The sequence below is a fragment of the Streptomyces sp. NPDC001507 genome, assembly GCF_042894765.1.
Classification (GTDB): domain Bacteria; phylum Actinomycetota; class Actinomycetes; order Streptomycetales; family Streptomycetaceae; genus Streptomyces.
The window spans coordinates 587,441-641,297 of the sequence record NZ_JBIAVV010000004.1 but is presented as its reverse complement, the minus strand read 5'-3'; the positions used below and the strand labels follow the sequence as shown (position 1 = coordinate 641,297).

Sequence of the window (53,857 nt, the reverse complement as noted above, 5' to 3'; positions counted from 1 at the left end):
CGGCTCACTGAGGAGGAACTGCGTGCGGCCTCCTCGGCGATGCCCACCGCGTTCGCGGACCCGGTCGTGCGCACCTGGGCGAAGAAGGGCGTCAAGCTTGCGGTGACGACCAACAACTCCCCGGAGGCAGCGCGGAAGTACCTGGCCGGACGAGGACTGGCGGGCTGCTTCGAGCCGCACGTCTACGGTCGTACCAAGGACCTGAACCGGCTGAAGCCGCACCCCGACTGCCTCGAACGGGCGCTGGCCGATCTCCGGGCGGACCCGTCCGACGCGCTGATGATCGGTGATGCCCCGTCGGATTACGGGGCCGCGCGCAGTGCCGGTGTGGAGTTCGTCGGTTACGTCCGCAACGAGCGGAAGCAGAAGGCGCTGCTCGAAGCCGGAGTCGATGTGGGATGCCTGGTGTCCTCCATGGAGGAGGTGCTGACAGTGCTCAAGAGCTGAGTGGTGCAGGCTTGCGGAAGCGGACACGGTCGCCCCCTCCTTCACTTGCCGCATATCCTTCGATCGTCCTGCCAATTGGCTGGGTTGCCTGACGTCTATCTTCCCGATTGGACTGATCTATTAACCACTTCGCCGGTTGGTCTGAACTGTCGGACCGGAAGGATCGATTCTGGCCCGAAAGGGGTAGGGTCGCGGTGTGAGTGAGGAACAAGGCGGTGAAGGTGGCGCGGCCCTCAAGGTGCGGGACTGGGTGATGGACCAGATGTACGAGGGCGTCTTGGTGGTCGGCTCTCAGCTGCCGTCGCAGCGCGACTTGGCTGACGACCTCGGTGTGTCTCGTGACACGGTGCAGCGGGTACTGAAGGCCATGGGGCAGGAAGGTTGGGTCGAGTCCCACCGGGGCAGTGGTACGCGGGTGGTCATGACCCCGAGCAGCGGGTCGCCCAGTGGCCGGGCAGTGTCTGTGGATTCCCTGATGGACGCGGCCTTCCGGCAGACAGAGGTCCTGCTGGACGTCTACTCCCTCACGGCGGAGTCACTGGTCACCCCGATCAGGAACCAGTGCGATCGGATTCTCGGGGAAGCCGGCAAGGGAGAGCGTCCGCAGCTGAACCGCATCAGGCTTCGTGTGCTGCTCCCCGCCGAGAACGTCGGACTGCTGTATCCCGCGGCCAAGGAGCCGGACCACCAGGCTGCCGTCGCGCAGCGGTGGCTGCGGCTCGCCCGGATGCACATAGGGTTGATCGAGCAGGCTCTCCTCGACGTGGAGGCCGCTGGGTCGGTGTCGTCCGTCGAGATGACGGTCCGTCATATGTCCGCCACCCCGGGGCACAAGGTGTACCTCATCAACGGCGCTCAACTGGTGCTCTCGCCCTACGAGGTGATCGAGCGCAAGCTCTCCGCCGGAGGGGAACCCGTCGAAGCGATCGACGCGAAGGGCATCGGGGCATCGATCATCCACTTCGTCAAGGACGATGACCCGGACTCCCAGAACTCCCTGATGGTCTCCAGTCACCAGGCGTGGTTCGACTCCCGATGGAAGCTGCTCGCCGAGTGACCGCGTGCGGCCCTGTCGGTGGTTGGTCCGCAGCCTGCGTTCCGCTGAAACCCCCGAGGCGTGCGCTGCTCACGCTCGCGCCGGCCTGGCTGCTCCGGATGCCGGGATTGCGCTATCGGCCGGCGACCGGACTGCGCTTCCCGACCGAGGCCATGTGACTCCGCCCCAACCAGGTGCCTACGCTCGGCCCCATGGGTGACATGGGCCTGCGTGAGCGGAAGAAGCGGCGGATGTACGAGGACGTGTCGGACATCGCCGTGCGGCTGTTCCTGGCGAAGGGGTTCGACGCGGTGTCGGTCGCCGAGGTGGCCGCCGCGGCCGGGATCTCCAAGCCGACGCTGTTCCGGTACTTCCCGACCAAGGAGGACCTGGTCCTGCACCGGATCGCGGACCACGAGACGGAGGCGGCGCGGCTGGTCGCGGGGGCCGGGTCGCCGGTCGGCGTGCTGCGGGCGCACTTCCTCGACGGGCTGGGGCGCAACGACCCGATCACCGGGCTCAACGACCACCCCCAGGTGCTCGCCTTCCACACCCTGCTCAACAGCACCCCCACCCTGGTCGCCCGGCAGTACGCCTACCTGGAGCGGTCGGAGGCCGCGCTCGCCGAGGCCCTCGGCGGCACCCTGGAGGCCAGGCTCGCCGCCGGCCAGATCATCGCCGTACAGCGGATCCTCGCGCAGGACAACTGGCGGCGGATCGCGGCGGGGGAGCGGGTCGAGGACGTGCGGGCGGACGCGGTGCGGGCGGCGGAGCGGGCGTTCGGACGGCTGGAGCGGGCCCTGGCGGACGACGGCCGAGACGCGGCTGAGTACAGGTAAAAAATGTAACCGGGTAACGGTTTCTCGTTTACGCTGTCCCCCATGCAGCAGGAACTCGACCGCGAACGCGCCTACCACGACGCCTGCCGAGCCGCCCTCGCCCGCATGGTCGAAGGCGCCGTCGAGCACGTCGTCACCGGCGAGGACGTCTCCGCGTCCGGTGCCGACGCCGAAGTGCTCGGGTACCGGCTGCGCAGCCGGGCCAAGGAGATGCGCGAGCTGCCCGAGGGCCCGCTGTTCTTCGGCAAGCTGGACTTCGGGGCGGGGGAGCACGCCGGGCAGAGCTACCGCATCGGCCGGCTGCGGATCAGCGAGGAGCCGACCGCCCCGCCCCTCGTCGTCGACTGGCGCGCCCCCGTCTCCCGCGCCTTCTACCAGGCCGGCCCCGACGACCCGCAGGGCGTGGCCGTACGGCGGCGGTTCGGCTGGGCGCCCGGCAGCCGCGGCGACTCCGCCGACCTCACGGGCCTGGAGGACGAGCACCTGAGCAGCGGCGAGCCCGGGGGTGCGGGCGGGGGCGGGAGCAGCGGGAGCGCCATCCTCACCCGGGAGATCGAACGGCCCCGCGTCGGCCCGATGCGCGACATCGCCGCCACCATCCAGCCCGACCAGGACGACCTGGTCCGGGCCGGCCTCGCCGACTCCGTCTGCGTCCAGGGTGCCCCGGGCACCGGCAAGACCGCCGTCGGCCTGCACCGCGCCGCCTACCTCCTCTACACCCACCCGCAGCGCATCCGCCGCTCCGGCCTCCTGATCCTCGGCCCCAACCGCACCTTCCTCTCCTACATCTCCGAGGTCCTCCCGGCCCTGGGTGAGACCGGCGTACGGCAGCGGACCCTGCCGGAGGAGATCGGCCGCCACCCGGTCACCGGCACCGACCCCCGCCGCACCGCCGCGCTCAAGCACGACCCGCGGATGGCCGAGGTCCTGCGCCGCGCGCTGTACGCCCACGTCCGCACCGACGCCGTCACCCCGCTCTCGCTCTCCGACGGCACGTACACCTGGCGGGTCTCCGCGGCCGTGCTGGCGAGGATCGTCGAGGGCGTACGGGAGGAGGAACCGCCGTACGCCGTCGGACGGGAACGCGTCCGCGGCCGGGCGATGCGGGCCGTACAGCTCCAGGCCGAACGGCGGGCGGGCCCGCAGCCCGGCGCCTGGACGCGGCGGCTCGAACGCTCCCGTGCGATGAGCGCCTGCCTCGACACCGTCTGGCCGAAGGTGCGCCCGGAGGAGGTGCTGGCCGGACTCCTCACGGACGGCGCGGCACTGGCGACGGCCGCCGAGGGGCTCCTCACCCCCGGTGAACAGCGGGACCTGCTCTGGACCCGGCCGCCGCGCTCGCACAGGTCCGCCCGCTGGTCGGCCGCCGACCTGGTCCTCCTCGACGAGCTCGCGGGGCTCGTCGAACACCCCGAGGGCTACGGCCACATCGTCGTCGACGAGGCCCAGGACCTGTCCCCCATGGAGTGCAGGGCGATCGCCCGACGGGCCGTCTTCGGCTCCCTCACCGTCCTCGGCGACCTGGCCCAGGCCACCACCCCCTGGTCGGCGCGGAGCTGGGACTCCGTCCTGGGCCACCTGGGCAAGCCGGAGGCGGCCGTGGTCCCGCTCACCACCGGCTTCCGGGTTCCGGCAGCGGTCGTGGACCTGACCAACCGGCTGCTGCGGCACCTCGGCACGGACGTGCCCCCGGCCAGGTCCTACCGCGGCGACGGCGAGGTGACGATCCGTCCGACCCGGGACGTGCCCGCGACGACGGTCACCGCGGTGCGGGAGGCCCTGTCCCACGCGGGGTCGGTGGGGGTCGTGGCGGCGGACGCGCAGGTGACCGCCGTACGCGAGGCGCTGACCGCCGCCGGCATCGAACCTGCGGGCCCGGACGAGCTGGGCGCGCGGGTGGCCGTGGTCCCGGCGAGCGTCGTCAAGGGCCTGGAGTACGACCACGTGGTGGCCGTGGAACCGGCGGCGGTGGCGGAGGGGGAGGAACGCGGCCTGCACAGGCTGTACGTCGTGCTGACCAGGGCGGTGTCCCGCCTGGACGTGGTCCACGCGAGACCGTTGCCGTTTTGAGGGGCGGCGCCGTCGGCGCGCCCCTTCAGGGGCGCGTGGAACTGCGCGACAACCCCCACGCACCGGCAGCCGTTGTACGACCCGGGCGACGGAAGGAACCCGCGCTCCGTGCCGGGGGAGACGTCCTGCACACCCTCGTCACCGACGCCACGGCACCCGCGGACGAAGTCACCGCACCCGAAGGCGCGGGCACCTTCGTCCGGAGCGTCTGACGAGTGCGTCCGTCCCCGGGGCGGGGGCCTGAACGGACGAGTCGCCTTCGGGCAGGCCTTCGTCAGTCCCGGCACCCCCTGTGCCGTCTCCGGCGCCTCGTCCTCAGGCGGGGCGCTCGGCCATGACGACCAGGCCCGGGCCGCTGAACTCGTCTGGCGGGAGGCGGAGTTCGGCGACGGGGCGTAGTCCGGCCTGCTCGATCAGGGCGACGAACCGTTCCGGCCGCCATTTGTGCGTCGTCCAGCGGACGGGCACACCCCCGTAGGCCTCCGTGCGCACCGCGTCCTCGTCGCCGACGTGCGTTGCGGTGATGAGGTGTCCGCCCGGCTTCAGGGCGCGCGCGAACAGGGCGAGGACCTGCGGGAGGACGGCGCGCGGGAGGTTGAAGAGCGACCACCACCCGAGCACGCCGCCGAGGGAGGCCTCTTCGAGGCGGAGGTCGGTGGCGGAGGAGACGCTGAAGCGGCAGTGCGGATAGAGGCGGCGGGCGTTCTCGATCATGCGGGCCGAGAGGTCGACGCCGGACACGTCGAGTCCGCGTTCGGCGAGGTAGGCGGTGACCGTTCCGGGTCCGCAGCCGACGTCGAGGACCGGTCCGAGTCCGCGCACGCTGTCGGCGAAGGCGTCGATCGACGCCTTGAGCCAGGGATGGCGGCGGATGTCGCCCATTCCCGTCGTCGCCACCATCTCGGCGTAGTTGTCGGCCACCCGGTCGTAGGACTCCCGGACCACGTCGAGATCGGCCGGCCGGTCGATTTGGTCTGCACCCATCGGCACACCATAGGGCGGCGAGATCACCGGGGCAGGAGGTTGAACAAACCGGCCGGGCCGGCAGAGCACCCATCCGGGTATGGCGCGGCACACTTTTGCAAGCAGGTGCTTGCAATTGTTAGCGAGGGTGGGGCAGGGTGGAGGTATGGCATCGCTGAACGTCGGCAATCTCGGTGAGTATCTGCGTGAACAGCGGCGCAACGCGCAGCTGTCGCTCAGGCAGCTCGCCGACGCCGCCGGGGTGTCCAATCCGTACCTGAGCCAGATCGAGCGCGGGCTGCGCAAGCCGAGCGCGGAGGTGCTCCAGCAGGTCGCCAAGGCCCTGCGGATCTCCGCCGAGACGCTGTACGTCCGCGCCGGAATCCTCGACGCCGAGCGGGATCTGAACGAGGTGGAGACCCGTGCGGTCATCCTCGCCGACCCCACCCTCGACGAGCGGCAGAAGCAGGTGCTGCTGCAGATCTACGAGTCGTTCAGGAAAGAGAACGGCTTCGTGTCGGGCGAGGAGCGGACGGGCGTAACGGGCACCCTGGCAGTCGCCGAGGACGACGACGCCGACAGCGACGTCGGCAGCGACACCGACGGCAGCGACACCGAAGACAGAGAGACCGGTCCGCGGCGGACGGCCGGATGAGCCGGCCAAGCGCGCCGGCCGCCACGCCGCGGACCACACAACCCTCAGCCGAACTTTAATACGGGAGGACCATCACCATGGCCATCACCGACGACCTGCGCAAGACCCTCAGCGACCCGACTCCGCTCTACTTCGCCGCCGGCACCGCCGACCTGGCCCTCCAGCAGGCCAAGAAGGTCCCCGCCCTGGTCGAGCAGCTGCGCGCCGAGGCCCCGGCCCGCATCGAGGCGGTCCGCAAGGCCGACCCGAAGGCCGTCCAGGAGAAGGCCGCCGCCCGCGCCAAGGAGGCCGGCGTCAAGGCCAAGGAGGCGCAGGCCAGCCTCCAGTCCAAGGTCAACGACTTCATCGTCTCCCTCGACGGCGACCTCAAGAAGCTCGGTGAGTCCGCCCAGGACTTCGCGCTGCGCCAGGTCGGCGTGGCCGCCGAGTACGCCGTCAAGGCCCGTGAGACCTACGAGAAGGTCGCCGAGCACGGCGAGCAGGCCGTGAAGACCTGGCGCGGCGAGGCCGCCGAAGAGATCGAGGACCTGGCCATCGCCGTCGAGGGCAAGCCCGAGACGGGCACGGTCAAGGAGGGCGAGAAGAAGGCGGACGAGCCCAGGGCCGCCGAGGCCAAGCCGGCCGCGGCGAAGAAGGCCCCGGCCGCCAAGAAGACCCCGGCCCCGCGCAAGGCCACCCCGGTCAGGAAGACCACCCCGCCGGCCAAGTAACCGGCGCACGCGTCAGCGGAACGTACGGACCGGGCACCTTGGGGGTGCCCGGTCCGTTCTACGGGTACGGTGGCCGCGTAGGGATCGGGAGAGAGCGGGTGGTGACGGCATGCTGATGCTGGGGTTCGCAGGGTTCCTGGGACTTCTGAAGATCGTCCTGATGGCCCTGGCGGCGTTCGGGCTGGTCGACGCCGTGTTCCGGCGCGAGGACGCCTTCCGCGCGGCCGACAAGCAGAACAAGATGTTCTGGCTGATCATCCTGGCCATCGCCCTGGTCGTCAGCTACCTCTTCTCGATCCTCTCCATCCTCCCGATCGCGGGCGTGGTGGCGAGCATCGTCTACCTCGTCGACGTCCGCCCCGCGGTCAAGCAGGTCTCCGGCGGTGGCGGCGGCTGGCGGGGCCGCCGCGGCGGCAGCAGCAGCGACGGCCCGTACGGCCCGTACAACGGCGGCCGCTAGGCGCCCCGTAGGGGGCGCGGGGAACTGCGCGACCAGCCACGAATCACCCGCACCCGGCTGACGGCAGAAGCCCCTACGGCGACCAGCCGCTCTCAAACGCCCCGATCCAGAAGAACGACGGCCACGTCATCCGTCAGCTCGCCCCCATTGAGCTGCCGCACCTCGTTCACCGCCGCCCGCAGCAACGCCTCCCCGGTCAGGCCGGAGGCCAGCTGACGGCGGACCATCTCGACCATCCCGTCCTGCCCCAGCCGCTCCCCGCCCGAGCCCACCCGGCCCTCGATCAAACCGTCGGTGTAGAGCATCAGGCTCCACTCGGCGCCCAGCTCCACCTGCATCCGCGGCCACCGCGCACCCTTCAGCAGCCCCAGCGCCGGGCCGTTGTTCTCGTACGGCAGCAGCTCGGCCGGCCGGCCCGGCCGGGCGACCAGCGGCGCCGGATGCCCGGCCAGGCACAGCCCGGCCCGGCGCCCGTCCGGCGCTATGTCGACGGTGCAGAGCGTCGCGAAGATCTCCTCGTCGGAGCGCTCGTGCTCAAGGACCTCCTGCAGCGTGGACAGCAGCTCGTCGCCGCACAGCCCCGCCAGGGTCAGCGCCCGCCAGGCGATCCGCAGCTCCACGCCGAGCGCGGCCTCGTCCGGGCCGTGCCCGCACACGTCACCGATCATCGCGTGCACGGTCCCGTCGGGCGTGCGCACGGTGTCGTAGAAGTCGCCGCCGAGCAGCGCACGGGAGCGGCCGGGCCGGTACCGGGCCGCGAAGCGCAGTGAGGAGCCGTCCAGCAGCGGGGTCGGCAGCAGGCCCCGCTCCAGGCGGCGGTTCTCCTGGGCGCGCAGCCGCCCCTCCGCGAGCTTGCGCTCGGTCGTGAGCGAACGCTTGCGCTCGACGGCGTACCGGATGGCGCGGCTCAGCAGCCGCCCGTCCAGTTCGTCCCGGAAGAGGTAGTCCTGCGCGCCGACGCGTACGGCCTCGGTGCCGCGCTCGGCGTCACCGGAGGCGGTGAGGGCCAGCACGGCGTGCCGGGGCGCGAGCTCCAGGACGTGCTTGAGCACGGCGAGCTCGCCCTCCGTCTCCTTGCCGCCCGGCGCGGGCAGCGCCAGGTCCAGCAGGATGCAGTGGACGTCGTCGGTCAGCAGCCGCTCGGCCTCGGTGAGGTTGCGGGCGGTGCGGACGCGGATCGAGGTGCCGGACGCGTCCTGCAACTCGGGCAGGACCGGCGAACCGGCCGGATCGTCCTCGATCAGCAGCAGGGTGAGAGTGGTGCCGCCGCTGTTCGGGGTGGCGGCTTCCGTGCGGTTGGCCTCTTCCTTGAGGGGGCCGCCGCCCTGTGCGGGCGCGGCGGCCGGCGCCTGACCACTCTCCACGGCCGGGATCGCTCTCTGCCGCGGTACGGGTACGGGCATCGTGTTGGGTTCCTTCCCTCCCCCCGAGGGCATGGCGGGGCGAGGGACCTCGACCCACCCGACGGGGACCATAGCGGTACTGGCCACCGCAACGGAATGGTGTGAGCCGCGTCGCCCTGTCTCAGGCCAGCGTCATATGCCGCGTGCCGTACCGCAGTTGGACAAGAGGGCCGCCGGGCAGGGATGACGAAGGTCACGTGCCGCCTGAGTTTGAGCGGGTGTTGCGGTGCGGCGCGTCACATGATGCAGCTCACGAAAGGGACATCACACCTAAACCGCCCGGCTGGTGCTCAGGCGTCCGGTCGTACCACCCCGAGGATCGGCATCGACCCCGCGCCGCCGATCGACACCGTCCTCCCCGGGCGCGGGGCCTGGATGATCGCGCCGTCCCCGATGTACATCGCGACGTGGCTGGCGTCGCCGAAGTAGATGATCAGGTCGCCGGGGCGCATGTCCTTCACGTCGATGTGCCTGAGCTGCTTCCACTGCTCCTCGGAGGTGCGCGGGATCGGTTTCCCGGCGCTCGCCCAGGCCTGTGAGGTCAACCCGGAGCAGTCGTAGGAGTCCGGGCCCTCGGCGCCCCACACGTAGGGCTTGCCGAGCTGGGCGGTGGCGAACGCGACCGCCTTCCTGCCCGCCGCGGACGCCTTGCTGTGGATCTCGTCGAGTATCCCGGTGTCCAGCCAGGCCGTCTGTGCCTTGTACGCGGATTCCCGCTCCAGTTCGGCGAGGCGCTCCTTCTGCTTCTTCTCCAGCGTCGACTCGAGCTTCTCGGCGGCGGCGATCCGCTGCGTGATCTTCTTCTTGGCGGCGGCCTTCTCCTTGCGGCCGGCCTCCAGTCTGTTCCACTGGTCGGCCGCGTCCGCCACGTACTGCTTCAAGTCCTGCTGGGTCTGGGTCACTTCCCTGATCAGGGCCTTGGTGGCCCGCTCGCCCTGGAGGACCCGCCCGGCCCCGTCCAGGAACTCGGAGGGGTTGTCGCTCAGCATCAGCTTGGCGGAGTCCGGCAGTCCGCCGGTGCGGTACTGGGCGGCGGCCGCCCGGCCCGCCCGCTCCTTCAGCTCGTCGAGCTTCTGCTGCCCCTTGACGATCTTCTTGGCAAGGCCGACGATCTCGGCGGACTGCTTGTGGGCCGCCTCCTCGGCGGCGTTGTACGCGTCGGTGGCGACGGCCGCGTCGTGGTAGAGCTTGTCGAGCTTCGCCTGGACGGCCTCCAGGTCCTTGTCCGGCGGGACGGTCACGGAGGCGGAAGTGGAGCCGCCGGCGGAGGCCGAGGCGCCGGGGGAGGCCGAGGCGCCGGGGGAGGGTGTCGGTCCGGGGGCCGCGAACGCCGTGCCGGGTGCCGCGAGCACCGTCACCGCGCAGACCACGGTCACCGCCGTCGCCAGGATCCCGCGCCCGCCCGGCCGGACGGTGTGCTTGTCCGGTCCCATGGCCCGACCCCCTCCGAAAAACTGATTAACCGTCAGTAACTTATGGCACGTGGGGGATCGTGCCACGGCGTGCCGCAAAGCGACAGAGGTAACGGCACGTGGGTTCCTCCCCGGTTTCCCCCCGAGCATGACGATCTCCCCGCCTTTGTGACGTACGACTCACCGAGATCGTTCCCAGCTCGCCCCATCAGGCCCTGGGTGCCAACGCCTCCCACGTCAGAGTCACTTCGCCCTGCCGCCAGCGCGCCGCCGAGTCCGTCACCGGCCAGTCGGCCGTCAGGTCCCGCACCGCCCGGATCCACCGCTGCCGGGCGCCGTACGAGGCGTAGGGCGCGGCCGCCGCCCACGCGCGGTCGAAGTCCCGCAGGAACACGTGCACAGGCTCGCCCGGCACGTTGCGGTGGATGAGCGCCTTCGGCAGCCGTTCGGCGAGGTCGGACGGGCGTTCCAGGGAGCCGAGCCGGGTCGCGAAGGTCACCGTCCGCGGCCCCTCGGCCCCGAGCGCGACCCACACGTGCCGCCGCCCGATCTCGTCACAGGTTCCCTCGACCAGCAGCCCGTCCGGCGCCAGCCGCCCGCACAGCCGCCGCCACACCTCGGCGACCTCGCCCTCGTCGTACTGCCGCAGCACGTTGGCCGCACGGATGAGCAACGGCCGCGCGGCGACCGGGATCTCGAAGCCGCCGTGCCGGAAGGCGAGCCCCTCGCGCTCGTACGGCCGGGCCGCGGCGACCCGCGCCGGCTCGATCTCGACCCCGACGACACGCGCGCGTGGCGCGACGGTACGCAGCCGCCCGAGCAGTTCGACGGCGGTCCAGGGCGCGGCACCGTAACCGAGATCGACGGCAACCGGGTCGGCCGCACGGCGCAACACGCCACCGTGCGTGGCTGCGATCCACCGGTCCATGCGACGCAGCCGGTTGGGGTTCGTGGTCCCGCGCGTCACGTTCCCCACGGGTCGGGAGGCGGCGCGGGTGTTCATGCCTACGAGAGTAAAGCGCCCCGAAGGGGCGCGGGGAACTGCGCGCCCAGCCCCCACCCCCCCCGCGCCCGACCCCACAAGCACCGCCCCCACGCGTCCCACCCTCGAACGGTTGAGCGACATCAGGCAATGTGTCGGCAAAATCAACCACCCCCGGAATGGGAATCCTCCCCTCCGTGTTGCACCCCGTTGGAGGGCACTCGATGCCTCCCACCGGCATGCCCGCCCGAGAGAGGACCGCCACGTGAGCCAGTACGTCAGCAGGCTCGGGCGCCGCTCCCCGTCGGCTGCCTCCCGGCTCCGCCGGGCCCGCCGGCCGCGCCGCGTCGCCATGCTCTCCGTGCACACCTCACCGCTCCACCAGCCCGGCACCGGAGACGCCGGCGGCATGAACGTCTACATCGTCGAGCTCGCGCAGCGCCTCGCCGCGATCGACATCGACGTCGAGATCTTCACCCGGGCCACCTCCGGCGGCCTCCCGCCCACCGTAGAACTCGCCCCCGGCGTCCTCGTCCGGCACATCGACGCCGGCCCCTACGAGGGCCTCGCCAAGGAGGACCTCCCGGCCCAGCTGTGCGCCTTCACGCACGGCGTCATGCAGGCCTGGGCCGGCCACCGCCCCGGCCACTACGACCTCGTCCACTCGCACTACTGGCTCTCCGGGCACGTCGGCTGGCTCGCCGCCCAGCGCTGGGGCGTCCCCCTGGTGCACGCGATGCACACCATGGCCAAGGTCAAGAACGCCAACCTGGCCGACGGCGACACCCCCGAGCCCGCCGCCCGCGTCATCGGCGAGACCCAGATCGTGGCCGCGGCGGACCGCCTCATCGCGAACACCTCCGAAGAGGCCGACGAACTCGTACGCCACTACAGCGCCGACCCCGGCAAGGTCGCCGTCGTCCACCCCGGCGTGAACCTCGACCGCTTCTGCCCCGCCGACGGCCGCGCGGCGGCCCGCGCCCGCCTGGACCTTCCGCAGGACGCCCTGGTCCCGCTCTTCGCGGGCCGCATCCAGCCCCTCAAGGCCCCCGACGTGCTGCTCCGCGCCGTCGCCGTCCTCCTCGAGGAGCGCCCCGAGCTCCGCTCCCGGATCGTCGTACCGATCGTCGGCGGCCCCAGCGGCAGCGGCCTGGCCAAGCCGGAGGGGCTGCAGAAGCTGGCCGCGCGGCTCGGCATCGCGGACGTCGTCAGGTTCCGCCCGCCGGTGGACCAGGAGCAGCTCGCGGACTGGTTCCGGGCGGCCTCCGTCCTGGTCATGCCGTCCTACAGCGAGTCCTTCGGCCTGGTGGCGATAGAGGCCCAGGCGGCCGGCACCCCCGTCCTCGCCGCCTCGGTCGGCGGCCTGCCGGTGGCCGTGCGGGACGGTGAGACCGGCTTCCTGGTGCGCGGTCACGATCCCGCCGACTACGCGCGCGTGCTGCGTCGTTTCGCCGACGAGGCCACTCTGGCGGACCGTTTCGGCAGCGCCGCCGCCCGGCACGCCCAGTCCTTCGGCTGGGACGCCGCGGCCGCCGCCACCGCCGAGGTCTACCTGGGCGCGACCCAGTCCCACCGCCGTCGCGTACGCTCGGCCCATGGGTGATGGCGCACAGGAACGGCAGGCCGGGCAGGTCATCGAGGGTGTCCTGAAGGACGCCGAACTGGACTGGGAGAGCCCCGAGTCCGGCACCTACGTCGTGCAGCTCCCCGGCACCCGCAAGCTGAGGACGACCGTCTCCCTCATCGTCGGCCGCCACTCCCTCTCCCTGAACGCCTTCGTCATCCGGCACCCGGACGAGAACGAACCGGCCGTCCACCGCTGGCTCCTGGAGCGCAACCTCAAGCTGTACGGCGTGAGTTACGCCGTCGACCGCCTCGGCGACGTCTACGTCACCGCCCGCCTCCCGCTCTCCTCCGTCACCGCCGCCGACCTGGACCGGCTCCTCGGCCAGGTCCTGGAGGCCGCGGACGGCGCCTTCAACACCCTCCTGGAGCTGGGCTTCGCCTCCGCGATCCGCAAGGAGTACGCGTGGCGGGTGTCCCGGGGCGAGTCCACGCGGAACCTCGACGCGTTCACACACCTGATCGAACGCCCCGCTGACTGACCGCAGGTCCCTACCTGATTGAGGCCTGCACGACTCTTTCGAGGTACCGGGCCGACATGGCATGCTCACCGCCGACGCACATATGAACGTCGTTCACAACCATGAAAGCCGCCATGGGAAGGACGTACGGCATGAGCACCACGCACCACGACGTGACCGCCGGTATGACCAGACGGACCCTGCTGCTCGCCGGCGCCACGGCGGTGGCCGCGACCGCCGTGGCGGGCGGCACGGCCCACGCCTCCGACGGCAGTGCCTCCGACGGCCAGGTGCCCTCCCTCTGGCGGGAGTTCCGGCGCACCCCCTTCACCCACCCGCAGATCCCCTACGTCGGCCGGGCCGGAGCGGCCCGCATCCGGCGCCTCCCGGTCGTCGCCGACGTCCGCGCGTACGGCGCGGTCGCCGACGGCGTCACCGACTGCGCCCCCGCGATCAACCGTGCCATCGCCGCTGCCGCCAGGGCCGGCGGTGGCACGGTCACCATCCCGCCCGGCACCTTCCGCATCGACGGCCTGATCCACATCGGCCATGACAACGTGGTGCTGCGCGGCGCCGGCAGCGGCCGTACGACCCTGTACGCGACGAAGAACCTCACCGAGCTGATCGGCCCCTACGGCTCGCGCTACGGCGGCACGAAGTCGGCGTGGTCCTGGGCGGGCGGGCTCATCTGGCTGGCGCCGAAGCCCCGCTGGGACTCCCTGGTCGCCGCGATCAAGGCGCAGGCCTGGCCGTTCGAGGGCTGGACCGGCAACAAGCGCGACGAGTGGGAGCAGTTGACCCCCGTCGAACCGGCCCGTCAGGGCGACCGGACGGTCACCGTCACCGACCCCTCCGGCCTCCGCCCCGGCCGCCTGGTCCTGCTCCGGATCGCCGACGACACCGCCCACACCCTCCTCCAGCACATGTCCGGCGGCGGCCCGGGACCGGCGTCGTACTACTGGGAGGACAAGACCAAGCTGCTGTCGTACGTCCCCTACGAGTGGCCCGTCCGGGTCACGGCGGTGCGCGGCCGCCGGGTGACGCTGGAACGCCCGCTGCCGCTGGACCTCCGCCCGGAGTGGAACCCCCAGTTCACCACCCACGTCCGGGAGCTGACCGGCTCCGGCGTCGAGGGCCTCACCCTCGACGTCATGGAGACCCCGCAGTCCCCGCACCTCCTCGACAAGGGCTACAACGGGGTCGTCCTGCAGTGCGCGTACGACTGCTGGGTGGACGACGTCACCGTCCGCAACGTCGACAACGGCTTCGGCCTGGTCGCCGCCTCCGCCTGCACCCTGCGCCGCACCCGGGTCGGCGGCCGGGGTGAGCACCACCCCTACTTCTGCCGCGAGGGCTCGCACGACAACCTGATCGAGGACTTCACCATCGAGGAACGCACGGTCCCGGCCCCGTCCGACACCCAACTCCACGGCATCAACGTCGAGGGGCTCTCCTCCCACAACGTCTGGTCGCGCGGCGAGATGCAGATGGGCACCTTCGACTCCCACCGCGGCCTGCCGTTCGCCAACGTCCGCACCGACATCACCGTGGACAACAACGGCCGGCACGGCGGCGACGCCAACGCGGGACCGCTGTTCGGCGCCCGCTTCACCCACTGGAACGTTCGAGTGACCAACGGCCGCGCGGGCCTGATGCGCCTGGACGGGCTGGCCCCGTACTCCGCGACGGTCGGCCTCAACGAGGTCACCGAGTTCGACCAGATCGACGTACCGGACTTCGCCGGCGACCTGCACTCCCGCCTGGAGCTGTACGGCACCTGGGACGCGGTACGGCCGCGGAACCTGTACGAGGCTCAGCGCGCGCTGCTCCGGTAGCGCCCCGGCGTCACCCCGACCAGCCGCTTGAAGTGCCGGGTGAGATGGGCCTGGTCGTAGAAGCCGGCGGCGGTGGCCGTCTCGCCGGGCGGTACGCCGTCGAGCAGCAGCCTGCGGGCCCGGCCGACCCGGCGCGACGTCAGGTACTGGTGCGGGGCGATGCCGTACGCGCCGCTGAACGCCCGTACCAGGTGGGCGGGGTGGGCGTGCAGCAGCCGGGCCGCCTCCTCCAGGCCGAGCCCGTCGGCGACCCGCTCGTCGAGGAGTTCGCGCAGGGTGCGGGCGAGGACCGGGTCAGCGGGGCCGGGGGTCACGGACCGGGGGCGGAGCAGGTCCCGCAGCCGCTCGCCGATGAGGGTCAGCCGGCTCTCGGCCTCCAGCTCGTCGCCGGGGCGGACGAGCACGGAGTGCAGCTGGCCGACCCGCCGTCGCAGCAGGGGGTCGCGCAGGTCGGGGCCGTCGACGGCCGGCCCGATCAGGCCCTCCCCGAGGACGCTCTCGTCCAGGTAGACCACACGCTTGCGGAAGCCGTCCGCGGTGGCGGGGGAGCCGTTGTGCGGGACGTGCGGCGGCAGCAGGGTCACGGTGTCGGCCGGGGTGCCGTGCTCGTGGCGTTCGAGGTCGTACCGCACGGCGCCGTCGTCCACGATGAGCAGCGTCCAGGCGTCGTGGACGTGCATCGGGTACGCGTACTCGGTGAAACGGGCGTGGAAGACCTCGGTGACGCCCGGGACACTGGGGCGCCAGGCGGTTACTTCCTGTGCGTCGGACTGCCGGGCGGCCATGCAAAGAACGTACAAGACCCGGATGAAAGACGTCCGGCAGTCTCGGGGCATGAGCACTCCCAGTACGGACGCCGTCCGTTTCGACACGAAGATCGCCGTGCTGCTGCGGGACGACCTGGAGCCCTGGCAGCGGCTGAACGTGACCGCGTTCCTGGTCAGCGGCCTGGGCGCCACGCTTCCCGAGGTGGTCGGGGAGCCGTACGAGGACGCCGACGGCGTCGGCTACCTGCCGATGTTCCGGCAGCCGGTACTGGTCTTCGAGGGCGGCAAGGAGACCCTGAGGGCCGCGCACGAACGGGCGCTGGGCCGCGCCCTGCCCCGGGCCGTCTTCACCGCGGACCTGTTCGCGACCGGTAACGACCGCGACAACCGGGCGGCGGTCCGTGCCGTACCCACGGCGGAGCTGGACCTGGTGGGGCTCTCGGTGTACGGGCCGCGGAACGCGGTGGACAAGGTGCTGAAGGGGGCGCGGATGCATCCGTGACCCGCTTCTTCGCCCGGCGGTCCTCCGACCGGAGGAATCTCGTCCGGTGACCGGGTGATCTGATGATCGTAATTGTTGCTGCGGGGGCCGGACGTCGCATGTGACTGTCATGCGATACATCAGACTCTGCAGTGTGGCCGCGGTTGCGGCAGCGATCGTCACGGGGCTGACGAGCGGAGGGGCGGCCGCGGCGGATCCGGACCGGGTGCCGTGCAGTGGGACGGCGCTGAGCCTTGCCATCGCCACCGCGCGGAACGGCGAGACCATTGATCTCCGCCGGGACTGTACCTATCTCCTGAGCACCGCTCTGCCGGTCATCGTCAAGGACCTCACGATCCGGGGCAATGGTGCGACGATCCTCCGGGACGGGACGAGTCCCTCTGCCTTCCGGATCTTCGACATCGCCTCGAACGGCAACCTGCGTCTGCAGGACCTCACTGTCCGCGGCGGCTATCTCACCTCCGGGGACGGCGCCGGCATCCGCGTCAACGGCGGCGCGCTCAGGCTGTCGAAGGTCGATGTGGTCGACAACACCGCCGGGCAGAGCACCGCCGTCGGGGGCGGTGGCGGCATCGCGGTGGAGCCGGGCGGGTCGGCCGAGATCAGAAGCAGCTATGTGGCGTTCAACAACGCGAACAACGGCGGTGGCCTCTACACCAGGGGGACCGTGACCGTCGAGAACTCCGAGTTCGCCCGCAACCACGCCCAATACTCCGGCGGTGGGATCTACCAGTCCGGGGACAGCATCTTCGTCGGCTCGAGTGTGATCCGGCGCAACACCGCGGCCGGGTCCGCGAGCGGCGGCGGCATCTTCGTCGCCAGCAGCAACGTGACGGAGATCGTCGACAGCAAGATCACGAACAACACCGACACGGGCACCAGGGGCGGCGGGATCTACAACAACGGGAACCTCAGGCTGGCGAAGTCCGAGGTCAGTGGCAACGTCGTCGGCGGCGTGGAGGGCCTGGGCGGCGGCATCTACAACATGGCCGGGCTCCGTCTCAAAGACACCGATGTCTTCCGCAACAGCGCGAACGGCCCCGGCGCATCCAAGGGCGGCGGCATCTACAACAACGGCGGAACGGTCACCCTCGACCACAGCACCGTCCGCAACAACGCCTCCACGGTGGCGCCCGGCGGGGTCTTCACCAACAGGCTGATCTCGGTGACGGACTCGACCGTCACCCGCAACATCCCGACCAACTGCTCGCCCGGCCTGGTACCTGGCTGCACGGACTGACGCCGCCCACGGCCACCCACGACCATGGGAAAGGCCGCCCCGGCCCTCTGCCGTACGGGGGCCGGGGCCCGCGCGCTCAGCCGGCCCCCACCCCCGCGTCCGCCTCAGCCCCCGCCACGGCCGCCGCCACCGGCCGTTCCGCCGGCACCCGCCGCATCAGCAGCCCGTAGCCGAAGGCGGCCGCAGTCCCGACGACCGCGCACACCCCCCACAGCCACTTCGCCCCGAACCGGTCGATGACGACGCCGGACAGCAGCGGCGCGATGAGCGCGGCGGCGGACCAGGACAGCGTGTACATCCCCTGGTACCTGCCCCTGCCGTGCACCGGCGAGAGCTGTACCACCAGCCCGGTCTGGGTCGGCGCGTTGACGATCTCGGCGAGCGTCCACACGCACACGGTGAGCGCGAACACCCCGACCGACCCGGCGAAGGCGGTGAGCCCGAACCCGTACCCGGCGAGGAGGGACGAGACGACGAGCAGGGACCGCGGATCCCGGTGCTGGATGACCCGGGTCACCGGAATCTGCAGCACCACGATGAGGACGCCGTTCACGGCGATGGCCATGCCGTAGTCGGCGGGCGTGAACCCGGCCTCGCCCATCGCCACCGGCAGCCCGACCGACCCCTGCTGGAAGATCAGGGCGACCAGGAACGACAGCCCGACGACGCCCATGTACCGCCCGTCGCGCACCACGGTCAGCAGGCTGACCTCGCTGTCCTCGGCGACTTCGGCGGCGGCCCGCCGGGGCCGTGACTCGGGCAGCCGCAGGAAGACGAGGACGGCGCAGACGGCGGTCATCCCGGCCTCGATCAGGAACCCGGCGCGGTAGCTCACCTCGGCGATGAACCCGGCCCCCATGGACGACACGGCGAAGCCCAGGTTGATCGCCCAGTAGTTGAGCGAGAAGGCCCGCACCCGGTCCTCGGGCCGCACGATGTCGGCCATCATCGCCTGCACGGCCGGCCGGGAGGCGTTGGAGGCCACGCCGACGAGGAAGGCGACGGCGGCGATGGCGACGGGGTCCTGCACGAACCCGAGGAGCGCGACGGCCGCGGCGGTGGACCCCTGCGCGAGGAGCAGGGTCGGCCGCCGTCCCAGCCGGTCGGCCATCACCCCGCCGCCCAGCGACGAGACCACCCCGCCCAGCCCGTGCAGGGAGGCGACGAGCCCGGCGTACGACGCGCTGTACCCCCGGTCGAGGGTCAGGTACAGGGCCATGAAGGTGGCCACGAAGGCACCCAGCCGGTTGACGAGGGTGCTGGTCCACAGCCACCAGAACTCCCGCGGCAGACCGGAGACGGTCTCCCGGGCGGCGCGGCGCAGGGCGGCGGACGGCATGGTTTCCCCCAGGGCAGGCGTAAGCGGTGCGGATGCGGTTTCTGTAAGCGCCACAGACCGCTACTGGAACTTACTTACCGACCGCTCGGCTGAGCCAGTCAATTAACAAATGCAGTCAACTGTCCGCCCCCTGGGACGCCGCCCGGCCGCCCGCCCGCCGCCCCGAATACGTGGATTACGCTCTGTCCCATGGCCGACGCACCGTACAAGCTGATCCTCCTCCGCCACGGCGAGAGCGAGTGGAACGCGAAGAACCTGTTCACCGGCTGGGTGGACGTCAACCTCAACGAGAAGGGCGAGAAGGAGGCAGTCCGCGGCGGTGAACTCCTCAAGGACGCCGACCTGCTCCCCGACGTGGTCCACACGTCCCTCCAGAAGCGGGCGATCCGCACGGCACAGCTCGCCCTCGAAGCCGCCGACCGCCACTGGATCCCGGTCCACCGCAGCTGGCGCCTGAACGAGCGCCACTACGGCGCCCTCCAGGGCAAGGACAAGGCGGCGACGCTGGCCGAGTTCGGCGAGGAGCAGTTCATGCTCTGGCGCCGCTCGTACGACACCCCGCCCCCGCCGCTCCCGGACGACTCGGAGTTCTCCCAGGCCTCCGACCCGCGCTACGCCTCCATCCCCCCGGAGCTGCGCCCCCGCACGGAGTGCCTCAAGGACGTCGTCGTCCGCATGCTGCCCTACTGGTACGACGGCATCGTCCCCGACCTCCTGGCCGGCCGCACGGTCCTCGTCGCCGCCCACGGCAACAGCCTGCGCGCCCTGGTCAAGCACCTCGACGGCATCTCCGACGCCGACATCGCCGGCCTCAACATCCCCACGGGCATCCCCCTCGCCTACGAACTCGACGCCGACTTCAAGCCGGTCACCCCGGGCGGCCGGTACCTCGACCCGGACGCGGCAGCAGCGGCCATCGAGGCGGTCAAGAACCAGGGCAAGAAGAAGTAGGTTCCGTGATCATGCCCCCGACCTGCGCAAACGGCGTGGTGCGGGGGCATTCTCACGGCCTGGGCCCACTGTGGGCCCTCAGTGCCCCGACTCGTGCGGCCGGAGTGCGCGACCGATGGCGTTCCGGGCGCGGTCCCGGCTGCTCGGCATGAGGTGCGCGTAGACCTTCAGCGTCAGCCCTGGGTCGGAGTGCCCCAGGTACTCACTGACGGCCTTGATGCTTTCTCCTGCGTCCAAGAGAACCGACGCATAGAAGTGCCTCAGGGCGTGCATCCCGTGCTCCCGAGCGGCTGCATGCTCACGGCTCTTCGCCTTGGGAATCACGCCTGCTCTGGCGAGCGAGGGCTTCCAGTGGTCTTCGTTCAGCGAGGTACGCCAGACGTGGCCACCGTTGGGCCCGCTGAAGATGAGCCGCTTGGTCACTGGCTGGCCGGTAGCTCGCATCCACGGCAACGTGACTTCGACAGGCGGGAAGCGCTTGATGTGCTCCCGGAGGGCTTCCGCCACAGGGTCGGGCAGAGGCACGTCACGGAGTTTGCCGCCCTTCGGAGGCGCGAATACGGGCTGGCTCAGGCTCAGCTTGAGTTGCTGCACCACATGCAGGGTGCCGCCCTCGAAGTCCAGCTCATCGACGCTCAGTCCGAGGATCTCGCCTTGACGGAGCCCGCAGCCGGCACCAACGTCGACCATCGTGCGGAAGCGCTCCACCATGGCGGCCCGCACGGCGAAGACGCGTTCCGGCTGCCAGGGCACGACCCTGCGTGTGCCCATCTCGGGGAGCGTCACCGTGCGGGAGTTGAAGGGGTTCCGGCGGAGGTACCCGTCCTCTACGGCTGCCGAGAGGACGGCACGGACGTTGGAGAAGATCACACGGGCGTACGCGCCAGACATGCCGGACGCTTCGAGCTGCGTCACGAACTCACGGATGTGACTCGGCTGGAACGACCCGAGCGGACGTGACCCGATGCGCGGGAAGGCGTGCAGCTTGAGCTGCGACTGCATAGATGCCCGGGTGTTCGGGTCGCCGCTCTGGCTCGCGAGCCATTCCTCCGCGAACTCCTGGAAGGACCTCCGCGAGGCGTTCGGGTCGATGTAGTCCCCGCGGGCGACGTCCGCCGTGATTTTGCTCAGCCACTGTTCAGCGAGACGCTTCTGTCCATCGGGGAAGGATTTGCCCTTGCGCTTGCCGTCGGGCGCGAACCAGCGGACCCGGTAGCGCATGCCCGTGCCGTATCGCTCGGTCTTGACTCGGACGGTCTTGCCGTCGGCGTTGGTTTCGGTCCTGTACCAACGGTCTTGGATGCTGCCAGCCATGAGAGATGCGGTCCCTTCCCAGCATGGAGCAGGGGCAGCCGTTCAACGGCCACCCCTGAAGTTGTGTGTGCTTGCGTCAGGCCGCGACGCGGTCGACGTTCTTGAGCTGAGTGACGTAAGCCCCCACTTCGGCGGGGTCGTAGCGAACGTGCTTGCCGACACGGAATCCGGGAGGACCGGTGCGCTTCCTGCGCCACTGATAGACGGTTTCGAGGGGGACGCCGAAGATCTCGGCAATGTCGTCGGGGGTGAGGTACCGGTCGGGGAGACCGCTGCGGAGGGTGGCGCGGGGGTCGGGTTGAGCGGAACGGGTTCGGCTCATGGGGTCCTCAGTGGTTGAGTCGCATTGGCGGGCCCTCTCGGAGCCCGTGTGTGTCCGAGGTGGGGATTTCTGCGTCACAGCGTCACCCGCGTCACGCAGGCTTCTGACCCGCAGGTTTGGGGTGACGCAGAGAGTTCGGGGTGCGTCACGCGTGACGCAGGCTCTCGTCACGCGTGACGCAGGTGACGCGGCGTGACGCAGAGAGGGGCCGTCTGCGTCACGCTCTTGTGCGCAGGTCACCGGCCGTTATCCAAGATCGTGTGACGCTGTGACGCAGCGTTCTCCTACTTAGGAAAAAGAAGGGGCGTCTGTGGTGGTGTGTGGCGCGGCTCAAGGCGTGAAGAAGGAGCCGCTACGCGGCGCGACCTTGGGGGGCGCGAGCGCCGAACAGCAAGAGGAGCACGCGCGGCCCGTGGTGCTCCTCTTGCTTGCACGGCCGGAGCGCCGGTCAGAACGTCTGCTGCTCGTGCGACGGCGTGGCCGGTGAGCGGGTCATTTCGATGTAGCGGCCCTCTCGGGTGCGGCCCGAGTCGATGAGAACGCCACGGGCCGCGAGGGTGGGCTGTAGCCGCTTGAGCCGGTCGGAGAGCACCTTGCCCGTGGTCGGCCAGCCCTTGGGCAGGGGCCGGAAGTCCTCTCCGGTGTAGACGCGGCTGAGGCAATGCAGCCACTCCGTGGACGTCATCCGCTGCTCCGTGCCCGCGTCCAGGCCGGCGGCGTGCGCGAGGACGGTCTGAGCCAACAGGTCACCCTCGATCACGTCGTCGTTCAGGTCGTCCAGGCTGGCCCGGTAGGCGGCGAGCGCACCCAGACTGGTGGCCGCGTCCAACTGCGCGCACAGGTGCGCGAAGTCCGCCATCCGCAGGTCGGTCGGGGTCTCTGCCTCAGCCGCGCGGACCTTCACGGTCAGGTCCAGGAGGGAGCCGAGGACGACCGGCAGCACCTCCGCGTACTCCGTCCACAGCTCATCCTCCGTGCGCCGCACCCGGGGCCGCTCCAGCCGCAACGGCAAGAGCCGTTCCGCGAGGTCGGGACGGATCACGCCGACGTCGATACCGGTCAGGAGCAGGGGCCGGCGGTAGCCGACGCGAAAGACGTCCCCGTCCGTGAACAGCGCGCGCTTGACGTTCTCCGCGCCGGTCACGATGCAGCACATCGCGTCGGACAGGTCCGGGCTCATGTGGGAGAGGTTGTCCAGCGCGGTCACCCACCCGGCCGCCACGGCGGCAAGGAGGTTCTCCTCATCCTTGGGAGCCCGGCGCAAGTCACCGGTCATACCCTCGATGATCCGCACGAGCATCCGCCCGCCGGTGGACTTGCCGGCACCCTGCGGGCCGGTGAGGAACGGCGCCGGCACGGGCACGGATGGCCCGAGGCACCCGACCAGCCACGCAATGGCCAGGCACTCCGTTTCCGCGGTGGCGAAGTTGCACAGCCTCAGCAGCAGATCGATGCCCTTGCCGTCCGTGTTCTTGACCGGCAGCGGGAGTTCGCCAGTGAGCTGGGTGCGCCGCCAGCACACCTCACGCGGATCGGGTACAGCGATGTCCCATCCGGTGGGGTGGATGCGGACGGACTGTCCGTCGGCGCGGCCCAGGTCCAGCCATGTCGCCCCGTCGAAACCGGGCGCGACGCGGATATGCACAGGCTGCACGTCTTCGGTCAGGGCGAGTGCTTCGATCAAGTCGAGTGCCTCCTTGAGCGCGGTCCCGTTGAACACGCCCAGTCCGTCCCGGAACAGTCCCACCATGAGTTCCTGGCGGTGACTGCCGGTGGTGCCCTGGGAGCGGATCGGACGGGCGACAGGGTGGCCGTTGCGCTGCGCGTACACGGTCCCGTCGGCGGTGCGGAAGTATCGGAAGTGCGCTTGCGCGTAGTCGGTGATGACCTTGCGGGCAGGAGCCTGCTCGTCCTCGGGCATGGTCACAGTCCCAACGTGGTCAGGGCGTTGGTCCACGCGTCGGTGCAGTGCCGCGGAGACTCACCCTTGGCCTGCGCGGCGGTGAACAGCCGGCCGACATGGGCGTCGGTGAGGCAGCCGCACCGGCCGTGCGTCGACAGCACCGCGAGGAACGTGCGGTACACGGTCGCGTGGACCGCGCTGGACGCCTCGGTGATGCGCTGCACGCCCATGGTGATCCCGCGCTCCAGATAGGTGGGCGTGCGGTGCGGGCACTCGCCCTCATGGCCCCTCAGGGGCACTGAGAGCGTCTGTGGCGCCCTGCGGGCGGGCGACGGGTCCTTTACTGCCAGGGCGCGCACAGCGTCCGGGAGAGGGGCCGTGGCGCCAACGCCCGTACCGAGCCAACGGGCGTACGCCATAAGGGACTTGACGTCTACACCGGGCCGGACCGCGTTCGAGGATGGCATGGTGCCCTGGTAGATCCAGTGCTCGCCCCGGGTGGTGGTCACGGTCCGGGTGGCGGGCAGGGTGGCGCGGGCCCACTGGATGGCGGCGGGGTCGTCCAGGTCGACCACGGTGAGGCCGGCGCCGCCGGGGTGGTAGGCGACCGCGGCCGCGTGCCGCCAGGCCGGCGTCCACGCCGGGGAGGTGAGGACGTGCGGGTCGGTGGTGGCGGCGGCCCATCCGTGGCACGGCGCCGCGCACCGGCAGGGGCCCGCACTCTTCATGTGGGGCCGGCCGCCGCACGCGTTGGTGGCGCACTGGGGGCAGTTGCCGAAGGGGACCTTTCCCGCCCGGAGGGGCAGCACCGGGACACCGTCGGCCGCAAGGTGCAGGGCGGTGCGCAGGTGCGCGGGGTGGGTCATGATGGAAAACCTCCACTGGTCAGTTCGTGGCAGGTGGACAAGGGCGGCCCCGCGACTTTGGCGAGACGAGGGGGCCGCCCTTGGCGTAGCTAGGCGCCGGTGTGGGGTTCCTGCCGTGCCGTCTGCTCGTGCCATGCGGCGTACTGCTCGCGGACGTAGTCGCGGGGGTTGCCGGCCACGTCGGCACGGTCCAGGGCGATCAGAGCGAGGGCGATGTATTCGGCCTGCTCGTCGGGGTGGAAGCGGTCGGTGAGGGCGGCGCGGCGCAGCCACCATTCCCGGTTCCGTTTCCCCTCGTCGGCCCGGCGGATGAGCCAGTTGATTTCGTCGGCTTGGGCGGGGGCGTTGGCGTAGGCGGGGTGGATGCCGGCGCGCTCGTGTTCGGTCAGGTCGGGGTTGGGGCTGAGGTGGTCGGCGGTGGCGTACAGGCGCCGCAAGTTGCCGTCGCGGGTGGGGTACTGGCGGACGGGCCCGAGGTTGAAGGCCTTGGTCAGGGCGGCGGTGACGGGAGCGATGTCGTCGGGGTCGCAGATGATGCGGATCTCGATCACGGGTGTTTGTCTCCTGTCAGCCGTGGCGTTGGCGGCGGCGGTATGCGCGTTGGCGGCACGCCGGTGAGCAGTAGCGCGGGGGCCGTCCTGTAGCAGCTGTCGGGATAGGGTTCTGGCACTCTGAGCAGCGCTTATGGCCGCGCGCGGTGCGGGTTTCGTCACGGGTTTCATCACACGGTTCGGGCAGCGCGGGTGCGGGGTGGGTGGTGATTTCCCATAGGGCGCGGGCGATGTTTTCGGTGCCGAGTGCGCGGCGGGGGCGGTTGGGGGTGTTCCAGCCGGGGCGGGCGGGGAGGTCTGTGACCTTGCGCCAGCCGGCGGCGCGCAGGCTTGCGCCGGTTTCGCCGTCTTGGGTGTAGGTGATGGCGCGGGTGTAGCCGGCGCTGCGGGCGGTGCGCCATGCGGCCGCGTACAGGGCGGAGCAGGCGTTGGGGGTGCCGTCGGTGGCAACGCGGGTGACCTCGATGGTCAGGCCGTTGTCGAAGTGTCGGTTGACGGGTCTGCCCACGATGGCCACCCCGACCAACTGGCCGGCGTCGGTGCGGACTCCGAGGGAGAACTGATGTCCCTGCGGAGGGGCGTGGTGGCGGTGGTGGTCTTCGACGTAGGCGCAGGCGGCTTGCCACTTCATGGGCCGGATGTGCAGCTGTTGAGCGTTGGCCGGAGCAGGCACGGAAGCGCCGCCGTCAGCCGTGGTGCTCGTTGCGGGTCCGGGCGATGAGCCCGTAGGTCTTCGTGGTGGTGTTCTCCTGCCGGACCGGGCCCCGGTAGTGGTGGTGGGTTTCGGTCTGGACGCCCTTGAGGGAGCGCAGGGCGGTTCCGATGGCGGCGAAGACGCCGGCGACGGCGGCGATGGGGAGAGTCACGAACAGGACGGAGGTGAGGGAGACGGCGGCGAATCCCTGGCAGGCGAGCCAGACACCGCACCCGACGCCGACGAATGCGGCACCGACACCAATGCCGGCGACGGCGGTCCCGGCGGCCCACGCGGGCACGATCCGCCGGTCTGGCTGCATGACTGGGGGCGTGTCGCCGTAGGCGGGAAGCGGGCTGTCGTCTCGGTAGGAGGTCGGGGTCTCGGGGGCGGGCTTGTAGGCGTCGGCGATGATCCGGGCGGCTTCGGCGGCGGCGACGTCGTCGCTCATGCGGACGCCCGTGTGGAGCGCTTCGGGGGTGGTCTCGGGGTACATGTGGAATCCCTTCCGGTCACGGTTCAGGGAGGCGAAGACGCCCCCTGCCGGGGGCGCTGTGAGGGGGGTTTCGGGGGGCTGACCTGGGGCGCCTCCCTGCCTCCCTGGCTGATCATTCGTGCAGGTCAGGGGGAGGGAGGCGGGTCAGGGAGGGGTTCAGGGAGTTCTCCCTGCCTCCCTGACCTGCCACGGGTCGGCTCCCTGTCACTCGGAGGCGGAAACGGAATCCGTCTCGTCGCGGTGGGCGAGCGCGCGGGCGAGGCGGTCGGCGGCGATGACCATGCGTCCGTCGGACTTGTACGGCTCAGCGCCGGTGCCGTCCAGGACGCGCTTGAGGTCGATGAAGGACCACTTGCCGTAGGCGTCCGCGTCCAGCACGGCGAGCCGCTTGAGGACGTCCTGAGTGAGCACCCGCGCGTCCGTCCCCAGCACGGAGGCGATGTCCACGAGCGCATCTCGCTGCTCGCCTTGCTCGATGACGCGCAGGGTCGGGACGCCGGAGCGCAGGGCCTTGGCCCGGTCGGCGATGGCGGTTGCTTCGTCGTGGCCGATGAAGTGCGTGCGCACCGTGATGGACGACTGCCCCTTCGGGATGTCGATTCCGCTGGACGCGACGACCAACGTGCCCTGGTCCAGGCCCGGGCGCAGCAGGTTCGGTGCGGCGCCGCCGTCGACGGCCTTGTCCCCGAGTGCCATGCGGGCCTGGGACTCTGTGCCCAGGGCGAGGGCGGCGCGGGTGTGGGCGCCCTCGCGGACCAGTTTGGGAAGGTTCTCGTTCGTTGGGTCCTGGGTGCCTTGCCACATCAGCACGTTGACCGCACGGCCCTGGTTGTGGATCGTACGGACGGCCATGAAGTACCGGCTGGTGGCCTTGGACCCGCCGTAGGGGCGCTTCTGGTCATCGACGGCCGGGCACATGAACGCCACCTGCGCTTCGTCCACGATGCAGATGAGCGGCGGGAACTCCATGTTCGGGTCGGTGAGACGCGCCTGGATCCGGCGGTTCATCTCGTCCACGACGCCTTCGACCATCTCGGTCGCTTCGATGACGTGGTCGTCGGTCGGTCCCTGGATCAGGACCGTGGCCAGGCCGTCCATCATGACCCAGTCACCGCCCTTGAGGTCGGCGAGGCGGAACTCCACCGTCTTGTCCAGCGCGGCCCACAGGGCGAGCGCGCGCAGGCTGGCGGTCTTGCCCTGGTTCGACAGACCGGTGATGAGCAGGTGGCGCTGGTACAGGCTCAGGGCCGCCGCGTCGCCGCGCAGGTCCTGACCCCATGGCGCCTTGCCCTTCTTGTAGTCGGCGGTCATGGTCTCGTCGGTGACCAGCGGCGAGGGGCCGATCGGCTGATCGAGGGCGCCGGAGTCGGCGATCCAGAGGCGGACCGTGCGGGCGGCCTCGGGGATCGTGATGAACACCTCGTGCTCGTGCCGGGTCAGGTTCTCCGCCAGCTTCCGGCGGCGCTGCTGCACTTCGATCGTGGACACCCCGGAGGGCAGGGTGACGTCGACTTCGACGCCGCATCCGGCGATCCGGATCGGTCCGAGCATGGACGCGCCGGCGTCGCCCATGTCCTTGATGGCGTTGCGCAGCGCCGGGACTCCGAGGTCGCGCAGGGCCTTGACCACGATGGAGGGAGTGATGGGCTCTCCCTCGCTCGATCGCTGGTGCTCCGGCATCGACCACGAGGGCGCGGCTTTCTGGTGCGCGCCGACCGACCACAGGGCGAGCAGGGCCAGGAACGGGCCGATCGTGAGCGCGGGCCCCCACACCACGCGGACGATGGTGATCATCAGGTTGATGAACTTGATGACCGCCATGAGCGGGGTGATGACCTCGGTGGCGTCCTTGGTGGCGATCGCCATGCACACCCCGAGGGCGACCAGGACCCCGACGCCGGTGCCGGCGGAGACGGCGGCGCCGCGGGCGGCTTCGAGGGGGGAGTGGAGCAGGTCCATGCGGCGGCGGTGGCGTGCCTCGCGGAAGTGCTGCCCGCGCTCTTCCCACTCGCGGGCTTCGTCCAGGTTCCCCGCGGCTTCCGCGGCCCGCATCATCCGCTCGTACCGGGCGGGAGTGCGGGCCTCCCAGGTGCGGCGGGCGACGATCCGGGTGCCGCCGTAGACGTAGAGGGCGTGCCGGGCCGCGGCGCGGGCGCCGGTCTTCGTGGTCTCGTGGGTGACGGCCGTTCGGATGGCCCGTCCGGAGCGCACCCACAGCGGCAGCCGCGGGGCCGGCGCCGGGTCGGGGACGACCGTGAGCACGGTCGGGGCGTTCGCGCCGGTCGGCGGGTCGGTGGGCTTGTGCAGGCTGATGACGTTCTCGGTCATGACGGCAGGTCTCCAGGGCGGGAGGCGAGAGAGGGAAGGTCGCGGGAGCGCGCGCGGTTCTCGGCACGGCTGAGCTGGGACGGGCGGGTGCGGGGGCCGTCGACCCAGCAGAACGGGCGCAGGGTGTCGGCGGCGGTGAAGACGCGGATCGCGCTGCCGGCCGGGGCGTCGGGCAGCGGGTAGACACGGGCCCGCTCCAGGCTGGCCAGAAGGCGGGCGCCGTGGTGCTCGCACCCGTCCGCGCCCGCGTTGAAGGCGTCCAGCACGGTCACCACGACCGGACCGACACAGCCGGTCGGATCGTCCGGGTGAGCGGCGGGGCAACGAGCGTTCATGCTCACCACCACCCCGACGACTTCTTTGCGGCCTTGTCGCGCGCCTGCTCGGTGAGCAGCCGGCGCCGCTCGATGTACAGGGCGTTCAGCTCAGCGTTCAGCCGGGTCTCGGCAGCGGACCCGATGGAGTCCATCCGGTCCTCGGCACCGCCGGCGCTCCGGCCGCGGTAGACGTTGCGGGCCCCACCGGCCATGGCGCGGGTCATGGCGAGCCGTTCGCGGCTGGTCAGCGGCCACCACTCGCCCCGGCGGACCGCCTCCAGCTTGTTGGTCGTCTTGCGGATCTCACGGTCGATACGGCGGATCTCAGAACTGGCCATGTCAGGCAGTCCCTTCGGACCCATGCGGGTCGGGGTAGGCGCACGGCGAGCAGGTGCCGAGCGACGGGGGGATGACGTATCCGGCGTCACGCCGGCAGGAGGGGCAGGTGCGGCGGGCGGCATTGGCCTTGGCGAGCGCCGCCCACCGCGCCGGCGTCATGGGCCGGACCGGTTTGGCCAGGTCGACGCGGTACAGGTAGGCGACCAGCGGGGGCCGCCGGCGGCGGGGGCGTTCGAGTTGCGCGGCCACCTGCTGACCGCCGGGGCGCAGGTTGCGGGCCCTCAGTTGGCGGCGGGTGGCGTAGCCGTCCGGCGCCAGGTGCCACCGGTAGACCGGCAGCGCGGCCATCAGATGACGCGCTTCCAGGCGGCCCTGAGGCGGACTTCGGAGGCGGAGTGGCCGGCGGTGCGGAAGCGGGTGGCCATCTCCCGGTATGACAACGGCGGTTGCTCGCTGGTCCGGATCTCATCTACCAGCGTGTCCAGCGCCGCGTCACTGAGCGCCGGGACCGGCTCCAGCGCCGCAACCGGCTCGATGGGGCCCCACACCGGGAGCTCCCACGAGGGTGTGACGTCGGGTGTGACGCGGGCCGTCACGCTGGTCAGGGCCCGTCCAGTGCTCTCGCCCTTACGGGCCGTCTCCAGCGTCGACCACGCCCCGGCCAGGGTCTCAGCGGTCTTGGCCTGGACCCGTGCGACGCGGGCACCGGCCTCGGTCACGGCCGTCAGCCGCGTCTCCTCCGTGGACGCTTCCGCCCGCAGGCGGGCGCGGGCAACGGCCGCGTCGTCCCGGGCTTCCTGCTGAATGCCCCGGATCATGTCCAGCGCGGCCGGGGTGAGCGCGGTCCGCTCCCATAGTCCGTGGACCAGCCACAGGGCCTTGGCGGCGAGCGGGAGCCACGCCACCGCCAGCCACGCCCCCATCGACGTCTCGGCAGTCACCGCGTGAGTGATCAGGACGCCGGAGGCGACCGCGCCGAAGGACCAGCCGACGGCGGTCACGGCGTTGCTGTGGTCGCCCTGCGCGGCCAGGCGGCGTTCGTAGGCGAGGGTGGCGAGCCATCCGCCGTCGATGCCCAGTCCGACGACCAGGGCGACGTACCAGGGCACGGCCGTACCGAGCCACATCATGACCACGGCCAGGGTGAGCACCATGGACACGGCTGTCATCGCGACCGCCGGAAGCACGGTCAGCAGGCGCTTTGCGTTGAGGTGCCTCATGCCGCACCCCCGAGCGTAAGCGCCACGGCGAGTACGAGCAGGGCGCCCCCGGCGCGGGTGAGGTCGACCGCGCGGCGCAGGCACGTGAACTTGACGACCGCGAGGCGGGACAGGCCCGCGATGTCCGCGGCGAGATCCCTTGACAGACTCTCGGTGACCTGCTCGGGGGTCAGGGTCGCCCACAACGGGAAGCCGTGGCCGCCGTTCAGGTTCGGGCGTACCGCCGTCAGCAGCAGGCTTGCCGCACCGACCAGCAGCGCCATGCCCAGCACGCCGACGACGACGGCCGGCGGGTTGAGGGGGAGGGAGGTGCCGATGGTCCAGGCGGCGGCCAGGACTGCGCCGACGAACGCGAGCAGGAGCGCGGTCTTGCTGTCGGTGCGGGCGATCTCCGCCCGCACGTCGGCGTGTGCGTCGGTGAGGCTCTGTCCTGTCGGGGTGCTCATGCGGCACCGCCGGGCAGGGTCTCGCTGGTCGTGCGGTTGAGCAGGGCGACCCGAGCGGCGAGCGCGCGGCGGCGGGCCCGGCGGATCCGGCGGACGTCCAGCTCGGTCGGGGTGCGGTCCAAGGCCGTGATGTGCGCGTCCAACAGGTCGACGTCCGCCAGGACCACGGGCATCTCGCGCTCGATCGCGTCCAGTTCCGCGTCCGTCGGCTCGATCCAGTCGGCGAACGCGGTAACAGCGTCTTGAACAGTGACGATGTGCTCCATTGGGTCGTGTTCCTCTCGGATAGGAACGGCCTGAACAGCGGCCCCGGTGTTCCAGCACCGGGGCCGCGCGCCGTGAAGTCGGTAGATCCGGCTCCCCTCAGCGCCGCACGTACGAGACGCGCAGCGGAGGCAACCGGCGCGGCACTCGCCGCGAGTTGGAAGCGCAGACAGTCGCTGCGCGGTCCGCCTTTTCGACTCGGGGAGGCGGGGCCCACCTATGCAGTTCTCAAGCAACTTCCAGCGCGGGGCCCCTCGTTGTGCCAGGCCATCCCGAACCAGAACCGCTCCACCTTGAGGCGGTGCGGCGCTGCATCCATAGACTGGACCGGTGGACCGGTCCAGTCAACCGTTGAATCTGGAGTTGTCGAGCGGGGCGACTCGTTTTCGCAGGTCAGCGCATGTTACGAGGCGTCAAAAAAGCTGGACCGGCGGACCGGTCCAGCTTCGCTTGAGGTGGTTTTCTACATCGGGTAGGTGTCCACCTGCTCAAAGAGCGAGGCAGGTGTGACACCCTCTTCGCATACCAACGGGCGCCCATCCTGGTCGTGCGCGGTGTGCAGGAGAACTGCGACCGCGCTGCCCTCTTCGACTCCCAACCGTTCTGCCTCCACTTCTGTAGCCAGGCGCACGGTGGTGACGTCTACTCCCTCGACTGGAAAGCGTCCGGTCTGCCGACGGACGTAGCGTGTCGTGCCCTCGGCGATGGGAGCGGTGTCTGAGAGCCGGGGGGCCGCCTCTGCGATCTCGGGCGGGAACCATGCTTCCACGCAGCTATTGGGACTCCCGTCGGGGAGCTGGAGGACGCGGACGCGCCGGAGTGCCGGGACGCCGGGTGCCAGGCCAAGCGCGTTGGCGACGCGCAAGGGAGGTTCGGCCCAGTCGGGCGCCCCGATCCGCAAGAACGGCATCCCGCCCAAGATGCGCGCGGACCCGGCCCGTCGGGCGCCGGCGGGGCGAGCTACGGGCGTCTCCGTGACGACGAAGCCGGTCCCCTGCTTGGCCACCACTACGCCGTCGTTGCGGAGTACGTCGACTGCCTTGATGGCGGTGGCACGCGACACGTCCCACTGCTCGGCCAGGTCTCGGCCGGACGGGATAGTCTCGCCGGGGCCGAATTCACCTGCGGCGATGCGGGTCCGAAGTGACTCGGCGATCTCCTCGTACTTCAGAACAGCCATAGCTTCCTCTACCTCGCACGCTGGACTGGTCCACCGGTACACACGATACTTCCGGCATGTCGAATCTCGAATTGGCTCCCTCTGTGATGCGGTTCTACGGCGAGACAGTGAACGAGGACATCCGTCTGCGCAGCTCGGCAGACGGGCGGATGGAACTGGTCAGGACTCAAGAACTTCTCCGGCGGTTTCTGCCCCTTGCTCCGGCCCGCGTGCTCGACGTAGGCGGGGGGACCGGTATTCATGCCGAATGGCTGGTCAAGGATGGTTACGACGTGACGCTGGTGGACCCGGTCCCTCGGCATGTCGAGCAGGCGTCAGCCGTGTGCTCTGCGGTGGTGGGAGACGCCCGAGATCTGCGCGAGCCCGATGACAGTTTCGACGTCGTGCAGCTCCTCGGGCCGCTGTACCACCTGCCAGACCTCCAGGACCGGCGTACCGCTCTGGCGGAGGCTCGCCGCGTTGTGAAGCCCGGCGGACTGGTCGCAGCAGCAGCCATCAACCGTTACGCCTCGCTCTTTGAACACGTGACCTACGCCCACCTGCACAAGGAACGAATCCGTGACTCCGTTTCCAAGATTCTTGAGACTGCCGTCTACGACGGTGCGCGCGGATTCACCCTGTCCTACTTCCACAGGGCCGAGGAATTGGTCACAGAGCTGGAGGCGTCCGGGCTGACTGACGTGCAGGTTTTCGGGATCGAGGGGCCCGCGTGGTCGCTCGTGAAGGCAGCCGAGCAGCAGCCGGGGGAGGGGCCCACAGATGAGTTGATCGCGTCGGCCATGGAGGCGGCCCGCATGGCTGAGCCGTACCCGGAGTTGCTCGCCGCCAGTTCGCATCTACTGGCCGTGGGAAGGGCTCCCACTGACATCAACGGCTGAATGAGCCCTTTGATCCCCCATGCGTCCCCCCAGGGCGGGGCGCTGAGAGAGCGAACCCGCAGCTCAAAGCCCGCGTAACCGTCCCGCTACGGACCTGACGTTTCCGTCTCATTCACCCCCGTCCGGGGAGGGCGTCAAGGTGTTGCCTGTCAGCTCATGTCCTGTGTCATCGAAGATTGAGCGTTGTCACCGATGGTTGAGTGATGCGCTCGTCCGTCTCGCCAGCCTGACGGTCACGGCCGCCAGAGTTCGAGGAAGCTGAGTCCCCGCGTCAGGTTCTTTCTGTACAGCAACGCGACACCCAGGACAGCCACGCTGAAGATCAAGATGACCGTCACCGGATCGGACAGCGCGAGGAACCCAGTGGCGGCGGCCCCGATTGCGATGACGACGGCAAGGCCCGCGAGGCGCAGCGCTTCCCAGTCCCGTCCGGCCTGGTAGTCACGCAGTGAATCTTCGTCCAGGAGCGCACCGAGACGTCCATCGGCGTACTGATCGGCGATCCGACTCAGATGGTCGACCAACAGGGGAAGAGCCTGATCCCCCTTCACGTCGATCTGCTTCTCCGCGTCATTCAGACACTGCACGACCCGCCGTACGTGTGCACGCGCCTCCTTCCGTCGGTCACTGCGAAGAGGAAGGGTCCCCCGGTTCCGGTGGGCACGCCTCAACGCCCTTCTGACGCCGCCCATAGAAAGGGCGAGTTGTCGCAGACCATCAGTCCGTTCTGGCCCCATGGTCTTGAACACGGCTCCACAGCAACTGACCGCGTCTAGAGCCGCCGCGGCCAGTCTGAAAGTGCGTAACTCCACCCGGAAGATGATGACGAACATACGGGCCACGATCAGCCAGCCCAGTAGCGCAGCCACCAGAGCCGCCAGCACCATCATGGCCGCGACGCCGATCTGGATGGGCACGAAGAAGGTCGGAGCGTTTGCTATTCCGGTGGTGAAGCGTTCCGTGAGCCTCTCCAAGCGTCCAGGTACCACGGGCACCGCAGCGCGGACTGCGTTGATCAAAGCCACGAAGCACACCATGATCACATACAGCGCTCCCAGCCGCTTATACGGGCTCGGGACCTCCCGCTCCCGGAAGTACACGCGGACTGCCGCCCGTAGCCCAGCGGTCATTGGCCGGAGGACCCCGAGCTCCTCATGCACTGCCATGATCCCGGCAGTGTTCTCGCGAACGTGCAGCGCAGCGCTCCGTGCTCGCTCAAGCGCGGGACGCTTCCAACGAGCCAGCAACCGTGCTCGTACCGTGCTGACCCACTCCCGGCCTCGCGGCACCATGCCCTGCGGCCCCGGAGCCGCCTGCGTGTCATCCACCGTTGTCACGCCGTCAATCGTGAGACCTCAGGCAGAGAGACGGACAGGAAAGCGGAAATCCCCCAGAGATTGCACCGGCGCCGCCGCGCAGCCAAGGCACCCGACCCAGCGTCCAAACTGACCTGCCGCGCACTGACCAGGGCGATCAATCTCCGATGGCACAAGCTCGCATCCGTCAACATTCGGTGACAACACGACACAGCACAGCTCAGTCCGGCGGGGTGCTGACGCAGGACTCTCGCTCTAGAATCGAACGTGTGAGCGAGATTCTGCCTCCGGACCCCGTGCGACTGCGCGTGATCCTCGCGCACCTCGACAAGCAGGTGGCCGATCATGAGACCGTCGGTACCTACCTGCGTCTCCAGCGCGACGCCGTCCAGGCGGCGATCGCCGAGGCTGAGACACGGCGGAAGCCTCACGCAGTGCAGCCCCAGCAAGGTCCGAGGCGGATGAAGCTGAAGCCCGGGACGTACATGCTGGAGCCCAAGATCCAGCCTGACCATCCGAGGCCGGCGTACGTCCACATCGGTGGCTGCACCGCCATCGAACGGCCAGCGTCTGAGTGCACACTCCGGCAGGCGGAACTGGCGCTCAGCCAGCGCGCGGTCGGTGCCAAGGCATGTCCGGCCTGTCGACCGGACATGGCACTGGGCATCAACGTTGCCTAGAAGGCTACGGACCACACCTCATACAGGTGGACGGCGCCGGGACAGCCTGGCGTCAATGGGTAATGGTTTTCCAGGCGCGCGGACGGGACAGAGCCGACCGCATCCAGGCCGCTCGAGGATTATGGCGTGCTTTTTTGCTGGGTGGAGCCTGTTGCAATGATGGAGAATCCCTGCTCTTTATTGGGTTGCTTCAATAGACCCAAGGTGAAATTCACAAGACCGATCCGCGCTGCGAGGTCATGGACGTGCTGGCGAAGGTAGGGGTAAGCAGTCATAATCGCAACATTAGTGCCGAATGCGTGATACACCGGTTCGCTTGCCTCGGCGCCCTCGAAGGTAAAGCTAGTAAGTAGCACTACCGACAGGTCGGCCACGGGATCTTCGGAGACATCATAGGCCTTGCAGGTCATTGTAAAGCGATAGTCGACCGCGCCAGGTCGAAATGAAAGTGCGGTATCCAGCGAAACAGCAGCTCGCTCAGGTGCGGCTCCGGAATGCCGGACGGCATGACATTCTTGGGCGACTATCCCGCGCAGGTCAACGCGTGCAACAAAATCGCTAAGCTGTGCAAGGCTACCTTGCTGCTCAGTCACGAAGTAGCCTCACTTCGGATCGGGTGAAATTCTTGGTCCATTGAAATGGACGGAAGTGCTACCTCTTCCGTAGCCCCTCGGAAATCCCAAAGTGACCCTCCGGAGGAATGCGCATGATTCATGCGCATCTCTACCAGTGTGGTGGTCAGATGGTCCGGGACGAAATGCAGTTTCAGGGCTGTTGTTGCAAGGTGAAAATATGCTTCCTGTGAGGTAGCCTCATGCTGCACTTCGCTGGTGAGCTCAGCGGATTCTGGCTCGACCCAGTCTTGTTTGATGGCTGGAATCATTTCCCTGCCCTCAAGGATCGCGTTGCGCGGTTCGCCGGCCTCGACCACTCGTACATCCAGCTCGTAGCCCATAGCCCCGAGATATTGGGCCAGAGTGTTAACACGTAGATTTCCGTCCCCACGGAAAACTTGGCTGACGGCCGACTTTCGCACGTGAAGGCGTTCGGCTAGCTGCGATTGCGTCAGACCGCTAGCCGTAAGGGCGCGATGGAGGATTCGCAGAACTTCTCGGCGGAGCCTTGTCGCTGCCAGCAACTGGGCGCCGTCTTCGCTGCTCGCAAACCGATCGTAGAGAGACTTCATGATTTGGCGTCCTCCTCTCGCACCCACCGGGCCCTACGGATCTCGCCCATAGGAGCCCATCTGGTTCTCTTGATGAAGCCGTGAGTGAGACGTACTGCACCCACCTTAGTTCCAGGAACGTCAAAGAACGGAAGTCGAACATCGCCCGGCTTCAATTCTCGGATCCCATCCTCAAGATCGTTGATCTCTCGCGGGAACATCAATTCCCGACGATGGGCGAAATCTTCCAGAACCATCAAGATTACCGCTAGTCGCGCACGATCCTTTTTCCCCTTTGATTCCTCCAGCTTGCGAAGAAATTCGTCGCACAGGTAAACGCCGTCGGTTATACGGGCAGCTTCGACCATTTGCCGGCGTCCGCGCTCGTAATATATGCGCCTACAGTCCGAACACTCCTGACGATTCAGTCCAGTTATGACTGTACCCCCCACCCCAAGAGCCATCAAGACGGGCGGGTGATCGTTACCCAACCGGCCCATGGGCTTAAGCCGATCAAGGATGAGCGTTCGTCACCCTCCGTCATTCCATACCCTCGTGCAAGCGAAGCCACGCGAAGTGACCAGGCCGCCACGGTAGCGGGCAACCTTGGCTGGGTGAAGGCAACGGGAGAACATGACACCTTGGTGTTAACTGGGTGGGTGAGATGAAACTTCCCTACTCACTACGTACTAGGTCGGCGAAGTGCTCAGCGCCGGAGCCGCCGTGACTCCTCCGGTACAAGGCCGTGGGTATGCGCTCGACTGAGCGGCACCACCCAGACCTGACGCCGGCTGCGCTCGTCTCCGGCGTCGGGTCCCCCACAATCCGATGGCGTCCAGCGTGATCCGTGACGTTCTTGCAGGCCATCTGAGCTGGATCGACTCTGCTGTCGCAAGCACGTACGTACGCTTTTGGATCGAGATCGGACAGCTTGTAGTGCGTAGGTCGGCCGGAAGAGGGAGTCCTGTCTCGGATGACGCACGGCGCTCGCCCTTCTGGCCAAGGGGGAGCACCGTAGGAGGGTCTAGCCGAGCGCCTCTTCGTGCAGGCGGCGAGCGGTGTCTGCGAGGAGACGACGAAGCTTCTTCCTGTTGACGCCGTATGTCTTGAGGGCGTGACAGTTGGGACACAGGGCGATCATGTTCCATGGGAGGTCTGGCCCGCCTTGGGCCAAGTCGTGGACATGATCGACCTGCAAGATGGGCTTCCCCGCGGTGGTGAGCTCCTTGGGGTGGCCGGCACATTGGGGGCTTTCGCAGTTGCCCTTGCTACGCCGCACGACTGCCGCTCTCGCGCTTGGGTCACGTACGAAACGATCGGCCTGCGTGGGCTTCTTCAATTGCCCACGCCGCTCGGCGTTGGCTTCGGCGTTCCGGGCCAGACGCTCGTAGGCGTCCTTGTCGCTCTCGGAGTCGTCTCGTACGTCTGGGTCTACGTCGCTTGGGCGGTAGGAGTCCGTGTCGTCGTGCAGGGCGCCTCTATCGCCGTCCAGCGCGTCCAGCACTTCCTGAGGCCAGGTCTCACGCTCTGGCGAAGGCACCGGTGCGAGTACCCACAAGAACTCGCGGCGCCATTGGCCATCTTCCCCCACACCCCAGCGCATCCGGCGTTGCGTGATGACGGCCCAGGCTTCAAAGCTGAACTGCTTCTGGAACGGCTTGTGCCAGTAGCGCAGGGGACGCTGCGCGGCCTGGTACTCCGCCATCATCTCGTTGCCGTCGGTGAGGGTCTGGTCGCCCGAAAGTCCGTCGCCAACATAGGCGATCCAGTCCGTGTCTGGGATACGACCGTCTGCGTAGGGGCCCTTGTCGTCTGAGAAGGCGCTCAGGATGCCGTCAGCGAGACAGCCGATGCCCGCCATCTTTTGACCACCGTAGGTGCGCCAGATGGCGTCTCGGTCTTTGAAGCTCTCACCGATCTGGGGGCGTAGGGCATCTGCCCACCTGCCGGCAAGCAGGTCGTGTAGGCCGAAGTCCTCCAACAAACCGCCGGGGAGGGGGTAGAAGTACCGCAGGATCAGTCCGGCGGCAGCTCCGGCTGCGACCTCGGGGTGCGACTGCACCAGTGCGTAGTCGTCCTCGCGGAGGCCACCTGATGGATCGACCTGGTTCAAAGATTCCAGGGTGGGGCGACGCCCGCGACTGGTGAGGCTGAGGCTTTGAGTCGGTTCCACGGTCCACAAGTCGTCGCGCATAAGGGCCCAGAATGGATATCGAGCGCCGTCCATGCCGTCCTCGACTTGGCCGTACTTCTCCAACAGCGGGGCCACAGCGTCGCGTGTGGCCGACCATGACTGCATCCGCGGTGCTCCGGCAGCGGCTTGCCCGATCGCCCACAGCAAGAGCACGGGCCGATGCAACGACGTGCCGGCTACACGACGGGGCGGCCGGACGTCGCCAACACGTCGCTGGAAGGTCTTCGGCTGCTCTATGACGGTGAAGCCCTCCCGCCGCAACCAGGACACCGCGTGCTTGAGACCGCCACTGAGCTCCGACGGCTTGAGGGCATGCCCGAAGTCATACAGGTGCGCTACACCGGCTATGGCCTTGGAGTCGTACTGCCGTCCCTCATGAACGAGAAGGTAGGAGGCTGCGGCCCGGAAGTGGTAGGTGTCGCGGAACGCCTCCTGTCCAAGCCGGTCGCACTCTGCAATCGCGTGCAGGATCCCTGCACGCGTGATCTCGGAAGCTGCCATGAGTGACACCGTAAAACAACGCACTGACAGTGGGGGCGGCTCCGCCATATGCCGCTGGCCTGACCGAGAGTCCTAGTTGGCGTTCGTCGTTCGCCAACATTCGCCACCCCAAAACCACCAGTCGCGCTACTGCGGTGCCGGCTAACTTGCGGAGGGTCCGCCACATCTCTCCCTGGACGCCCACCTCTACCGGGTGGGCCCCAACGCTGTTGGGAGCACTGAGAGATGGGAGATCGGACCAGATGGAGCGATCGACACGGCGGAGCCGGAGTCGCAGGCGAAGCCCGTTACCGGAATGGGTTGAGTTTGCGGCCGTAGTCCTGACTGCGGTCACTGCCATCGCGGGGTGCGTCCAGCACTTTGTGTGATGCGCCAGAGGAAGTCCGGACGGTTGGTTGGGCGGTAAGCGAGCCCGGCCGCTACCTAGCCGGCCGGACCCGCCTTTGACCCCGCATGCGAGCCTGGCTCCGGGGTGCTGCCCGGGGCCAGGCCTCATGCGGCGTGGTGGAGCCTCGGGCTCCACCACGAGGAAACCTCAAGTCACTTGGAGCATCAAGCTTCGGAACGAATTTCATGATCCAAAATCATGGCGGAGTCCATGGTGAAGCATGGCGTTTAGGGGTGGCGCGAGGCTGATCCAATGTAGATCATTTAGAAGCCCCTGGTGAGCGTCTTGTGGGGGGTGGCGAAGACTGGCGAATCGGTCGAAGCGCCTGTCCTTTGGTCAACCTCTGGCCAGAAGTCAGCGGAGGAGCATGCCCCTACGACTACTTGCAGGTCAGTTGCGTTCATGGATGGGCTGGTCGCCGGTCCTGAAAACCGTCGTGGCGCCAGGGCTCTAGTGACTTCCTCCGCCCGACAGGTGTGTCGGTCGCGGTGGTGGGGAGAGCAGGACCGACAGACACACAACGGAGGGGACGATTCGTGTCGGCGTGGGAGAAGAAAGCGGCAGAACAGGCCAAGCGTGCCGCGAGCCGTACAGGCGAAGCCCTGTTGACGGACGCGGTTGGAGAGGGTCTCGCGGCTGTCACGTACGCAGTGCTGCAGGGCGCATTCACGGCTCAGAGGCCGCGTGTCTGGTTGGATACGCGATGCTCGGCGGCCAACACTTGGATTCGAGGCGAGGACATCGTGAGCGCCCGCGTGCGCGAAGGTGACGACAACGCGGATGGACAGTTCGTCCTAGAGGTCTTCGTCCCGGGTCTACCCACTGCTGATGAGTGGTTGACTGTCGCCACAGGTAGGAGTGAGTGGTTCGAATTGAACGCGGCCGAGCAATTGCTGACTCTTCTGGAAGAGACGGCCCGTAGTGAAGATGACGAGCCGCCGGCAGTCTTTCTGACGATCCACGGGGAGACAAACGACAAGCAGGGCCTCGCCGTGGATCGCAACTATTGACGACAGAGAGACGGGTGCTGGCGCGGACCTGCGGGTGAAGAGAAGACTGCGCTCGCAAGCCGGGGTGGGGCTGCTCCTCTTCGCGAGTGAGACCGGGGCGACGCCGCCGGGCCCTCTCTGGGCCCTCCGAGGTCGATCAACGACGACCAACAACGACCAACAACGACGGCCTAACCGCAGGTCAGCTGAGGTGAGCACCCCCCTGACCAGGGCCGGAAAACGGGCCCGCCAGACCCAGGGCAAGAAGAAGTAAGCCTGAAGGATCAAGCCCCTCACCTGCTGTTTCTCTGCGGGTGAGGGGCTTTTTGGTGGCCTGGGGCCGTCTGTGGGCCGTCAGGCGCTTGATCGGGCCGTCAGGTGCGTCGACGCCAGCGTTGGATGCGGACGTCGAGGACGATCAGCGCGGCCGTGGGGATGGCGATCCCGGCGGGAACGTTGGCCCAGAGGGCGAGTGTCCCGCCCGCCGTGCCGATGAGCGCGATCGGTCGATCACGAAGGTGGATGTCGACGGTTACGCCGACGCGTGGGACCATGAAGCCCTCCAGCTGTGCTCGGTTCACTTCGCAAGGTGTTTTCTGGGGCGTGGCAAGGGAGACGAATGCCGCCCGGCCAAGGGCGGCATTCGCATGCCGCGGAAACTTTCCCATAGTCATCACGCGCCAGACAAACGCACAGCTAAGAGCCGCCTTGTTCGTTTGCGTAGACGGATTGTCCACCGTCGTGGACGGCTGGAGGGTTCCAATATTCTTGGAATCTTTCAAAGACTCTCCAATCTTTCCAGGAGTAGCCTCGTGTCGCCCTGTGCCGCTCCGTGCCGCCTCGGCGTGCGGTGCCGTCCTGCGTAACCTCGGCCGTCTAAGCCTCCAGGCCGCGGATGTTGTTGCACGCCAACTAAGGACCCCTGCTTCTCGTAAGGGGAGAGGAGTCCGATTAGTTGTTAGGCCTTACCGGCTAGCTTTGCTGGATCAGCTTTACGGCGTTACCGGTTCGGCGTTATCGGTTCGACATTACCGGTTTGGTATTACGGGTTGGATGTTACGCTAACGGCTTTACGGCTTCCCTGTTTACTTTGCGGACGTATCGCTCTTCTCGTAAGTGCTGGCGATCGCCTTCCGGGTCCGTTCCTGGCTTGACGGCATGAGGTGCGCGTATACACGAAGAGTCAGGCCGGGGTCCGAGTGGCCTAGTACTCCAGCTGTAGACCGCGATCTTCATGTCTGGGCGGCTTGTCGCTGATAGTGGCTGGCCTGGGATCGAGCCTGGTGACGGCGTCGCCAGTGGGACCAGTCGAGCCGGTGGGCCGTTCCGTGGACGGGCCGGACGACGAGCACGATGAACAGGCGCTGGATCTCGTTGCAGGTGAGCGGTATCAGTCCGTCGGGCTTCGGGTGGCGGGCGTGTTCGTCGGCGCGGACGACGGTGAGGAAGGCGTGGGCGAGCATCGCGAGGGTGACCCAGCGGTGCCAGGACGTCCAACGTCTGACCTGGTGTTCGTCCAGTCCGGTCAGGCCCTTGCCGGACTGGAAGGTCTCTTCGACGGTCCATCTGCGTCCGGCGACGCGCACCAGGGTGGATAGCGGTGCCGGGGCGGCTGAGTAGCAGCGGTAGAAGGCGAGTTCGCCGGTGCGTCGGTTGCGGCGGACGAGCAACTGGTGGTGGCCGGGCCTGTCGTCGGCGAGGTCGGCCAGGGCCCAGTCGTAGAAGCGGTGCCCCTTGGCTCCGGCGCCGGCGGAGAGTTTCTGCCAGGCTTTCCGCGGCAGCTTCTTGATCAGGGCGTCGGCGCGGAAGGTGCCCGCGTGGGTGGTGATCTGGTGGTCACGGGCGACGGCGAGTACGTAGCCGACCTGCCGCTTCTCAAGGGCGGTGCGCAGGTGCGGGTTGGCTCCGTAGACCTCGTCGCCGGCCACCCATGATGCGGGGACGCCGACGTCCAGCGCGCGAGTGATCATACGGACTGCCAGGGCGGGTTTCGTGGCGAAGGCGACGTTGTCGGGTATCCCGGCGGCCCGGCAGCGGGCTGTGTCCTCGGTCCACGAGCGCGGGACATACAGCTCCCGGTCTATCGCCGCGTGCCCGAGCGGAGTCGAGTAGGCAAGGTAGACGGCGACCTGAGAGTTCTCGATGCGCCCGGCGGTGCCGGTGTACTGGCACTGCACCCCAACCGTGGCCGTGCCTTTCTTCAGGTCGCCGGTCTCATCCACGACCAGCACCGCATCCTCGTGGTGCAGATGCTCGACGACGAAGCCGCGGATGTCATCGCGTACTGCGTCGGCATCCCACTTGGCCCTCGACAGCAGGTGTTGCAGACCGTATGGGTTCGCGTCCCCGGCCTGCTCGGCGAGTGTCCAGCAGTTTTTGCGCGGCAGGTCCGACAACAGTCCGAGCACGAACGCCCGTGCCCGGCGCCGGGGTTCCACCCGGACGAAGCGTCCCGCGATACGGCCCATCAGGACCTCGAACGCTTTCTGCCAGCGGGCAGGATCTATGCTGTGACCTGCGGCCACTGCCTGATCTTCTGTCTTCACACACCGATGATCACCGGTGGCCGCACCCGTTCCCGGACCAGTCCCGACCAGCAAGATAAATGGTCGCCCGAGCGCCAGCTCTGGAGTTGAATCGGCTGATGGACATGTCCTCCCGAGAGATCCGCATGCCCCTCAGCGAGGTCGTCGCAGTACTGCAGGACCTGAACGAGTTCGTCGTTTCCCTCGACCGACTCGGATCCCGCCAGGCGGCCGGAGCCACCGACGAGTACACCGTCGGCAAGTTCATCGCCGACTGGGATGTCGCTCGGCGATTGGCCCGCGCCCGACGCGTCATCAGCGTCGCGCTGGATGCACAACTGAGCGAGGAAGACAACGCCGAGATCGACGCCCTGTGCGACCAGGGCCGCTTCTACGGGACGGACAGCGCCACCAGCCCCTCCACTGACCAGTCCAGCTGAGACAGCAAGCGCATCGGACCGGACCGATCGAGGCGGGGATCAGTTCGCCCGGGACCCGGTACCCAACCAGCAAGATCGCGATTTACAACTGGAGTACTAGTCGTCGTTCGGCAGGTACCACCCGTGCTCGCGATGCCTGGGCTCTGGTGGGTTCGGGTTCTCGCGGGCATAGGCCTCGTTTGCACGGCGAATCATCTCTGCGTCGTAGCGGTGCAGCTCGTCGTACAGTTTATCCGCTTTGTTGACATCTCCAGCGGATACGTAACGCTTTCGCAGCGCCTCGCGTTCGTCTGCGAGTTCCGCGTCGGACAGCGGGCGGAGGCTACCGAGGCCACGCGCGATGGAGTTGAAGATGCCCATACGTTGATGTTGTCACGCTGAGGGCTACCGCCGCGCTGTTGTCCGCCAATACCGCCTCGAAGGTGCGCGAAAACGCCCGGCTCGCGGCTGCTGAGATCACCCCGTCGGAAGAGGGGTGTATCACCGCCGAATGGCGGGCCGCATCCGTTGGCTGACGCCGTTCATTGGCCCCATGGCTGGGCCGTCCCTGGGCCGTCCGACGCTGCTCAACAGTGCCCGATGACGACCAACAACGACCACCAGGCGCACGAGCCCACCACCCCCGACCAGCGAAAACCCAGCTCACCAAGATCTCCGGAAAGACCCAGGGCAAGAAGAAGTAAGCGCCCACGGTAAGCCCCCTGCCTGCGGTTTCTTCGCCGGGAGGGGGCTTGTCGTTGCCTCTGGTCCGTCAAGGCGATGGGGCCGCGCGCTCTCCGGGCTCCGGCTCCTGTCTCCACTCCGCTCTGGCGCCGGCGCTCTGGAGCACAGCGACAGCCGACTGGGCCCTGTAAGCAGACAGACCCCCACGGAGGGTGACGGGCGCCTGGCGCGCCAGGTCCCGGCTGTGCCACAAGCTCTGCCCGGTCACCTTGCGCACTGCAAGGATCACATCCATCTCGCGGGGGCCGCAGTCAACGAGCACCACCTCGTGGGACGGGTCGTCGCAGACCAGCGTGTAGTTCTCGGTGGACTCTTCGTCGGACATCTCGCCCTCCTGCCTCAGCGAACGGGAGCGTATGCGCCCCCGAAGACGGCAGCCACGGCTTTTCGGGTGCATTCCTGGCTGGACGGCATGAGGTGTGCGTACACGCGGAGGGTCTGATCCGGGTCCGAGTGGCCGAGGTACTCGGCGAGGGCCTTGCCCGGTGAAGATCAGCTGCTTGGTCACCGGAGGCCCGTGGGCCACCTTCCGCGGCAAGGTGATCTCGCCTTGGCGGACCCACAGCCGCCCAGGGGCACGTAGTTTCGCTCCGCTTGGAGTGTGAAGAGGGGTGGAAATCTGCCCCATACGCCCTGACGTCGTGTGTCGTACACAGCTGAACGTCGTGGTCGGAGATCGGTCTAGTCGCGGCCGTCGCTGTGGACTAACGAGAGCAAAAAGTTGATCAAGAAGAATCGGGGCCGTCCCAGGCGGCGCTAAGCTCGGCGCGCTCTGCGGCTCCATGCCGCAGCATCGGGGGAAGGTGGCCGGGCGCGCCGGTCGGACGCATGCCGTTCTGGAATACGCCGCGCGCACTTCTGGATGCACGCGCTGCCCCCGTGGCAAGCACAGGCACTCCATGCGGACGGGCACGCCCCGGAAAGAAGACACCTGTGAATCGAACCGCGCACAGACGCGGCTGGCTCCCGTTTCTCCTGGCCGGCGCGTTCGTGGCAGCGCTCCCGGCGGCAGCGGTCGCGGACGGGACCCCCATCGACCCGGCACTGCCGACTCCCACCGTGCCGACAGGCACAGACTGCGGCAGCGAGGGCAGCCCGGCCTGGCGTGGCCCATCCGCCCGCACCCCCGAGGGCATGACCGTCTCCATAGGCATACCGCGGTCCACGGTCAACGGGGTGACCAATCAGGGAGTCGTCCACGCGTGGGACGTGGACGGTTCACAGACGGCGGACGGGTCCGTCGACGGGACGTCGGCGAGCTACCAATCCGTCTACGTCCCCCTGCCGTTGGCGGACGGGCACACCTACGCCTGGGACGCGTCGACGTACAACGGGACCGCGTACTCGGAGGCGACCGCGCCCTGCTACTTCAGGATGGACGCAAGCCCGCCCGTCACGCCGGTCGTCACCAACCCGGACTTCCCCCCGGTAGGCGGCCCGGGGACGCCCACCAAGGCTGCCGGGCAGCCCTCCACCTTCAGCTTCAGCTCCAGCGGCGACCCCCTGCCCGCCGGATGCACGCAGGCGGGAGCTCCGGACTGCCAGTCCAGCGGCTTGGATCACTTCGAGTACGCGTGGGACCAGGAGCCCGGCATCGGAGCCGCCAGGGTTCCAGCGGACGCACAGGGCAACGGCAGCGTGACGGCCGCCCTGCCCCAGGGAATTCACACCCTCTACGTCGTCGGCGTTGATGCGGCCGGGAACGCGTCTCAGTCGCCGGCGGCGTACACGTTCACCGTTCCGTGGCAGCTCCCGCCGCCGAACCCCACCACAATCGACCTCACCCGCCCGGCGACAGCGGCCCGGGCGGTCCAACTGACCGTGTCCGGCCAGCTGTCGGCAGCTCCGTACCCCTCTGGTGAGGCAGTCCACGTGGTCAAGAGCGACCTGGCCCACCCCGCGGGGGTGGCACTGCCAGATGCGCTGCTCGCCGCCGACGGCACCTTCCGCATCACCGATGTCCCGCAGACCGGGGGAGCCAACACCTACACCGTGACCTACCCGGGTGACTCCACCCACCAGACCGTCACCGCATCTACGACCGTCCAGGTCTCCCGCAGCGCCACTGCGGTGTCCATGACCACCAACGCCACGTCGTACTCGTACGGCGCGACCGCCAAGGTCACCGCCCACCTCGGCACGACCTACAACGGCCGGACCCTCGCGATCTACGCCCAGCCCTACGGTGGCAAGAAGACGCTGCTCAAGACCGGCACGGTGGACAGCCACGGCAACCTTGCCACGAGCTACAGAATCACCCGTAAGACCACGTTCACCGCAGCATTCGCCGGAGACGACCGCTACGCCCCAGCCACGGCCGTCAGGAGCGCGTCCAGCTACGCGCAGGTATCCGAGGCACTGAGTGGCTACTACGGGAGCACCCACTACGGCCGTATTTTGTATCGGGTCTACCACCACACCGCCAAGGCCGCATTGAACGCCACGGTCGCCCCCAACAAGGCAGGCCAGTGCGTGCAGTTCCAAACTCAGCGGTACTACGGCGGCACCTGGCACACGCAGAGCACCTCCTCATGCCGCACGCTCAACACCAAAAGCACCGCCGACGCGACACCGAGCCTGGCCATGACGGTCAACAGCAAGTTCCGGGTACGGGCCGAGTACGTCCACAGCACCAAGGACACCGGCAACCTCAGCACATGGGGGACTTGGCAGTACTTCACCGTCAGGCAGTGAGAAGCGTCCGCCTGAGCCTCCCTTGACAAAGCGTTACGAAGCCAGTCGACACCAACCACTACGGTCAGCGGGTGCACGAGTCCGCCGCCGCTGGGCTGGGCTGGGAAACACGCCAGGTGGTGACCCTCCGTAGGTAGATGATTCACAGTTCGTAATATGAGTGAATGATCAGGTTCGTTGGGCGGTGCTCCGGGCGGCGGCGTGTGTGGCGGTTGTTCTTCGTCGGCCTGGTCGGGAGCGGTGTGGTGGCCAGCGCGGTGTTCGCGTTCGCGTTCCGCGCCGGGGTCGCGGGCTCGGACTCCGGCGGCGGTGCCCGGATCTCCCTACGGGCGACCAGGGCGGCGGCGCCGTCCGGGGCGGCGGCACCGCCGCGTCCGGTCGGGAACGTGCGGATCTCCGCCGTGGGAGACATCGTCATGGGCTCGCTGCCGGACGACCTGCCGCCGGACGACGGCGCCTCGTTCTTCGATCCCGTCGACGACCTGCTCACCGGCGATGTGGTGCTCGGGAACCTGGAGGGGACGCTCACCACCGGCGGTGACAGCAAGTGCGACCACATCGACGGCCCGAACTGCTTCGCGTTCCACGCCCCGCCGTCCTACGGCGGCCTGCTCAAGGAGGCCGGGTTCACGGTCCTGAACACGGCGAACAACCACATCGACGACTTCGGGGCGGAGGGGCGGCGCCAGACGTTCGCCGCGCTGCGCTCCGCGAACCTGCCGTTCACCGGCCGTCTGGGCCAGATCACCGTGCAGCGGGTACGCGGCATCAGGGTCGCGGTGCTCGGGTTCGCTCCCGACCGGGGGGCCAACGACCTCACGGACATCCCCGCGGCACGGCAACTCACCGCCCGCGCCGCGGCGATGGCGGACATCGTGATCGTCGTCATGCACGCCGGCGCGGAGGGCCCGGACCGCACCCACGTGGAACCCGGCACCGAGTACTTCCTCGGCGAGGACCGCGGCGACAGCTACCGCTTCAGCCGCGCGGTGATCGACGCCGGCGCCGACCTCGTGGTGGGCAGCGGCCCGCACGTGATGCGGGGAATGGAGTTCTACAAGGGCCGCCTGATCGCCTACAGCCTGGGCAACTTCTCCGGCTACAAGGTGCTCGGCCTCGGCGGCACCCTCTCGACCAGCGGAGTGCTGCAGGTCACCCTCGGCACCGACGGCACCTACGTGTCCGGGCGGCTGCGCCCGACCCTGATCGTGGCGCCCGGTACGCCGGAACCGGGCGGAGATGCGATCGACCTCGTCTCCGCCATGTCGGAGGAGGACTTCGGCCCGCACGCCGCCCGGATCTCGGCGAACGGCACGATCCGGCGCCCGTAGCCGGCTGCGGCCTGGAACGCGGTCAGCCCCAGAGGATGCCCATGAGCGGGCCTCCCCGAACCTGGCCCGGTGCCGTGTTCGGCATCTGCGGCATCTGCGGCACCTGCGGTGTCTGCGGCATCTGGGGTGTCTGCGGCGGCATCTGAGGTGTCTGCGGCATCTGCGGTGTCTGAGGTGCGACGTTCACCGAGGTGCCGGGCTGGTTCGCCGTGCCCCCCGTGGTCTGCTGCCCGCCTCCGCCGGCCCACAGCTGCTCGACACGCGAGCGCTCGGTGGCGTTCGGGTAGCGGTTGGTGCAGGACGGGCCGGGGCCGCCGCCCGACATCAGCTCACTGCACGGCCCGCTGTAGTCGTCCTGCAGACCCAGCACGTGCCCCGTCTCGTGGGCGACGACACGGACCGAGTCGTACTGCCGGGCCTGGGAGTAGTCGATGAAGATGTAGCCGCTGCCGTGGCCGTTCGTCGAGGCGTAGGACCCGCGCGAGTCGTTGCCCTCGCGGTAGGAGAAGTCGGCGCCGCTCGCAGAGGACTCCTTGAGCTTGACGTCGGACTCGGAGCTGTTCCAGATCGAGGCCGCGCTCGCTATCTGCGAACGGAAGCTCGGCGCCTGGGAGGCGTTGTAGTAGACGGTCACCGCCTGCGCGCCGGACTGTGCCGCGCGCTTCGCGGCGACCGACTTGAGCACGGCCTCGAAGAACGCCTTGTTGCCGGCCGCCTCCTCGCCCGTCCCGTCGTACCGCGCCACGGAGGAACCGGTGGCGGCGGAGCGGGGGGCGGACGGGGCGGCGGACGCTTGCGCACTCGCCGGCACCGCCGTGCCCAGCGCGCCGGAGGCCAGGCCCAGGCCGAGGGCGAGGAGTCTCGCGGACGTTCGGGACGACTTCATGTGGGGGGCTCCTACTCACTCGGTGACGCCGAGCGTCCGGTGCGTGGTCGACGTTGCGTGAACACCGGTTCCGAACTGCGGCGACGTCCTGTGGGTCGAATTCTTAGAACGGCCTGACAGGGAGCGCAAAGGGCCCCCACAACTACGTCGCCTCGTAGGTCCCGGGACCTCGCCGGGGCGGCGCACGGAGCTCCGGTCCGCATTCGGCGGGGTGCGGGCAAGCTGTCACGACGTCAGAAAGCGTGCGGTGCAAGGGAATGGGCGCGGCTGTCGGCCGGGCGGAATTCCGGGAAACCCGTCGGGGTCCGCATAAGTCCCAAGACGGACAAATACTCAGATGTCCGCCACATCGGATCTACTAAGCATGCCGGTAGGTACGCGAATGGCTGTGATGGACGTCATAGAACGTGAGCTTCCGTCCCTTTCGCTCCCCGTCGCCCCCTTGGTGGCACCGGGCGCCGACACCCGGCCGCGGTTTGCCGAACCGGCAAACGGGCTCGGCCCCCCGGCGCGCGGTTTCGCATGATCGGTGGAGGACCGGCGCCGATTGGCGACGGTCCCGAAGGGCAAGCAGGGCCAGCCCTGCCGGCAGGGCTGGCAGAGCTGGCACGGCAAGCAAGGCAGGCAAGTCGAGGAGGGCATATGGCAGCGCGGCATCGGTCGGTCGTCGCGGACGGACGGCGAATCCATCTCGTCGAGCAGGGGGAGGGCCCCCTCGTACTGCTCGTGCACGGGTTCCCCGAGTGCTGGTACTCCTGGCGGCATCAGCTGCCGGCGCTCGCCGCGGCCGGGTACCGGGCGGTCGCCGTCGACGTGCGCGGGTACGGGCGTTCGTCCGGGCCGGTCGCGCCGGACGCGTACCGGATGACCGAACTCGTGGCGGACAACGCCGAGGTCGTGCGGTCCCTCGGCGAGGAGTCGGCGGTGGTCGTCGGGCACGACTGGGGCGCGGCCGTCGCCGCGAACTCCGCGCTGCTGAGGCCCGAGGTGTTCAGGGCCGTGGGGCTGCTGAGCGTCCCGTACACCCCGCGCGGCGGGCCGCGGCCCAGTGACGTCTTCGCGGGGATGAGCGGCGGGGACGAGGAGTTCTACGTCTCGTACTTCCAGGAGGCCGGGCGTGCCGAGGCCGAGATCGAACCCGATGTACGGGGCTGGCTCGCGGGCTTCTACGGTGCCCTGTCCGGCGACACCATGCCCGGACCCGGCGTCCCCGACCCGCACTTCGTCGGCAAAGGGGGCACGCTCCGGGAGCGGTTCCCCGCCGGACGGCTGCCCGGGTGGCTGAGTGAGCGGGATCTCGACGTCTACGCCGGGGAGTTCGAGCGCACCGGACTGACCGGGGCGCTCAACCGGTACCGGAACATGGACCGCGACTGGGAGGACCTCGCCGCCTACGACGGCGCCCCGATCACCCAGCCGTCCCTGTTCGTCGGCGGCGGCCTCGACGCCTCCACGACCTGGCTGGCCGACGCCATCGAGGCGTACCCGGTGACCCTCCCCGGCCTGGTCTCCGCCCACATCCTCGACGGCTGCGGGCACTGGATCCAGCAGGAGCGGCCCGACGAGGTCAACCGGCTGCTCGTCGACTGGCTCGCCGCGCTGCCCTCCGCCTGAAAGGCCTCACCGGCCTGAAGGGCTTCGCCGGCCTGAAGGGCTTCGCCGGTCAGAACGGCTTCGTCAGAGCGACAGCGGCACCGGGTGGATCTCGTCCGCCGGATGGCCCGTGCGTTCGTGGACGCGCTTGACCGCCTCGGCCGAGGGCGCCTCGGAGAGGCAGTAGACCTTGCCGGAGGCGGGGTCGGCCCAGGCGCGCTCGAAGTGCACGCCCTCCTCCTTCTCGACGGCGAGGTCGGCCTCGTGGGCCTCCTTCAGCTGGTCGGCGGTGATGCCCTTCATCCCGTGGTGGACGTCCATGTAGTGCGGCATGGCTGCCACCTCCTTCGCCTTGTCCGTCCTCCCCGTCTCACCACCATGCTGCGCCCGTCACCGCGGCGCGGCATGCGAAGGGCCCCGGACCGGAGTCCGGGGCCCTTCGCTGTACTGACGTGTGCTGACGGGTTCGCTCAGCCACACTGGCAGGGGCTGCCCGACTGGCAGCCGCAGCCGCAGCCCGAGCCGCACCCGCAGGCGCCGATGACCAGGAGGTTCTTGATCTCGACGGGCTGGTCGGTCTCGTGCTGCTGCGTGGGGTCGGGCGTGGTGCTGGGGGATTCGGCCATGGATCCCTCCTAGAGGTCCCTAGATGCCCTAGAGGTAGGGCCTTGCCCATTCCATGCCCATTTCACTGGGCGCATCAACGGCGCACAGTGGCGCCCGTACGCCTGAGCCGTACCCCGCGAGCCCCCGGCCGCCCGGCGGGTCACGCCCCCTCGGCGCCCGTCACCGGCTGGATGTCGGGCTGCAGCTCGTCCGCGTGCTCGCCGGTGACCAGGAAGACGACGCGCTTGGCGACGGCGACCGCGTGGTCGGCGTACCGCTCGTAGTAGCGGCCGAGGAGCGTCACGTCGACGGCCGTCTCGATGCCGTGCTTCCAGCGGTCGTCCAGCAGGTGCTGGAAGATCGTGCGGTGCAGCAGGTCCATCTCGTCGTCGTCCTGCTCCAGCTGGAGGGCCAGGTCGACGTCCTTGGTGATGATCACCTCGGCGGCCTTGGCCATCAGGCGCTGCGCGAGCTGGCCCATCTCCAGGACGGTCGCGTGCAGGTCGTGGGGGATGGCGTTCGCCGGGTAGCGCAGCCGGGCCAGCTTCGCCACGTGCTGGGCGAGGTCGCCGGAGCGCTCCAGGTCGGCGGACATACGGAGCGAGGTGACGACTATCCGCAGGTCGGTCGCCACCGGCTGCTGGCGGGCGAGCAGGGCTATCGCACGCGCCTCCAGGTCGTGGTGGAGCTCGTCCACCTTCTGGTCCGCCTCGATGACGCTCTCGGCCAGCTTGAGGTCGGCGTCGAGGATCGCCGTCGTGGCGCGCCCGATCGCCGATCCGACCAGCCGGGCCATGTCGACCAGGCTGTCGCCGATCGAGTCGAGTTCCTCGTGGTACGCGTCCCGCATCAGGGTTCCCTCTCCTACTGTGTGTTCCATGGGGCTCCGGGGGCCGGGGCCCGTGGCCGAATCCAGCTGCGAACCCCACGCTTCCACGTTCCGGTCCCAACGCGACCGTTTCTGCCACCCCAAATGAACCAATACTGGCTCCCAGGTGAACTCTGGGCGACGAGTGTTCGAGCTGACACCTCGCGGACTGTGGGGATGTCGTACCCCCTGCTTAACCTGTTTGCATGGACGTGAACGCGGCGGTCGCCGCAGCGGCAGCGATCGCCGGGGTGCTCACCGGTGTCATCGCCATGCTGGCGTTCCGCTGGAGCGAACGCGACCAGAAGCGACCGACCAGGACTTCTCTGCACACCGACCCCGTACTGCCCCCGGGCGTGGACACCGTACTGAGCGTGCTGCGCTCCTCCGCGGTCGTCCTCGACGAAGCAGACACGGTTGTCAAGGCGAGCTCGGCGGCGTACGCCCTCGGACTCGTGCGCGGTGGCAAACTCGCCATCGAGCCCATGCTCGGCATGGCCCGCGACACCCGGCGGGACGGTGAGATACGACAGGTCGAGCTGGATCTCCCCAGGCGGGGGACCGGACGGGGCGAGGCCCTGGCCGTCTCCGCGCGGGTGGCACCCCTCGGCTCCCGGCTCGTGCTGCTCCTCGTCGAGGACCTCACCGAGGCCCGCCGCATCGAGGCGGTACGGCGGGACTTCGTGGCGAACGTCAGCCACGAGCTGAAGACCCCGGTCGGCGCGCTCTCCCTGCTCTCCGAGGCCGTCATGGACGCCTCGGACGATCCGGAGGCCGTGCAGCGCTTCGCCGGTCGCATGCAGATCGAGGCCACGCGCCTGACCAACCTGGTCCAGGAGCTCATCGACCTGTCGAGAGTGCAGAACGACGACCCACTGGAGGACGCCGAGCCCGTCCGGGTCGACGAGCTGGTCGCCGAGGCGATCGACCGGTGCCGGCACCAGGCGGGCACCAAGCAGATCACCATGGCCGCCGGCGGCACCGCCGACCTGCACGTCTGGGGCAACCGCGGCCAGCTCGCGGCCGCCCTCGGCAACCTGGTCGAGAACGCCGTGAACTACTCCCCGGCCCGCACCCGGGTCGGGATAGCCGCCCGCCGGATCAACGCGACCGGCGGCGACATGATCGAGCTTGCCGTGACCGACCAGGGCATCGGCATCACCGACAAGGACAAGGAGCGCATCTTCGAGCGCTTCTACCGCGTCGACCCGGCCCGCTCACGGGCCACCGGTGGCACCGGCCTCGGCCTCGCCATCGTCAAGCACGTGGTCGCCTCGCACGGCGGGGAGGTCACGGTGTGGAGCGCCGAAGGCCAGGGCTCCACTTTCACCCTCAGGCTGCCGGAGGCGGGCGTGGCCCGCGATCGCGCATCGCAGCACCCCGACCCCGACCTCGAAGACGAGGCCGGTACCACCGAGTCATCCCCGTACGAACCGCTTCCCGCCCCGGAGGTCCTTCCGTGACCCGAGTGCTCGTCGTCGAGGACGAGGAGTCCTTCTCCGACGCCCTGTCGTACATGCTCCGCAAGGAGGGCTTCGAGGTCGCCGTGGCGGCCACCGGCCCCGACGGACTCGACGAGTTCGAGCGCAACGGCGCCGACCTCGTCCTCCTCGACCTGATGCTGCCCGGCCTGCCGGGCACCGAGGTCTGCCGCCAGCTGCGCGGCCGCTCCAACGTCCCCGTCATCATGGTGACGGCCAAGGACAGCGAGATCGACAAGGTCGTCGGTCTCGAAATAGGAGCCGATGACTACGTCACCAAGCCCTTCTCCTCCCGCGAGCTGGTCGCCCGTATCCGGGCCGTCCTGCGCCGCCGCGGCGAGCCGGAGGAGGTCACCCCGGCCGCCCTGGAGGCGGGCCCGGTCCGCATGGACGTCGACCGCCACGTCGTGACGGTCTCCGGCTCCAAGGTCGACCTCCCCCTCAAGGAGTTCGACCTCCTGGAGATGCTCCTGCGCAACGCCGGCCGCGTCCTCACCCGCATGCAGCTCATCGACCGCGTCTGGGGCGCCGACTACGTCGGTGACACCAAGACCCTCGACGTCCACGTGAAGCGCCTCCGCGCCAAGATCGAGCCGGACCCGGGCGCCCCGCGCTACCTGGTGACGGTGCGTGGTCTCGGTTACAAGTTCGAGCCGTAAAAACC

The 53,857-nt window shown here is 69.0% G+C and carries 55 protein-coding genes and 3 pseudogenes (1 of these 58 only partly in view); 22 read left to right on the top strand and 36 right to left on the bottom strand.

The annotated features are described in order from the left end of the window. The 4 genes from ACFY0K_RS16735 to ACFY0K_RS16720 form a co-directional block, all read left to right on the top strand. Nucleotides 1-447, top strand: partial view of an HAD family hydrolase gene (locus ACFY0K_RS16735; protein ID WP_390640452.1) — the 3' portion only. It extends 210 nt beyond the left edge of the window; only the last 447 of its 657 coding nucleotides appear in the window; the start codon falls outside the window, past its left edge; its stop codon occupies nt 445-447. 196 nt (nt 448-643) lie between these two features. Beyond that, complete coding sequence (locus ACFY0K_RS16730; protein ID WP_390640451.1) at nt 644-1,504, top strand: GntR family transcriptional regulator; 861 nt, start codon at nt 644-646, stop codon at nt 1,502-1,504. Between the two features lie 191 nt (nt 1,505-1,695). Continuing rightward, nucleotides 1,696-2,322, top strand: coding sequence for a TetR family transcriptional regulator (locus tag ACFY0K_RS16725; RefSeq protein ID WP_390640450.1), 627 nt, complete (start codon nt 1,696-1,698; stop codon nt 2,320-2,322). Nucleotides 2,323-2,364: 42 nt separating this feature from the next. Beyond that, nucleotides 2,365-4,392, top strand: a complete 2,028-nt coding sequence (locus tag ACFY0K_RS16720; protein WP_390640449.1) for a HelD family protein — start codon at nt 2,365-2,367, stop codon at nt 4,390-4,392. A 315-nt stretch (nt 4,393-4,707) separates the two neighbouring features. Here ACFY0K_RS16720 and ACFY0K_RS16715 read toward each other — a convergent pair whose 3' ends face one another. Then, nucleotides 4,708-5,376, bottom strand: coding sequence for a class I SAM-dependent methyltransferase (locus tag ACFY0K_RS16715; RefSeq protein WP_390640448.1), 669 nt, complete (start codon nt 5,374-5,376; stop codon nt 4,708-4,710). 145 nt (nt 5,377-5,521) lie between these two features. Between ACFY0K_RS16715 and ACFY0K_RS16710 the strand changes: the two genes are divergently transcribed. From ACFY0K_RS16710 to ACFY0K_RS16700, 3 genes are all read left to right on the top strand, one after another. Next, entirely contained in the window at nt 5,522-6,010 is a 489-nt protein-coding gene (locus ACFY0K_RS16710) for a helix-turn-helix domain-containing protein (RefSeq protein WP_390640447.1), read from the top strand. 77 nt (nt 6,011-6,087) lie between these two features. Beyond that, entirely contained in the window at nt 6,088-6,720 is a 633-nt protein-coding gene (locus ACFY0K_RS16705; protein ID WP_351961506.1) for a hypothetical protein, read from the top strand. Nucleotides 6,721-6,829: 109 nt separating this feature from the next. Further along, nucleotides 6,830-7,180, top strand: a complete 351-nt coding sequence (locus ACFY0K_RS16700) for a DUF2516 family protein (RefSeq protein WP_351498124.1) — start codon at nt 6,830-6,832, stop codon at nt 7,178-7,180. A gap of 92 nt (nt 7,181-7,272) precedes the next feature. On the opposite strand, the gene ACFY0K_RS16695 is transcribed toward ACFY0K_RS16700, so the two are convergent. The 3 genes from ACFY0K_RS16695 to ACFY0K_RS16685 form a co-directional block, all read right to left on the bottom strand. Further along, nucleotides 7,273-8,583 (bottom strand): PP2C family protein-serine/threonine phosphatase, encoded by a 1,311-nt coding sequence (locus ACFY0K_RS16695; protein WP_390640446.1) that lies wholly within the window; start codon nt 8,581-8,583, stop codon nt 7,273-7,275. Between the two features lie 290 nt (nt 8,584-8,873). Beyond that, nucleotides 8,874-10,016, bottom strand: coding sequence for an NlpC/P60 family protein (locus ACFY0K_RS16690; RefSeq protein ID WP_390640445.1), 1,143 nt, complete (start codon nt 10,014-10,016; stop codon nt 8,874-8,876). 187 nt (nt 10,017-10,203) lie between these two features. Then, nucleotides 10,204-10,998 (bottom strand): class I SAM-dependent methyltransferase, encoded by a 795-nt coding sequence (locus tag ACFY0K_RS16685; RefSeq protein ID WP_390640444.1) that lies wholly within the window; start codon nt 10,996-10,998, stop codon nt 10,204-10,206. Nucleotides 10,999-11,242: 244 nt separating this feature from the next. Between ACFY0K_RS16685 and mshA the strand changes: the two genes are divergently transcribed. The 3 genes from mshA (at nt 11,243) to ACFY0K_RS16670 (ending at nt 14,896) form a co-directional block, all read left to right on the top strand. Continuing rightward, a complete protein-coding gene (gene mshA / locus ACFY0K_RS16680) occupies nt 11,243-12,580 on the top strand; it encodes a D-inositol-3-phosphate glycosyltransferase (protein ID WP_390640443.1) in 1,338 nt (445 codons plus the stop codon). Beyond that, nucleotides 12,573-13,082 (top strand): YbjN domain-containing protein, encoded by a 510-nt coding sequence (locus ACFY0K_RS16675; RefSeq protein WP_351956921.1) that lies wholly within the window; start codon nt 12,573-12,575, stop codon nt 13,080-13,082. Before mshA ends, ACFY0K_RS16675 begins: the two co-directional genes overlap by 8 nt. A 131-nt stretch (nt 13,083-13,213) precedes the next feature. Further along, nucleotides 13,214-14,896, top strand: a complete 1,683-nt coding sequence (locus ACFY0K_RS16670; protein WP_390640442.1) for a glycosyl hydrolase family 28-related protein — start codon at nt 13,214-13,216, stop codon at nt 14,894-14,896. Here ACFY0K_RS16670 and ACFY0K_RS16665 read toward each other — a convergent pair. Further along, nucleotides 14,875-15,681, bottom strand: coding sequence for a helix-turn-helix domain-containing protein (locus ACFY0K_RS16665; RefSeq protein WP_390640441.1), 807 nt, complete (start codon nt 15,679-15,681; stop codon nt 14,875-14,877). The genes ACFY0K_RS16670 and ACFY0K_RS16665 overlap by 22 nt on opposite strands. On the opposite strand from ACFY0K_RS16665, the gene ACFY0K_RS16660 reads away from it, so the two are divergent. Beyond that, on the top strand, nt 15,680-16,165 hold the full coding sequence (locus ACFY0K_RS16660; protein WP_390640440.1) for a DUF2000 family protein: 486 nt from the start codon (nt 15,680-15,682) through the stop codon (nt 16,163-16,165). The genes ACFY0K_RS16665 and ACFY0K_RS16660 overlap by 2 nt on opposite strands. Before the next feature lie 133 nt (nt 16,166-16,298). Continuing rightward, a complete protein-coding gene (locus tag ACFY0K_RS16655) occupies nt 16,299-17,405 on the top strand; it encodes a hypothetical protein (RefSeq protein WP_390640439.1) in 1,107 nt (368 codons plus the stop codon). A gap of 76 nt (nt 17,406-17,481) precedes the next feature. On the opposite strand, the gene ACFY0K_RS16650 is transcribed toward ACFY0K_RS16655, so the two are convergent. Beyond that, the gene (locus ACFY0K_RS16650) at nt 17,482-18,744 is read right to left on the bottom strand and encodes an MDR family MFS transporter (RefSeq protein WP_390640438.1); all 1,263 of its coding nucleotides are present in this window, start codon (nt 18,742-18,744) and stop codon (nt 17,482-17,484) included. 189 nt (nt 18,745-18,933) lie between these two features. On the opposite strand from ACFY0K_RS16650, the gene ACFY0K_RS16645 reads away from it, so the two are divergent. Further along, on the top strand, nt 18,934-19,695 hold the full coding sequence (locus ACFY0K_RS16645; RefSeq protein WP_390640437.1) for a phosphoglyceromutase: 762 nt from the start codon (nt 18,934-18,936) through the stop codon (nt 19,693-19,695). A gap of 78 nt (nt 19,696-19,773) precedes the next feature. Here ACFY0K_RS16645 and ACFY0K_RS16640 read toward each other — a convergent pair whose 3' ends face one another. The 15 genes from ACFY0K_RS16640 to ACFY0K_RS16570 all read right to left on the bottom strand — a co-directional run bounded on the left by ACFY0K_RS16640 (nt 19,774) and on the right by ACFY0K_RS16570 (nt 31,935). Next, on the bottom strand, nt 19,774-21,009 hold the full coding sequence (locus ACFY0K_RS16640; protein WP_390640436.1) for a tyrosine-type recombinase/integrase: 1,236 nt from the start codon (nt 21,007-21,009) through the stop codon (nt 19,774-19,776). A 76-nt stretch (nt 21,010-21,085) separates the two neighbouring features. After that, nucleotides 21,086-21,331: a helix-turn-helix domain-containing protein gene (locus ACFY0K_RS16635; protein ID WP_352089279.1), complete on the bottom strand. Its 246-nt coding sequence runs from the start codon at nt 21,329-21,331 to the stop codon at nt 21,086-21,088. 448 nt (nt 21,332-21,779) lie between these two features. Further along, nucleotides 21,780-23,252, bottom strand: coding sequence for an ATP-binding protein (locus ACFY0K_RS16630; protein WP_390640535.1), 1,473 nt, complete (start codon nt 23,250-23,252; stop codon nt 21,780-21,782). Nucleotides 23,253-23,254: 2 nt separating this feature from the next. After that, on the bottom strand, nt 23,255-24,100 hold the full coding sequence (locus ACFY0K_RS16625; protein ID WP_390640435.1) for a bifunctional DNA primase/polymerase: 846 nt from the start codon (nt 24,098-24,100) through the stop codon (nt 23,255-23,257). A gap of 89 nt (nt 24,101-24,189) precedes the next feature. Continuing rightward, a complete protein-coding gene (locus ACFY0K_RS16620; protein ID WP_390640434.1) occupies nt 24,190-24,651 on the bottom strand; it encodes a hypothetical protein in 462 nt (153 codons plus the stop codon). Nucleotides 24,652-24,667: 16 nt separating this feature from the next. Next, nucleotides 24,668-25,282 (bottom strand): XF1762 family protein, encoded by a 615-nt coding sequence (locus ACFY0K_RS16615; protein WP_390640433.1) that lies wholly within the window; start codon nt 25,280-25,282, stop codon nt 24,668-24,670. 55 nt (nt 25,283-25,337) lie between these two features. Next, complete coding sequence (locus ACFY0K_RS16610; RefSeq protein WP_390640432.1) at nt 25,338-25,841, bottom strand: hypothetical protein; 504 nt, start codon at nt 25,839-25,841, stop codon at nt 25,338-25,340. A 204-nt stretch (nt 25,842-26,045) separates the two neighbouring features. Beyond that, on the bottom strand, nt 26,046-28,169 hold the full coding sequence (locus tag ACFY0K_RS16605) for an FtsK/SpoIIIE domain-containing protein (RefSeq protein WP_390640431.1): 2,124 nt from the start codon (nt 28,167-28,169) through the stop codon (nt 26,046-26,048). Continuing rightward, nucleotides 28,166-28,504 carry a hypothetical protein gene (locus tag ACFY0K_RS16600; protein ID WP_390640430.1) on the bottom strand — a complete coding sequence of 113 codons (339 nt, stop codon included), beginning with the start codon at nt 28,502-28,504 and terminating at the stop codon, nt 28,166-28,168. The genes ACFY0K_RS16605 and ACFY0K_RS16600 overlap by 4 nt, the downstream gene beginning before the upstream one ends. 2 nt (nt 28,505-28,506) lie before the next feature. Next, nucleotides 28,507-28,824: a hypothetical protein gene (locus ACFY0K_RS16595; protein ID WP_390640429.1), complete on the bottom strand. Its 318-nt coding sequence runs from the start codon at nt 28,822-28,824 to the stop codon at nt 28,507-28,509. A gap of 1 nt (nt 28,825) precedes the next feature. Next, a complete protein-coding gene (locus ACFY0K_RS16590; protein ID WP_390640428.1) occupies nt 28,826-29,173 on the bottom strand; it encodes an RRQRL motif-containing zinc-binding protein in 348 nt (115 codons plus the stop codon). Further along, on the bottom strand, nt 29,173-30,045 hold the full coding sequence (locus ACFY0K_RS16585; RefSeq protein ID WP_390640427.1) for a protein spdB: 873 nt from the start codon (nt 30,043-30,045) through the stop codon (nt 29,173-29,175). Before ACFY0K_RS16585 ends, ACFY0K_RS16590 begins: the two co-directional genes overlap by 1 nt. After that, nucleotides 30,042-30,491 (bottom strand): Pycsar system effector family protein, encoded by a 450-nt coding sequence (locus ACFY0K_RS16580; RefSeq protein ID WP_390640426.1) that lies wholly within the window; start codon nt 30,489-30,491, stop codon nt 30,042-30,044. Before ACFY0K_RS16580 ends, ACFY0K_RS16585 begins: the two co-directional genes overlap by 4 nt. After that, nucleotides 30,488-30,757, bottom strand: coding sequence for a DUF6284 family protein (locus ACFY0K_RS16575; RefSeq protein ID WP_390640425.1), 270 nt, complete (start codon nt 30,755-30,757; stop codon nt 30,488-30,490). The genes ACFY0K_RS16580 and ACFY0K_RS16575 overlap by 4 nt, the downstream gene beginning before the upstream one ends. Nucleotides 30,758-31,218: 461 nt before the next feature. Beyond that, on the bottom strand, nt 31,219-31,935 hold the full coding sequence (locus tag ACFY0K_RS16570; protein ID WP_390640424.1) for a GntR family transcriptional regulator: 717 nt from the start codon (nt 31,933-31,935) through the stop codon (nt 31,219-31,221). Between the two features lie 56 nt (nt 31,936-31,991). Between ACFY0K_RS16570 and ACFY0K_RS16565 the strand changes: the two genes are divergently transcribed. Continuing rightward, nucleotides 31,992-32,813: a class I SAM-dependent methyltransferase gene (locus tag ACFY0K_RS16565; protein WP_390640423.1), complete on the top strand. Its 822-nt coding sequence runs from the start codon at nt 31,992-31,994 to the stop codon at nt 32,811-32,813. Between the two features lie 233 nt (nt 32,814-33,046). Here ACFY0K_RS16565 and ACFY0K_RS16560 read toward each other — a convergent pair whose 3' ends face one another. Next, a complete protein-coding gene (locus ACFY0K_RS16560) occupies nt 33,047-33,979 on the bottom strand; it encodes a hypothetical protein (RefSeq protein WP_390640422.1) in 933 nt (310 codons plus the stop codon). Between the two features lie 419 nt (nt 33,980-34,398). On the opposite strand from ACFY0K_RS16560, the gene ACFY0K_RS16555 reads away from it, so the two are divergent. Further along, the gene (locus ACFY0K_RS16555) at nt 34,399-34,809 is read left to right on the top strand and encodes a DUF6233 domain-containing protein (RefSeq protein WP_390640421.1); all 411 of its coding nucleotides are present in this window, start codon (nt 34,399-34,401) and stop codon (nt 34,807-34,809) included. A 119-nt stretch (nt 34,810-34,928) separates the two neighbouring features. Here ACFY0K_RS16555 and ACFY0K_RS16550 read toward each other — a convergent pair whose 3' ends face one another. The 4 genes from ACFY0K_RS16550 to ACFY0K_RS16535 form a co-directional block, all read right to left on the bottom strand. After that, a complete protein-coding gene (locus ACFY0K_RS16550; RefSeq protein WP_390640420.1) occupies nt 34,929-35,402 on the bottom strand; it encodes a hypothetical protein in 474 nt (157 codons plus the stop codon). Continuing rightward, the gene (locus ACFY0K_RS16545; protein ID WP_390640419.1) at nt 35,399-35,995 is read right to left on the bottom strand and encodes a helix-turn-helix domain-containing protein; all 597 of its coding nucleotides are present in this window, start codon (nt 35,993-35,995) and stop codon (nt 35,399-35,401) included. Before ACFY0K_RS16545 ends, ACFY0K_RS16550 begins: the two co-directional genes overlap by 4 nt. Then, nucleotides 35,992-36,342 (bottom strand): hypothetical protein, encoded by a 351-nt coding sequence (locus tag ACFY0K_RS16540; RefSeq protein ID WP_390640418.1) that lies wholly within the window; start codon nt 36,340-36,342, stop codon nt 35,992-35,994. Before ACFY0K_RS16540 ends, ACFY0K_RS16545 begins: the two co-directional genes overlap by 4 nt. 656 nt (nt 36,343-36,998) lie before the next feature. Continuing rightward, entirely contained in the window at nt 36,999-38,669 is a 1,671-nt protein-coding gene (locus tag ACFY0K_RS16535; RefSeq protein ID WP_390640417.1) for an HNH endonuclease, read from the bottom strand. A 924-nt stretch (nt 38,670-39,593) separates the two neighbouring features. On the opposite strand from ACFY0K_RS16535, the gene ACFY0K_RS16530 reads away from it, so the two are divergent. Continuing rightward, complete coding sequence (locus tag ACFY0K_RS16530; RefSeq protein WP_390640416.1) at nt 39,594-40,067, top strand: hypothetical protein; 474 nt, start codon at nt 39,594-39,596, stop codon at nt 40,065-40,067. Nucleotides 40,068-40,420: 353 nt separating this feature from the next. On the opposite strand, the gene ACFY0K_RS16525 is transcribed toward ACFY0K_RS16530, so the two are convergent. The 3 genes and pseudogenes from ACFY0K_RS16525 to ACFY0K_RS16515 form a co-directional block, all read right to left on the bottom strand. Beyond that, the gene (locus tag ACFY0K_RS16525; protein ID WP_390640415.1) at nt 40,421-40,627 is read right to left on the bottom strand and encodes a hypothetical protein; all 207 of its coding nucleotides are present in this window, start codon (nt 40,625-40,627) and stop codon (nt 40,421-40,423) included. A 504-nt stretch (nt 40,628-41,131) separates the two neighbouring features. Then, nucleotides 41,132-41,263 (bottom strand): annotated as a pseudogene (locus ACFY0K_RS16520) (site-specific integrase); the annotation flags it as partial. A gap of 15 nt (nt 41,264-41,278) precedes the next feature. Continuing rightward, nucleotides 41,279-42,514, bottom strand: coding sequence for an IS701 family transposase (locus ACFY0K_RS16515; RefSeq protein WP_390640534.1), 1,236 nt, complete (start codon nt 42,512-42,514; stop codon nt 41,279-41,281). A gap of 176 nt (nt 42,515-42,690) precedes the next feature. Between ACFY0K_RS16515 and ACFY0K_RS16510 the strand changes: the two genes are divergently transcribed. Then, nucleotides 42,691-43,011 (top strand): hypothetical protein, encoded by a 321-nt coding sequence (locus ACFY0K_RS16510; RefSeq protein ID WP_390640414.1) that lies wholly within the window; start codon nt 42,691-42,693, stop codon nt 43,009-43,011. Nucleotides 43,012-43,107: 96 nt separating this feature from the next. Here the strand turns inward: ACFY0K_RS16510 and ACFY0K_RS16505 are convergent, their stop codons facing one another. The 3 genes and pseudogenes from ACFY0K_RS16505 to ACFY0K_RS16495 form a co-directional block, all read right to left on the bottom strand. Beyond that, the gene (locus ACFY0K_RS16505; protein WP_390640413.1) at nt 43,108-43,371 is read right to left on the bottom strand and encodes a hypothetical protein; all 264 of its coding nucleotides are present in this window, start codon (nt 43,369-43,371) and stop codon (nt 43,108-43,110) included. Nucleotides 43,372-43,762: 391 nt separating this feature from the next. Then, nucleotides 43,763-44,059 (bottom strand): ribosomal protein L7/L12, encoded by a 297-nt coding sequence (locus tag ACFY0K_RS16500; protein WP_390640412.1) that lies wholly within the window; start codon nt 44,057-44,059, stop codon nt 43,763-43,765. A 14-nt stretch (nt 44,060-44,073) separates the two neighbouring features. Further along, a pseudogene (locus ACFY0K_RS16495) lies at nt 44,074-44,214 on the bottom strand (site-specific integrase); the annotation flags it as partial. 579 nt (nt 44,215-44,793) lie between these two features. On the opposite strand from ACFY0K_RS16495, the gene ACFY0K_RS16490 reads away from it, so the two are divergent. Together ACFY0K_RS16490 and ACFY0K_RS16485 are read left to right on the top strand one after the other, a co-directional pair. Then, nucleotides 44,794-46,428, top strand: coding sequence for a hypothetical protein (locus tag ACFY0K_RS16490; protein WP_390640411.1), 1,635 nt, complete (start codon nt 44,794-44,796; stop codon nt 46,426-46,428). 164 nt (nt 46,429-46,592) lie between these two features. Beyond that, nucleotides 46,593-47,759 carry a CapA family protein gene (locus ACFY0K_RS16485; protein WP_390640410.1) on the top strand — a complete coding sequence of 389 codons (1,167 nt, stop codon included), beginning with the start codon at nt 46,593-46,595 and terminating at the stop codon, nt 47,757-47,759. Between the two features lie 235 nt (nt 47,760-47,994). Here the strand turns inward: ACFY0K_RS16485 and snpA are convergent. Beyond that, nucleotides 47,995-48,645: pseudogene (snpA, locus tag ACFY0K_RS16480) on the bottom strand (snapalysin); the annotation flags it as partial. A gap of 642 nt (nt 48,646-49,287) precedes the next feature. Here snpA and ACFY0K_RS16475 point away from each other — a divergent pair. Continuing rightward, nucleotides 49,288-50,259 (top strand): alpha/beta fold hydrolase, encoded by a 972-nt coding sequence (locus tag ACFY0K_RS16475; protein WP_390640409.1) that lies wholly within the window; start codon nt 49,288-49,290, stop codon nt 50,257-50,259. A gap of 63 nt (nt 50,260-50,322) precedes the next feature. Here the strand turns inward: ACFY0K_RS16475 and ACFY0K_RS16470 are convergent, their stop codons facing one another. The 3 genes from ACFY0K_RS16470 to phoU form a co-directional block, all read right to left on the bottom strand. Beyond that, the gene (locus ACFY0K_RS16470; protein WP_352360807.1) at nt 50,323-50,571 is read right to left on the bottom strand and encodes an SCO4226 family nickel-binding protein; all 249 of its coding nucleotides are present in this window, start codon (nt 50,569-50,571) and stop codon (nt 50,323-50,325) included. Nucleotides 50,572-50,708: 137 nt separating this feature from the next. After that, the gene (locus ACFY0K_RS16465; protein ID WP_361300005.1) at nt 50,709-50,864 is read right to left on the bottom strand and encodes a hypothetical protein; all 156 of its coding nucleotides are present in this window, start codon (nt 50,862-50,864) and stop codon (nt 50,709-50,711) included. A 140-nt stretch (nt 50,865-51,004) separates the two neighbouring features. Continuing rightward, complete coding sequence (gene phoU / locus ACFY0K_RS16460; RefSeq protein ID WP_181801023.1) at nt 51,005-51,694, bottom strand: phosphate signaling complex protein PhoU; 690 nt, start codon at nt 51,692-51,694, stop codon at nt 51,005-51,007. 224 nt (nt 51,695-51,918) lie between these two features. On the opposite strand from phoU, the gene ACFY0K_RS16455 reads away from it, so the two are divergent. Both ACFY0K_RS16455 and ACFY0K_RS16450 read left to right on the top strand, forming a co-directional pair. Continuing rightward, the gene (locus ACFY0K_RS16455; protein WP_382720882.1) at nt 51,919-53,175 is read left to right on the top strand and encodes a sensor histidine kinase; all 1,257 of its coding nucleotides are present in this window, start codon (nt 51,919-51,921) and stop codon (nt 53,173-53,175) included. Further along, the gene (locus tag ACFY0K_RS16450) at nt 53,172-53,852 is read left to right on the top strand and encodes a response regulator transcription factor (RefSeq protein WP_010358452.1); all 681 of its coding nucleotides are present in this window, start codon (nt 53,172-53,174) and stop codon (nt 53,850-53,852) included. Before ACFY0K_RS16455 ends, ACFY0K_RS16450 begins: the two co-directional genes overlap by 4 nt. Nucleotides 53,853-53,857 lie beyond the last annotated feature (5 nt).

What these genes read in the sequence shown, in the direction of transcription:
- ACFY0K_RS16725 (WP_390640450.1), top strand. Translation starts at nt 1,696, where the DNA reads ATGGGTGACATGGGCCTGCGTGAGCGGAAGAAGCGGCGGATGTACGAG.
- ACFY0K_RS16720 (WP_390640449.1), top strand. Translation starts at nt 2,365, where the DNA reads ATGCAGCAGGAACTCGACCGCGAACGCGCCTACCACGACGCCTGCCGA.
- ACFY0K_RS16715 (WP_390640448.1), bottom strand. Translation starts at nt 5,376, where the DNA reads ATGGGTGCAGACCAAATCGACCGGCCGGCCGATCTCGACGTGGTCCGG.
- ACFY0K_RS16710 (WP_390640447.1), top strand. Translation starts at nt 5,522, where the DNA reads ATGGCATCGCTGAACGTCGGCAATCTCGGTGAGTATCTGCGTGAACAG.
- ACFY0K_RS16705 (WP_351961506.1), top strand. Translation starts at nt 6,088, where the DNA reads ATGGCCATCACCGACGACCTGCGCAAGACCCTCAGCGACCCGACTCCG.
- ACFY0K_RS16700 (WP_351498124.1), top strand. Translation starts at nt 6,830, where the DNA reads ATGCTGATGCTGGGGTTCGCAGGGTTCCTGGGACTTCTGAAGATCGTC.
- ACFY0K_RS16695 (WP_390640446.1), bottom strand. Translation starts at nt 8,583, where the DNA reads ATGCCCGTACCCGTACCGCGGCAGAGAGCGATCCCGGCCGTGGAGAGT.
- ACFY0K_RS16690 (WP_390640445.1), bottom strand. Translation starts at nt 10,016, where the DNA reads ATGGGACCGGACAAGCACACCGTCCGGCCGGGCGGGCGCGGGATCCTG.
- ACFY0K_RS16685 (WP_390640444.1), bottom strand. Translation starts at nt 10,998, where the DNA reads ATGAACACCCGCGCCGCCTCCCGACCCGTGGGGAACGTGACGCGCGGG.
- ACFY0K_RS16675 (WP_351956921.1), top strand. Translation starts at nt 12,573, where the DNA reads ATGGGTGATGGCGCACAGGAACGGCAGGCCGGGCAGGTCATCGAGGGT.
- ACFY0K_RS16670 (WP_390640442.1), top strand. Translation starts at nt 13,214, where the DNA reads ATGAGCACCACGCACCACGACGTGACCGCCGGTATGACCAGACGGACC.
- ACFY0K_RS16660 (WP_390640440.1), top strand. Translation starts at nt 15,680, where the DNA reads ATGCAAAGAACGTACAAGACCCGGATGAAAGACGTCCGGCAGTCTCGG.
- ACFY0K_RS16665 (WP_390640441.1), bottom strand. Translation starts at nt 15,681, where the DNA reads ATGGCCGCCCGGCAGTCCGACGCACAGGAAGTAACCGCCTGGCGCCCC.
- ACFY0K_RS16650 (WP_390640438.1), bottom strand. Translation starts at nt 18,744, where the DNA reads ATGCCGTCCGCCGCCCTGCGCCGCGCCGCCCGGGAGACCGTCTCCGGT.
- ACFY0K_RS16645 (WP_390640437.1), top strand. Translation starts at nt 18,934, where the DNA reads ATGGCCGACGCACCGTACAAGCTGATCCTCCTCCGCCACGGCGAGAGC.
- ACFY0K_RS16640 (WP_390640436.1), bottom strand. Translation starts at nt 21,009, where the DNA reads ATGGCTGGCAGCATCCAAGACCGTTGGTACAGGACCGAAACCAACGCC.
- ACFY0K_RS16635 (WP_352089279.1), bottom strand. Translation starts at nt 21,331, where the DNA reads ATGAGCCGAACCCGTTCCGCTCAACCCGACCCCCGCGCCACCCTCCGC.
- ACFY0K_RS16630 (WP_390640535.1), bottom strand. Translation starts at nt 23,252, where the DNA reads ATGCCCGAGGACGAGCAGGCTCCTGCCCGCAAGGTCATCACCGACTAC.
- ACFY0K_RS16625 (WP_390640435.1), bottom strand. Translation starts at nt 24,100, where the DNA reads ATGACCCACCCCGCGCACCTGCGCACCGCCCTGCACCTTGCGGCCGAC.
- ACFY0K_RS16615 (WP_390640433.1), bottom strand. Translation starts at nt 25,282, where the DNA reads ATGAAGTGGCAAGCCGCCTGCGCCTACGTCGAAGACCACCACCGCCAC.
- ACFY0K_RS16610 (WP_390640432.1), bottom strand. Translation starts at nt 25,841, where the DNA reads ATGTACCCCGAGACCACCCCCGAAGCGCTCCACACGGGCGTCCGCATG.
- ACFY0K_RS16605 (WP_390640431.1), bottom strand. Translation starts at nt 28,169, where the DNA reads ATGACCGAGAACGTCATCAGCCTGCACAAGCCCACCGACCCGCCGACC.
- ACFY0K_RS16600 (WP_390640430.1), bottom strand. Translation starts at nt 28,504, where the DNA reads ATGAACGCTCGTTGCCCCGCCGCTCACCCGGACGATCCGACCGGCTGT.
- ACFY0K_RS16595 (WP_390640429.1), bottom strand. Translation starts at nt 28,824, where the DNA reads ATGGCCAGTTCTGAGATCCGCCGTATCGACCGTGAGATCCGCAAGACG.
- ACFY0K_RS16590 (WP_390640428.1), bottom strand. Translation starts at nt 29,173, where the DNA reads ATGGCCGCGCTGCCGGTCTACCGGTGGCACCTGGCGCCGGACGGCTAC.
- ACFY0K_RS16585 (WP_390640427.1), bottom strand. Translation starts at nt 30,045, where the DNA reads ATGAGGCACCTCAACGCAAAGCGCCTGCTGACCGTGCTTCCGGCGGTC.
- ACFY0K_RS16580 (WP_390640426.1), bottom strand. Translation starts at nt 30,491, where the DNA reads ATGAGCACCCCGACAGGACAGAGCCTCACCGACGCACACGCCGACGTG.
- ACFY0K_RS16575 (WP_390640425.1), bottom strand. Translation starts at nt 30,757, where the DNA reads ATGGAGCACATCGTCACTGTTCAAGACGCTGTTACCGCGTTCGCCGAC.
- ACFY0K_RS16570 (WP_390640424.1), bottom strand. Translation starts at nt 31,935, where the DNA reads ATGGCTGTTCTGAAGTACGAGGAGATCGCCGAGTCACTTCGGACCCGC.
- ACFY0K_RS16565 (WP_390640423.1), top strand. Translation starts at nt 31,992, where the DNA reads ATGTCGAATCTCGAATTGGCTCCCTCTGTGATGCGGTTCTACGGCGAG.
- ACFY0K_RS16560 (WP_390640422.1), bottom strand. Translation starts at nt 33,979, where the DNA reads ATGGCAGTGCATGAGGAGCTCGGGGTCCTCCGGCCAATGACCGCTGGG.
- ACFY0K_RS16545 (WP_390640419.1), bottom strand. Translation starts at nt 35,995, where the DNA reads ATGAAGTCTCTCTACGATCGGTTTGCGAGCAGCGAAGACGGCGCCCAG.
- ACFY0K_RS16540 (WP_390640418.1), bottom strand. Translation starts at nt 36,342, where the DNA reads ATGGTCGAAGCTGCCCGTATAACCGACGGCGTTTACCTGTGCGACGAA.
- ACFY0K_RS16535 (WP_390640417.1), bottom strand. Translation starts at nt 38,669, where the DNA reads ATGGCAGCTTCCGAGATCACGCGTGCAGGGATCCTGCACGCGATTGCA.
- ACFY0K_RS16515 (WP_390640534.1), bottom strand. Translation starts at nt 42,514, where the DNA reads ATGGGCCGTATCGCGGGACGCTTCGTCCGGGTGGAACCCCGGCGCCGG.
- ACFY0K_RS16510 (WP_390640414.1), top strand. Translation starts at nt 42,691, where the DNA reads ATGGACATGTCCTCCCGAGAGATCCGCATGCCCCTCAGCGAGGTCGTC.
- ACFY0K_RS16505 (WP_390640413.1), bottom strand. Translation starts at nt 43,371, where the DNA reads ATGGGCATCTTCAACTCCATCGCGCGTGGCCTCGGTAGCCTCCGCCCG.
- ACFY0K_RS16500 (WP_390640412.1), bottom strand. Translation starts at nt 44,059, where the DNA reads ATGTCCGACGAAGAGTCCACCGAGAACTACACGCTGGTCTGCGACGAC.
- ACFY0K_RS16485 (WP_390640410.1), top strand. Translation starts at nt 46,593, where the DNA reads ATGATCAGGTTCGTTGGGCGGTGCTCCGGGCGGCGGCGTGTGTGGCGG.
- ACFY0K_RS16475 (WP_390640409.1), top strand. Translation starts at nt 49,288, where the DNA reads ATGGCAGCGCGGCATCGGTCGGTCGTCGCGGACGGACGGCGAATCCAT.
- ACFY0K_RS16470 (WP_352360807.1), bottom strand. Translation starts at nt 50,571, where the DNA reads ATGCCGCACTACATGGACGTCCACCACGGGATGAAGGGCATCACCGCC.
- ACFY0K_RS16465 (WP_361300005.1), bottom strand. Translation starts at nt 50,864, where the DNA reads ATGGCCGAATCCCCCAGCACCACGCCCGACCCCACGCAGCAGCACGAG.
- phoU (WP_181801023.1), bottom strand. Translation starts at nt 51,694, where the DNA reads ATGCGGGACGCGTACCACGAGGAACTCGACTCGATCGGCGACAGCCTG.
- ACFY0K_RS16455 (WP_382720882.1), top strand. Translation starts at nt 51,919, where the DNA reads ATGGACGTGAACGCGGCGGTCGCCGCAGCGGCAGCGATCGCCGGGGTG.